The sequence below is a fragment of the Micromonospora sp. C41 genome, assembly GCF_018070485.1.
In the GTDB taxonomy this organism is placed as follows: Bacteria; Actinomycetota; Actinomycetes; order Mycobacteriales; family Micromonosporaceae; genus Micromonospora; species Micromonospora chalcea.
Map to the genome: position 1 here is coordinate 1 of NZ_JAGPXP010000040.1, position 45,825 is coordinate 45,825.

Annotated in this window: 46 protein-coding genes and 1 pseudogene; 14 read left to right on the plus strand and 33 right to left on the minus strand. The window is 73.6% G+C overall.

What is annotated here, in order from left to right; translation table 11 throughout:
- Positions 1-447 precede the first annotated feature (447 nt).
- From KBX43_RS28195 to KBX43_RS28235, 9 genes are all read right to left on the minus strand, one after another.
- Complete coding sequence (locus KBX43_RS28195) at positions 448-846, minus strand: DUF3040 domain-containing protein (RefSeq protein WP_030500228.1); 399 nt, start codon at positions 844-846, stop codon at positions 448-450.
- Positions 847-961: 115 nt separating this feature from the next.
- Entirely contained in the window at positions 962-2,221 is a 1,260-nt protein-coding gene (locus KBX43_RS28200; RefSeq protein ID WP_064445220.1) for a DNA polymerase IV, read from the minus strand.
- A gap of 84 nt (positions 2,222-2,305) precedes the next feature.
- A complete protein-coding gene (locus KBX43_RS28205) occupies positions 2,306-3,469 on the minus strand; it encodes an alkaline phosphatase family protein (RefSeq protein WP_187694413.1) in 1,164 nt (387 codons plus the stop codon).
- The gene (locus KBX43_RS28210) at positions 3,466-4,197 is read right to left on the minus strand and encodes a methyltransferase domain-containing protein (protein WP_210888217.1); all 732 of its coding nucleotides are present in this window, start codon (positions 4,195-4,197) and stop codon (positions 3,466-3,468) included. Before KBX43_RS28210 ends, KBX43_RS28205 begins: the two co-directional genes overlap by 4 nt.
- A 31-nt stretch (positions 4,198-4,228) precedes the next feature.
- Entirely contained in the window at positions 4,229-4,408 is a 180-nt protein-coding gene (locus tag KBX43_RS28215; protein ID WP_030500224.1) for a hypothetical protein, read from the minus strand.
- Between the two features lie 96 nt (positions 4,409-4,504).
- Positions 4,505-7,855, minus strand: coding sequence for an error-prone DNA polymerase (locus KBX43_RS28220; RefSeq protein WP_210888219.1), 3,351 nt, complete (start codon positions 7,853-7,855; stop codon positions 4,505-4,507).
- An 18-nt stretch (positions 7,856-7,873) separates the two neighbouring features.
- Positions 7,874-9,712 (minus strand): DNA polymerase Y family protein, encoded by a 1,839-nt coding sequence (locus tag KBX43_RS28225; protein ID WP_210888222.1) that lies wholly within the window; start codon positions 9,710-9,712, stop codon positions 7,874-7,876.
- Complete coding sequence (locus KBX43_RS28230) at positions 9,709-10,470, minus strand: hypothetical protein (protein ID WP_064445216.1); 762 nt, start codon at positions 10,468-10,470, stop codon at positions 9,709-9,711. Before KBX43_RS28230 ends, KBX43_RS28225 begins: the two co-directional genes overlap by 4 nt.
- Before the next feature lie 155 nt (positions 10,471-10,625).
- Positions 10,626-11,132 carry an SAV_6107 family HEPN domain-containing protein gene (locus tag KBX43_RS28235; RefSeq protein ID WP_064445215.1) on the minus strand — a complete coding sequence of 169 codons (507 nt, stop codon included), beginning with the start codon at positions 11,130-11,132 and terminating at the stop codon, positions 10,626-10,628.
- Between the two features lie 513 nt (positions 11,133-11,645).
- Here KBX43_RS28235 and KBX43_RS28240 point away from each other — a divergent pair.
- From KBX43_RS28240 to KBX43_RS28265, 6 genes are all read left to right on the plus strand, one after another.
- Positions 11,646-12,134 carry a YbaK/EbsC family protein gene (locus tag KBX43_RS28240; protein WP_043329446.1) on the plus strand — a complete coding sequence of 163 codons (489 nt, stop codon included), beginning with the start codon at positions 11,646-11,648 and terminating at the stop codon, positions 12,132-12,134.
- Positions 12,131-12,859: a monooxygenase gene (locus KBX43_RS28245; protein ID WP_113972533.1), complete on the plus strand. Its 729-nt coding sequence runs from the start codon at positions 12,131-12,133 to the stop codon at positions 12,857-12,859. The genes KBX43_RS28240 and KBX43_RS28245 overlap by 4 nt, the downstream gene beginning before the upstream one ends.
- Positions 12,856-13,410, plus strand: a complete 555-nt coding sequence (locus KBX43_RS28250; RefSeq protein WP_043329442.1) for a GNAT family N-acetyltransferase — start codon at positions 12,856-12,858, stop codon at positions 13,408-13,410. Before KBX43_RS28245 ends, KBX43_RS28250 begins: the two co-directional genes overlap by 4 nt.
- A 180-nt stretch (positions 13,411-13,590) precedes the next feature.
- Positions 13,591-14,397, plus strand: a complete 807-nt coding sequence (locus tag KBX43_RS28255) for a carotenoid biosynthesis protein (RefSeq protein ID WP_069089015.1) — start codon at positions 13,591-13,593, stop codon at positions 14,395-14,397.
- Positions 14,394-15,521: a glycosyltransferase family 2 protein gene (locus KBX43_RS28260; RefSeq protein ID WP_069089133.1), complete on the plus strand. Its 1,128-nt coding sequence runs from the start codon at positions 14,394-14,396 to the stop codon at positions 15,519-15,521. Before KBX43_RS28255 ends, KBX43_RS28260 begins: the two co-directional genes overlap by 4 nt.
- A gap of 12 nt (positions 15,522-15,533) precedes the next feature.
- Positions 15,534-17,021, plus strand: coding sequence for an NAD(P)/FAD-dependent oxidoreductase (locus tag KBX43_RS28265; RefSeq protein ID WP_069089014.1), 1,488 nt, complete (start codon positions 15,534-15,536; stop codon positions 17,019-17,021).
- A 143-nt stretch (positions 17,022-17,164) separates the two neighbouring features.
- Here KBX43_RS28265 and KBX43_RS28270 read toward each other — a convergent pair whose 3' ends face one another.
- Complete coding sequence (locus KBX43_RS28270) at positions 17,165-17,854, minus strand: CDP-alcohol phosphatidyltransferase family protein (RefSeq protein ID WP_064445211.1); 690 nt, start codon at positions 17,852-17,854, stop codon at positions 17,165-17,167.
- Positions 17,855-17,898: 44 nt separating this feature from the next.
- Positions 17,899-18,816 carry a methylenetetrahydrofolate reductase [NAD(P)H] gene (gene metF / locus KBX43_RS28275; protein WP_064445210.1) on the minus strand — a complete coding sequence of 306 codons (918 nt, stop codon included), beginning with the start codon at positions 18,814-18,816 and terminating at the stop codon, positions 17,899-17,901.
- Between the two features lie 219 nt (positions 18,817-19,035).
- On the opposite strand from metF, the gene KBX43_RS28280 reads away from it, so the two are divergent.
- On the plus strand, positions 19,036-19,548 hold the full coding sequence (locus KBX43_RS28280) for a hypothetical protein (RefSeq protein WP_247677801.1): 513 nt from the start codon (positions 19,036-19,038) through the stop codon (positions 19,546-19,548).
- Between the two features lie 9 nt (positions 19,549-19,557).
- The gene (locus KBX43_RS28285; protein ID WP_210888225.1) at positions 19,558-20,640 is read left to right on the plus strand and encodes a polyprenyl synthetase family protein; all 1,083 of its coding nucleotides are present in this window, start codon (positions 19,558-19,560) and stop codon (positions 20,638-20,640) included.
- A 125-nt stretch (positions 20,641-20,765) separates the two neighbouring features.
- Here KBX43_RS28285 and KBX43_RS28290 read toward each other — a convergent pair whose 3' ends face one another.
- A complete protein-coding gene (locus KBX43_RS28290) occupies positions 20,766-21,146 on the minus strand; it encodes an Rv2175c family DNA-binding protein (protein WP_043329433.1) in 381 nt (126 codons plus the stop codon).
- Positions 21,147-21,288: 142 nt separating this feature from the next.
- Between KBX43_RS28290 and pknB the strand changes: the two genes are divergently transcribed.
- Both pknB and KBX43_RS28300 read left to right on the plus strand, forming a co-directional pair.
- Positions 21,289-23,274: a Stk1 family PASTA domain-containing Ser/Thr kinase gene (pknB, locus tag KBX43_RS28295; RefSeq protein WP_210888228.1), complete on the plus strand. Its 1,986-nt coding sequence runs from the start codon at positions 21,289-21,291 to the stop codon at positions 23,272-23,274.
- Positions 23,271-24,140, plus strand: coding sequence for a deoxyribonuclease IV (locus tag KBX43_RS28300; RefSeq protein ID WP_181373819.1), 870 nt, complete (start codon positions 23,271-23,273; stop codon positions 24,138-24,140). The genes pknB and KBX43_RS28300 overlap by 4 nt, the downstream gene beginning before the upstream one ends.
- A gap of 43 nt (positions 24,141-24,183) precedes the next feature.
- On the opposite strand, the gene KBX43_RS28305 is transcribed toward KBX43_RS28300, so the two are convergent.
- The 4 genes from KBX43_RS28305 to KBX43_RS28320 all read right to left on the minus strand — a co-directional run bounded on the left by KBX43_RS28305 (position 24,184) and on the right by KBX43_RS28320 (position 29,050).
- The gene (locus KBX43_RS28305; protein ID WP_140946548.1) at positions 24,184-25,203 is read right to left on the minus strand and encodes a low specificity L-threonine aldolase; all 1,020 of its coding nucleotides are present in this window, start codon (positions 25,201-25,203) and stop codon (positions 24,184-24,186) included.
- A gap of 59 nt (positions 25,204-25,262) precedes the next feature.
- Positions 25,263-26,669, minus strand: coding sequence for a class II 3-deoxy-7-phosphoheptulonate synthase (locus KBX43_RS28310; protein ID WP_064445207.1), 1,407 nt, complete (start codon positions 26,667-26,669; stop codon positions 25,263-25,265).
- Between the two features lie 57 nt (positions 26,670-26,726).
- Positions 26,727-27,242, minus strand: a complete 516-nt coding sequence (locus KBX43_RS28315; protein ID WP_166457808.1) for a hypothetical protein — start codon at positions 27,240-27,242, stop codon at positions 26,727-26,729.
- A gap of 173 nt (positions 27,243-27,415) precedes the next feature.
- The gene (locus tag KBX43_RS28320; protein WP_069089011.1) at positions 27,416-29,050 is read right to left on the minus strand and encodes a glycosyl hydrolase family 18 protein; all 1,635 of its coding nucleotides are present in this window, start codon (positions 29,048-29,050) and stop codon (positions 27,416-27,418) included.
- A gap of 143 nt (positions 29,051-29,193) precedes the next feature.
- On the opposite strand from KBX43_RS28320, the gene KBX43_RS28325 reads away from it, so the two are divergent.
- A complete protein-coding gene (locus KBX43_RS28325) occupies positions 29,194-29,682 on the plus strand; it encodes a glutathione peroxidase (protein ID WP_064445204.1) in 489 nt (162 codons plus the stop codon).
- A gap of 72 nt (positions 29,683-29,754) precedes the next feature.
- Here KBX43_RS28325 and KBX43_RS28330 read toward each other — a convergent pair whose 3' ends face one another.
- From KBX43_RS28330 to KBX43_RS28360, 7 genes are all read right to left on the minus strand, one after another.
- On the minus strand, positions 29,755-30,558 hold the full coding sequence (locus tag KBX43_RS28330) for an SGNH/GDSL hydrolase family protein (RefSeq protein ID WP_043329427.1): 804 nt from the start codon (positions 30,556-30,558) through the stop codon (positions 29,755-29,757).
- Positions 30,559-30,664: 106 nt separating this feature from the next.
- Complete coding sequence (locus KBX43_RS28335) at positions 30,665-30,859, minus strand: hypothetical protein (RefSeq protein ID WP_064445200.1); 195 nt, start codon at positions 30,857-30,859, stop codon at positions 30,665-30,667.
- 166 nt (positions 30,860-31,025) lie between these two features.
- Positions 31,026-31,376 (minus strand): DUF2203 domain-containing protein, encoded by a 351-nt coding sequence (locus KBX43_RS28340; RefSeq protein ID WP_041784221.1) that lies wholly within the window; start codon positions 31,374-31,376, stop codon positions 31,026-31,028.
- 35 nt (positions 31,377-31,411) lie between these two features.
- Complete coding sequence (locus KBX43_RS28345; protein WP_210888232.1) at positions 31,412-31,738, minus strand: DivIVA domain-containing protein; 327 nt, start codon at positions 31,736-31,738, stop codon at positions 31,412-31,414.
- A complete protein-coding gene (locus KBX43_RS28350; RefSeq protein ID WP_307851612.1) occupies positions 31,738-32,811 on the minus strand; it encodes an FAD-binding oxidoreductase in 1,074 nt (357 codons plus the stop codon). Before KBX43_RS28350 ends, KBX43_RS28345 begins: the two co-directional genes overlap by 1 nt.
- Positions 32,808-33,170, minus strand: coding sequence for a hypothetical protein (locus KBX43_RS28355; RefSeq protein WP_307851613.1), 363 nt, complete (start codon positions 33,168-33,170; stop codon positions 32,808-32,810). The genes KBX43_RS28350 and KBX43_RS28355 overlap by 4 nt, the downstream gene beginning before the upstream one ends.
- Entirely contained in the window at positions 33,161-33,415 is a 255-nt protein-coding gene (locus KBX43_RS28360; RefSeq protein WP_209962698.1) for a hypothetical protein, read from the minus strand. Before KBX43_RS28360 ends, KBX43_RS28355 begins: the two co-directional genes overlap by 10 nt.
- A gap of 228 nt (positions 33,416-33,643) precedes the next feature.
- On the opposite strand from KBX43_RS28360, the gene KBX43_RS28365 reads away from it, so the two are divergent.
- Positions 33,644-34,477 (plus strand): DUF5919 domain-containing protein, encoded by an 834-nt coding sequence (locus KBX43_RS28365; protein ID WP_051611420.1) that lies wholly within the window; start codon positions 33,644-33,646, stop codon positions 34,475-34,477.
- The gene (locus KBX43_RS28370; RefSeq protein ID WP_069089009.1) at positions 34,474-35,265 is read left to right on the plus strand and encodes an inositol monophosphatase family protein; all 792 of its coding nucleotides are present in this window, start codon (positions 34,474-34,476) and stop codon (positions 35,263-35,265) included. The genes KBX43_RS28365 and KBX43_RS28370 overlap by 4 nt, the downstream gene beginning before the upstream one ends.
- Positions 35,266-35,697: 432 nt before the next feature.
- Here the strand turns inward: KBX43_RS28370 and KBX43_RS28375 are convergent, their stop codons facing one another.
- From KBX43_RS28375 to KBX43_RS28415, 9 genes and pseudogenes are all read right to left on the minus strand, one after another.
- Positions 35,698-37,338: an ammonium transporter gene (locus KBX43_RS28375; protein WP_069089008.1), complete on the minus strand. Its 1,641-nt coding sequence runs from the start codon at positions 37,336-37,338 to the stop codon at positions 35,698-35,700.
- Positions 37,316-38,386 (minus strand): urea transporter, encoded by a 1,071-nt coding sequence (gene yut / locus KBX43_RS28380; RefSeq protein ID WP_064445195.1) that lies wholly within the window; start codon positions 38,384-38,386, stop codon positions 37,316-37,318. The genes KBX43_RS28375 and yut overlap by 23 nt, the downstream gene beginning before the upstream one ends.
- A gap of 18 nt (positions 38,387-38,404) precedes the next feature.
- Complete coding sequence (locus KBX43_RS28385; protein ID WP_166457812.1) at positions 38,405-39,328, minus strand: urease accessory protein UreD; 924 nt, start codon at positions 39,326-39,328, stop codon at positions 38,405-38,407.
- Positions 39,325-39,954, minus strand: a complete 630-nt coding sequence (ureG, locus tag KBX43_RS28390; RefSeq protein WP_013287653.1) for an urease accessory protein UreG — start codon at positions 39,952-39,954, stop codon at positions 39,325-39,327. The genes KBX43_RS28385 and ureG overlap by 4 nt, the downstream gene beginning before the upstream one ends.
- Before the next feature lie 30 nt (positions 39,955-39,984).
- Positions 39,985-40,662 (minus strand): urease accessory protein UreF, encoded by a 678-nt coding sequence (locus tag KBX43_RS28395; RefSeq protein WP_307851614.1) that lies wholly within the window; start codon positions 40,660-40,662, stop codon positions 39,985-39,987.
- 17 nt (positions 40,663-40,679) lie between these two features.
- A complete protein-coding gene (ureE, locus tag KBX43_RS28400) occupies positions 40,680-41,243 on the minus strand; it encodes an urease accessory protein UreE (protein ID WP_013475749.1) in 564 nt (187 codons plus the stop codon).
- A gap of 59 nt (positions 41,244-41,302) precedes the next feature.
- On the minus strand, positions 41,303-43,021 hold the full coding sequence (locus tag KBX43_RS28405) for an urease subunit alpha (RefSeq protein ID WP_043329421.1): 1,719 nt from the start codon (positions 43,019-43,021) through the stop codon (positions 41,303-41,305).
- Positions 43,022-43,205: 184 nt separating this feature from the next.
- Positions 43,206-43,541 (minus strand): annotated as a pseudogene (locus KBX43_RS28410) (urease subunit beta); the annotation flags it as partial.
- A gap of 43 nt (positions 43,542-43,584) precedes the next feature.
- Positions 43,585-43,887: an urease subunit gamma gene (locus KBX43_RS28415; RefSeq protein WP_013287657.1), complete on the minus strand. Its 303-nt coding sequence runs from the start codon at positions 43,885-43,887 to the stop codon at positions 43,585-43,587.
- A gap of 350 nt (positions 43,888-44,237) precedes the next feature.
- Here KBX43_RS28415 and KBX43_RS28420 point away from each other — a divergent pair, with 350 nt between their 5' ends.
- Entirely contained in the window at positions 44,238-44,960 is a 723-nt protein-coding gene (locus tag KBX43_RS28420) for a YoaK family protein (RefSeq protein WP_233514631.1), read from the plus strand.
- A gap of 3 nt (positions 44,961-44,963) precedes the next feature.
- Here the strand turns inward: KBX43_RS28420 and proC are convergent, their stop codons facing one another.
- Entirely contained in the window at positions 44,964-45,782 is an 819-nt protein-coding gene (proC, locus tag KBX43_RS28425) for a pyrroline-5-carboxylate reductase (protein ID WP_210888241.1), read from the minus strand.
- Positions 45,783-45,825: the final 43 nt, after the last annotated feature.

Genomic DNA, 45,825 nt, shown 5'->3' on the forward strand with positions numbered 1-45,825 from the left:
GATCAAGGAGTTTGTGTCTCCGCGAGGCCTCCGACCGGACACAAACTCCTTGATCACCGACTGCTCAGCGGGCTGGCGGGGTGGGGAGCGGGGGCGCTTGAGATCTTGGTAGGAAAAGGCCCCTATAGCGGCCCTTTCCTACCAAGATCTTCGCGTTTCCCGCGCTTTGGAAGATCGATCTCTAGTCGTGGACTATCAGCCGACAGGAGCCGCCGCAGGTCGGCGCGGAGGCGATGATCGGCTGCGAAGCACTGGCCAGCGGACCGGGGAGAGACTCACGCCGCAGCCGGGGAATCCGGGGGCACCGCCACACCGGCCGACATCGGGGCGTGGACGGGTGCGGCGCGATCGACGGCTACGCGCACCCGCCGCCGTGGAGCGGGCACGACGAAGCGCACGCCGACGGGCGTCGCCGCGACATCCGCCCCGGTCCGGGGCGGAGCACGGTCAGCGGTGTCCCTCCGGGCGCTGCCGCCAGCGGTCCTCCATCCGGTCGAGGAAGGAGCCCCGGCGGCCACTGCTGCGGCCACGGGGACGACGCCGGCTCGTTGTGCCGCCGACCACGTGCAGGTCGGGCGACTGGGATCGGCGGTGCGACTGCACCGCGTAGCCCAACGAGGCCAGCATGACGACGAAACCCGCCACGGCCACCGCGGGAATCTTGATCACGGCACCATAGATCAACAGGGCCAGACCAGCGACGACCACGCCGGCAGCGACGAGCACGCGACGCCGCGCGTGGAAACGCGGGTCGCTGGCGCGCACGGCCGAGGCGAACTTGGGGTCCTCGGCAAGCGACCGCTCGATCTGCTCGAACAGCCGCTGCTCGTGCTCCGAGAGCGGCACGGCACTCCTCCCCGGTCACGTTGGTCGACCCGGGCGGGCCGACAGACCGTGGCAGCCAACCGGCTGCTTACCCGCAAGTCTACGAGGGCCCCCGCGCGTCGGAAAGCGGGACGACCTACGGCCGGGTCGGTTTTTCGACTTGTCGTGTATCACGACGGCCGAGAAGACTGGCCGGACCTATGACGGACCGCCCGAATCGGGCGGCCGCCGCATCGGCCGCCGCCTCCGCCTCACGCCAGCCGCGCTCGGGCGCGCCGAGGGTGAGCTGCTGCGGGGTCTCCCCGGCGGGGGCGAGACCTTCCATCCGGACCCCGACCAGCCGAACCGGCTCGCCGGGAGCGAGCGCGCCCCACAACGCCCAGGCCGTGTCGAACATCTCCCGGGCGGTGTCGGTGGGCACGGCGAGCGTGCGGGAGCGGCTGATCGTCCGGAAGTCGGCGAAACGGACCTTGAGCGACACGGTACGGCCCACCTGCCCGGCCGCCCGCAGCCGAGCGCCGGCCTTGTCGGCGAGCGCGAGCAGGGACCGCCGGATCTCGTCCGGGTCGGTCACGTCGGTGTCGAACGTGACCTCCGCGCCGATCGACTTCTCCACCTGTTCGGGCGTCACCCCGCGCGGGTCACGCCCCCAGGCCAACTCGTGCAGGTGGGCGGCGGACGCCTCGCCCACCGCCCGGCGCAGCAGGCCGGCCGGCGCCTCGGCGAGGTCGCGTACGGTGCGCAGGCCGAGGCGGCGCAGCGCGTCGGCGGAACGCTCCCCCACGCCCCACAGGGCGGACACCGGCAGCGGGTGCAGGAAGTCCAGCACCTGAGCGGCCGGGACCACGAGCAGGCCGTCGGGCTTGGCCCGGGTGGAGCCGAGCTTCGCCACGAACTTGCTCGGCCCGACGCCCACCGAACAGGTCAGCCGCTGTTCCTCGGCGACCCGGCGGCGGATCAGCGCGGCGATGTCGGCGGGCCGGCCGAACAGCCGGCGGGCGCCCGCCACGTCGAGGAACGCCTCGTCCAGCGAGAGCGGCTCGACCAGCGGGGTGACGTCCCGGAAGATCCGCATGACCGCCCGCGACGCCTCGGTGTAGGCGGTGAAGTCGGGCGGCAGGTAGACAGCGCCGGGGCAGAGCGCCCGGGCGCGGGCGGTGGGCATGGCGCTGCGGACGCCGTACTGCCGGGCCTCGTAGCTGGCGGAGCTGACCACGCCGCGCGGGCCGACGCCGCCCACCACCACCGGCCGCCCGCGCAGCTCGGGACGGCGGCGCACCTCGACCGAGGCGTAGAACGCGTCCATGTCGACGTGCAGGATGGCGCAGCCGGTGTCGTCGGCGTCCGGCCCGAAGCGCGGGTCACCGCCTCGGGGCAACGACTGGCTGCGGCCCATGCCAGCAGGCTAGCCCGCCGGTCCGACAACCCCACCGCCCAGCCCGGCGGCCACCGACGCGGCCGCAGCCGCGGATGAGTCGGGTCAGCCCCGCACCACCAGCAGCGGAACGGTCATCTCGGCGGCGGTGTCCGCGCCGTGGTACGCCACCAGCCGCGACGCCATCGGCGGCTCGGAACGGGTGGCGACCACCGCGTACGTGTCCCGGCAGACCACCACCACGTCGCCGATCCGCCTCAGGTGCGCCTCGGGCACCGGCCCGAACCAGCCGGTCGCCACCGCCTCGGCGCGGGTCAGCACGTGCGCGGCCGGGCCCAGCAGCTCGGTCCAGGCGGCCACCACGTCGGCTTCGGCGCCCGGCTCGGTGTGCAGGTAGCGGACGCGGGGCTCACCGGCGACCACCAGTACCCCGGCGCGCAGCCGGGGATCGGCGTCCAGGTCGATCCGGTGCCCGGCGGGCACGTCGAGCTGGCCGTGGTCGGCGGTGACCAGCAGCGCGGCGTCCGGCGGCAGCCCGTCGACGAGCCGGGCCAGCAGCGCGTCCACATCGGCGGCGGCGGACCGCCACGGCGCGGAGTCGACGCCGCTGAGGTGCCCGTGCCGGTCCAGGTCGGGGTGGTACCCGGAGACCAGCGTGGGTCCGTCCCCGGCGGCCAGCGCCGCCAGCATCCGCGCGGCGAGCGCGTCGGCGCCGGCCGCGCCCCGGTAGTCGCCGCCCCGGTTGGCGGCGAGCGTCAGGCCACTGCCGGCGAACTCGGGGCGGCTGACCACGGTCACCGCCACCCCGGCGGCGCGCGCCCGCTGGTACCAGGTGGGCACCGGCTGCCAGCTCACCGGGTCGGGGTCGCCGGCCCAGTCGACGTGGTTGAGCACCCGGTCGGTGCCGGGCACCCGGACGGTGAAGCCGAGCACGCCGTGCGCGCCCGACGCGGTGCCGGTGCCGAGGCTGACCAGGCTGGTCGGGGTGGTGGACGGGAAGCCGGTGGTGAGCGGCCGGCCGGTGGTGGCGGCCAGTCCGGCGAGCGTCGGGGCGTACCGGGCGGCGGTGGGGATCTGGTACCAGCCGAGGCCGTCGACGAGCAGCACCGCGATCCGGCGTACCCCGGCCAGCCCCGGTGCCAGGCCGAGCCGGTCGGCCGCACCGGGTACGCCGAGCACCGACAGCGCGCTGGGCAGCACGTCGGCCAGGCTGCCGCCGTCGTAGCGCGGCGCAACCCGGTCCAGCGGGCCCGGAGCCGGGCCGGTCATGCCGGGCGGCGGGCGAACAGGTGCAGTTGAGCGGCGAGATCACGGTACGGGGGCCGGGCCGCGAGCGCCCGTTCCAGCTCCACCAGGGCGGCCGGCTGACCGTCGGCCACGGCGGCCGGAAGCAGGTCGGCGAGCACCCGTACCCCGTGGATCTCCTCCACGGCGAGGCCGGCGGCGGTGAGCAGCGCGCTCGCGTCGGCGGCGTCGTAGCGGCGGCGCAGCGTGTCCCGGCGGCCGGTGGTGCCGTGCGGGTCGGCGGCCAGCGCCGCGGCGGCGTCAAGTTGCCCGTTCATCGCCCGGCCGAACACGGCGGCGGCCCGGCCGGCGACGAGCACGCTCGCCGCGCCGCCTGGGCGCAACGCGGTGACCAGCGCGGAGATCACCGGTTCCGGCTCGTCGACGACTTCGAGGACGGAGTGGCAGAGCACCAGGTCCACGGTGGCCGGTTCGACCAGCCCGGCGAGCGCGTCGGCGTCGCCCTGCGTCGCGCGTACCCGGTCGGCGACCCCGGCCTCGGCGGCGCGGCGGGTCAGCGCGGCGAGCGCGTCGGGGCTGGCGTCGACCACTGTGACCCGGTGACCGGCCTCGGCGAGCGGGACGGCGAAGCCGCCGGTCCCGCCGCCGACGTCGAGCACGGAGAGTAGTTCGCCGGCCCGCCGGTCCAGCTCGGCCCGGAGCACCGACCAGATGACGGCGGTGCGGGGGGTGAGGGTTCGGATCTGCTCCACGCGCCGAGCCTAGTCACCCCCCGGCCCAGGTTCAGGACTCGCCGCCGCCGGCGGGGTCGTCCTCGGCGCGGGAGCGCTGGTCGTTGGCCACCGGGCCGTCGGTCACCTGGTATTCCCGCGGCTCGGCCTCGTGGGTGGGCGCCCAGTCGGCGCCGAGGCGGGTCCGTCGGGCGTTGGCTACGCCACCGGCGTACGTGCGGTGAAAGGTCATCTGTTCATCCCCCATACCCCGGGTGGGCCACTCTGCCCACCCGCGTCGGGAGTCTCCCGCCTCCGGCTCACGGAAACCGTAATGTGGATCACTCCATCAACGGAAATCCCTGGATGCCGGTGTGACGGGGGGCTCGATCGCGTCCAGCCGGTCCGCGGTGAGGTTCGTGACGCCCTCGTGCCGCTGCAGCCGGCCCCGCACCACCAGTGCTCCACTCGTGCGGGCGATTCGACGGTAGCGCTGCCACAGCCCCGGGGAGCAAGTGACATTCAGCATTCCGGTCTCGTCCTCCAGGTTGAGGAACGTGACGCCGCCGGCGGTCGCCGGACGCTGCCGGTGGGTGACGATCCCGCCGACCTGGATCCGCTGCCCGGGCGGCACCTGGCCGAGCCGGGCGATCGGCACCGCGCCCAGTTCGTCGAGGCGGTCCCGGATGAACCGGGCCGGGTGGCTCTCCGGGGACAGGCCGGTGGCCCAGACGTCGGCGACCAGGCGGTCCACCGCGGCCATGCCGGGCAGCGTGGGCGGGTCCGCGCCGGTCACCGTGCCGGGCAGCCGGCCGGGCCGGTCCTGGGCCGCCGCGCCGGCGGCCCAGAGGGCCTGCCGCCGGGTCAGCCCGAAACAGGCGAAGGCGTCGGCGGTGGCCAGCGCCTCCAGCTGCGCGGCGGTGAGACCGACGCGGCGGGCCAGGTCCGGCATGTCCCGGTACGGCCCGTGCGCCGTCCGTTCCGCCTCGATCCGCTCGGCCACGTCCTCGCCGAGGGTACGGACGCTGCCCAGCCCGAGCCGTACCGCCGGGCCGCCCAGCCCCCAGGCGTGCGGCGGCTCGCCCGGCACGCTGCCCCACCGCGTCTGCGGGGTGGACTCCAGCACCGCCTTGGCGCCGCTGGCGTTGATGTCCGGCCGGCGTACGTCCACGCCGTGCCGGCGGGCGTCGTCGGCGAGCGTCTGCGGCGAGTAGAAGCCCATCGGCTGGGCGTTGAGCAGCGCGGCCAGGAACGGGCCCGGGTGGTAGCGCTTGAGCCACGAGCTGGCGTACACCAGGTAGGCGAAGCTCATCGCGTGGCTCTCCGGGAAGCCGTAGCTGGCGAACGCGGTGAGCTTGCGGTAGACGTCGTCGGCCAGCTCGCCGGTGATGCCCCGCTCGGCCATCCCGGCGTAGAGCCGGTCGGCGATCTGCGCCATCCGCTCCACCGACCGTTTCGCCCCCATGGCCCGGCGCAGCTGGTCGGCGCCGGCCGCGTCGAACCCGGCCAGGTCGATGGCGAGCTGCATGAGCTGCTCCTGGAACAGCGGCACGCCGAGCGTCTTCTCCAGCGCGTTGCGCATCAGCGGGTGCGCGTACGTGACCGGCTCCTGGCCGTTCTTGCGCCTGATGTACGGGTGCACCGAGCCGCCCTGGATCGGGCCGGGCCGGATCAGCGCCACCTCCACCACCAGGTCGTAGAACTCGCGCGGCTTGAGCCGGGGCAGCGTGGCCATCTGGGCGCGGCTCTCCACCTGGAACACGCCCACCGAGTCGGCCCGGCAGAGCATGTCGTAGACCTCGGGGTCGTCCAGCGTCATGTCGCCGAGGTCGAGGCGGGAGCCGATCAGGTCGTAGCCGTAGTGCAGCGCCGAGAGCATGCCGAGGCCGAGCAGGTCGAACTTGACCAGGCCGACGGCCGCGCAGTCGTCCTTGTCCCACTGGAGCACGCTGCGGCCGGGCATCCGGCCCCACTCCACCGGGCACACCTCGATCACCGGCCGGTCGCAGATCACCATGCCGCCGGAGTGGATGCCCAGGTGCCGGGGGAACGTCTGCAGCTCGTTGGCGTACGCGACCACCTGCTCCGGGATGTCCGCCACGTCGACCGCGGCGACCGAGCCCCACCTGTCGATCTGCTTGCTCCAGGCGTCCTGCTGGCCGGGTGAGAAGCCGAACGCCTTCGCCACGTCCCGCACCGCCGACCGGGGCCGGTACGAGATGACGTTGGCGACCTGGGCGGTGTGCTCCCGGCCGTAGCGGGCGTAGACGTGCTGGATCACCTCCTCCCGGCGGTCGGACTCGATGTCCACGTCGATGTCCGGCGGGCCGTCGCGTTCCGGGGCGAGGAACCGTTCGAACAGCAGCCGGTGCCGGACCGCGTCCACGTTGGTGATGCGCAGCGCGTAGCAGACCGCCGAGTTGGCCGCCGAGCCCCGGCCCTGGCAGTAGATGTCCTGCGCGCGGCAGAACGCGACGATGTCGTAGACCACCAGGAAGTAGCCGGGGAACCCGAGGTCGTCGATCATCCGCAGCTCGTGTTCCAGCTGCGCGTACGCCTCCGGGTGCGCCTCGGGCGGGCCGTAGCGCTCGCGGGCGCCGTCCATGGTCAGCCGGCGCAGCCAGCTCATCTCGGTGTGCCCGGGCGGCACCGGGTACGCCGGCAGCTTCGGCGCCACGAGCTGCAGGTCGAAGGCGAGTTCCGCGCCGTACTCGGCGGCCCGCGCCACCGCCCCCGGGTACGCGGCGAACCGCGCCGCCATCTCCGCGCCGCTGCGCAGGTGGGCGGTGGCCGCGGCGGGCAGCCAGCCGTCGATCTCGTCGAGGCTGCGCCGGGCCCGGACCGCCGCGACCGTGGTGGCCAGCCGCCGCCGGCCCGGGGTGGCGTAGTGCACGTTGTTCGTGGCGACTGTGGGCAGCCCGGCCGCGGCGGCCAGGTCGGCGAGCGCGTCGTTGCGGTCGGCGTCGACCGGGTGGCCGTGGTCGGTCAGCTCCACCGCCACCGTCTCCGCGCCGAACAGCGCGGTGAGCCGGTCCAGCTCCCGGGCCGCCGCGTCGACGCCCTCGGTGAGCAGCGCGGCGGGCACGTGCCCCTTGCGGCAGCCGGTGAGCACCAGCACGTGGTCCTTCAGCTCCGCCGCGATCTCCTCCAACTCGCCGTAGACCGGGCGGCCCTTCTCCCCGCCGCGCAGCTGGGCCCGGGAGATGGTGGCGGCCAGGCGCGCGTACCCCTCGTGGCCGTGCGCCAGCACCAGCAGGTGCCGGCCGAGCGGGTCGGGTTCGCCGTTCTGCGGGCCGGGCAGCCCGAGGGACAGTTCCGCGCCGAAGATCGTCGGCAGCCGCAGCGCGCGGGCCGCCTCGGCGAAGCGCACCACGCCGTAGAAGCCGTCGTGGTCGGTGACGGCGAGCGCGGTGAGCCCGAGCCGGGCCGCCTCCTCGGCCAGCTCCTCCGGGTGGCTGGCCCCGTCGAGGAAGCTGAAGTTGGAGTGCGCGTGCAGCTCCGCGTACGGCACCACGCCGTCCGGCCGGTCCATCTGCGGCGGCTGGTATTCCTGGCGCTTGCGGCTCCACGCCGGTGAGTCGCCGCCGTCGGCGTCGACCGCGAGCGGGTCGACCACGTGCAGGTGCCGCTCCCCCTTGGCCCGGCCGGAGAGCACCTGCTCCAGCTTCGACCACGGCATCTTCGGGTTGTGGAAGCTCACCCCGCGTTCCCCCGGCGCTCAGTCATAGATCGCCTCCACCAGCCACTGCCCGCCCTCGACCGCGAGCAGCAGCGCGGCGCCGTCGGCCAGGCACACCTGGAACCGGGCCCGGCGGCGCGCCTCGGCCGGCGCCCACCAGCGTTCGTCCACCGGCCACGGCCCGGCCCACCCGGTGATCTCGGCCGGGCGGCCGTCGCCGACGGTGAGCCGGGCCGGCGCCGCGCTGACCGCCAGCCGCGCGCTCACCACCACCGGCTCCCCGGCCGCGTCGCGCACGTCGGCGGCCAGTGGGGCGGGCAGCACCACGGCCGGCGACGGCGGCGGGATCCGCCCCGGCCACGGCGGCTCGGCCATCGCCCGGCCCCGCCCGGCCCGCCGCCCCGCACGGCCCCCAGGGGGTACGACGACAGGGGCGGACGCGGCACCCGGAGCGGCCCCGGCGGCCGGGCGCGACGGCGTCACGCCGCTCGCCGGAGCGGCAGCCGGACCGGCCGGAGCCGGGCGCGACGACGTGACACCGCGCACCGAACCGGCCGGGACCGGGCGCGACGACGCGACACCGCTCACCGAACCGGCCGGGACCGGTGGCGCGGCGGCGGGAGAGGCGGGCGGCAGGGGTGGCGGGCCGGGACGGGCGGGCACCCGCTCGTCGCCCCACGGCACCAGGCGCACCTGGTCGGCCGGGGAACGCCCGCCGCCGAGCACGGCGGTGACCACCGCCTCGGGGCCGAGGATGCCCTGCACCCGGCTCAGCGCGCGGTGCGCCCGCTCCCGTTCCGCGCCGGTCTCCCCCCACAGCCCGGGCTGCAGGCCCGCCTGGGCGAGCACCCCGTCGGGCACCAGCCGCAACCGGACGATCCCGGCGGTCGGGCGGGCCGGGCGCGTCCCGCCCCGGCCGTTGCTGCCGGTGAGCCAGCCGTCGAGCTGCCAGCGGACCCGGTCGGCGATGGCCGCGGCGGTGAGCAGGCCGTCGTGCCGCCAGACCCGGTGCAGCTCCTGGCCGTGCGCGGTGACCGCCTCGATGCCGAGGCGGGTGCAGGCCAGCCCGTACCCGGCCAGCCGCTCGTGCAGCAGTTCGGCGAGCGTGCGGGCGGCGAACGCGGCGGCGTCGACCCGGTCGACCGGCTCGTCGTAGTCGGCGGTGACGATCAGGTCGGCGGGCGGCTGCCGGACCGCGAGCGGGCGGTCGTCCCGGCCGCCGGCGAGCCGGTGCGCCAGCGCGCCGTCGAAACCGAACCGGGCCAGCACGTCCCCGGCGGGCAGCGCCGCGAAGTCGCCGAGGGTGCGGACGCCGAGCCGGCGCAGCAGGTCGGCCAGGGCGGGCCGGCCGAGCGCCTCGACCGGCCGGGTGGCCAGGAACTCGCGGGTGCCGCCGGGCGCCACGATCCGCCCCTCCCGGGCGGCCAGCCCGGCCGCGAACACCCCGTCGGCGATGCCGACCTGGCTCTCCACCGCGCAGCTCTGCGCGACGTGCTCGACGATCCGCTCGGCCGCCGCCTCCTCGCCGCCGAGGTAGCGGCTCGGCCCCCGGGCCGCCGTGGCGCAGGCGCCGGGCCGGATCACCTCGACGCCGGCGACCACCTCCTCCACGGCGGCCACCACCGGTTCGAACGCCCGCGCGTCCCGCCCCGGGTCGTGGTCGACCACCGTCAGGTGCGGGCAGCGCCCCTGCGCCTCCCGGCGGCGCAGCCCGCGCCGGATCCCCTCGGCACGGGCCCGCTCGGAGCAGGCGACCACCCGGTTGGCGTGCAGCACCACGACCGGGTCGGTGGCGGGCACCCCGTCGACGATCTCGGCGGCGAGGACCGGCCAGTCCGGGCACCAGAGCAGCAGCGTCCGCTGCGGTACGCCGCTCACGCCGGCCCGGCCACGGCGGGCGTACGGGCGGGCGGAGCCACCACGCGCAGCCGGCGCGACGGCGCGGCGGACGGTGCGCCGAACCCGGCCGAGCGGGGGATCACCCGGGTCAGCTCGTCGCCGGGCAGCCACACCTTGATCTCCTTGGGGCGGGCGGCGGCGCCCCGCCCCCGGGCCGAGACGGTCACCTCACGGCGGCGCAGCCGCCCGCGACCGGCGCCGAGCCCCTGCCAGACGCCCCGGACCACCTGGAGCGTGACGTCCGCGCCGTCCCACCGGCCGTACGGGACGAGCACGCTTCCGCGCTGCCGGGCGCGGGCGGCCAGCCGGGTGGCGATCGAGGCGGAGACGGTCGCCGGCACGGCGGTGACCACCACGTCGACCCCGTCGATGAGCGCGGCGACCACTGTGGGCCACTCCGGCCCGGGGTCGGGCACCAGGGCCAGCCGGTCCAGGGCGATGCCCGCCTCGGCGGCGGCGCCGGCCCCGAAGGTGGGTACGCCGACCACGGCGCACCACGAGCCGGCCCGGGACGCCTCGGCGAGCAGCGCGAGGATCAGCGAGGTGGCGCCGCTGCGCCGGGGCTGGCCGGCGCCGACCGCGACGGTGCTGCCCCGGCGCAGACCACGGTTGGGCAGCAGCCCGGTCAGCTCGGCCCGGACGGGCAGCACCCGGTGGCCGCCGGCCGGGTCGGGCGCGCTCGCCGGACGGACCAGCTCGGCCAGGGCGGCGGAACCGACCACCATGCGGCCCGCCATCGGACCAACCCCCCGTCGTGTTTCCGCCACGGGCCCGCCCGTGGATGGTGCTGTGGATCGTGTGCTGTGGATCGTGTCGGTGCTGCGGCACGTGGTGCCGTTGGTGCGGCGCCCGGCCACCCGGGGTCCCGCCGGTGGTGGCCGGGCGCCACGAATCAGGCGGCTGCCGCTCCGGGCCGCGACGGCGGGGAGTCGGAGACGCCGCGCCGCAGGGGCCGGGGCAGGCCGTCGAGCGCCGGCTGGTGGGCCAGGCCGAGCGCGGTCTCCACCACTGTCACGAACTCCTCGGCGGCGCGTAGCAGGTCGTCGGCCTCCCGGGCGGTGACCACGCGGGGGATGCCTGCTTCGGCGGCGGCCCGCTTGCTCGCGCCGGCCGCGAAGTAGGCGGCCCACTCGTCCAGCTCGGGGGCGACGGTGGCGAGCAGCACCCAGACGCTGGTGATCCGGTTCCGCCGGGTGGGCGCGGGACGGGCCCGGGCGGCGAGCACTGCGGCGGCGGCGCGCAGCGCCGCGAGGTGGGCGGCGGCGTACCGGAGACCGTCGGGACGGGTGCGGGCGGCCTCGGCCAGCCCGTCGCGGGCCACCGCGAGCAACTGGGCGGGGGTGCGGTGCGGCAGCACGTGCGCGGGCACCGTGGGCGCCTGGGCCGGACTGGTCGGCATGGGTCTCTCCTCCGCGTGTGGCCGGGGCGGGCGGTCGCGCGACGGGGAAACCGTCGCCCGGTCGCCCGGAGCGGTCGGTGCGGAGGAAGACGCACCTTCAGGTGGCTGGCCGGCCGGGTGTGGACGCTTCCCCACACCCACCCCCGGCCGGCGTGCCGGCGGGTCCGTCGCCCGCCGCCCGGGGGTCGTGGGCGGCGGGCGACGACCTGCCTGACGGGCCCGGACTCGCGACTGTCCGAACCCGGTGCGGCCCGCGGTGCCGCACCTCCCGGAAGCCGGTGCCGCGAAACACCGCTTCCGGAGCGTTCGACGGGTGCCCGACCGGTCGGACCGGAGCCGGGCCAGCCGGGGAGCTGAGCCGCTATCCGCTCCAACCGAATCGAACACTCGTTCTAACTACCCTGACAGTACACCTCCCTACCGACGAAAACGCAACGTGTGACGCGCCGGGGACACACGGGAGGGCCACGGCCCCCGGCGGGGCCGGACCGGGGGTGAGGGAAGAATGGGGGCATGCAGCCACACCCGAACGTGCAGGCGGTGCAGCGCGCGCTCGACGAGGCGGGCGCGCGGGACGGATCGGGCGAGGCCAGCCTCGTCCGACTGCTGCCCGACGCGGTGCACACCGCCGCCGCCGCGGCCGAGGCGCTCGGCGTCGCCGTCGGCGCCATCGCCAACTCGCTGATCTTCGACGCGGACGGCGCGCCGCTGCTGGTGCTCACCTCCGGCGCGCACCGGGTGGACACCGCCGGGCTGGCCGCCACGCTGGGCGTGACCCGGCTGCGCCGGGCCACCCCGGAGTTCGTCAAGCAGCACACCGGGCAGGTGATCGGCGGCGTCGCCCCGGTCGGCCACCCCGCGCCGCTGCGCACCGTCGTCGACACCGCCCTGACCGGGTACGACGAGGTGTGGGCCGCCGGCGGCGTACCCCGGGCGGTGTTCCCCACCACGTACGCGGAACTGCTGCGGATCACCGCCGGCGCGCCGGCCGAGGTGGCGTGAACCCCGAACTCGTCACGCTGCACGTGTGGCGTGTGCCCCGGCGGGCCGTACCCGGTGTGCTGGCCCGGATGGCCACCCACCCGGCGCGGCTGCGCCGCCTGCCCGGCGTCCGCTTCGCCAAGCTGCTCGGCACCGGGACCGGCACCGGATTCGGCCCCGGCGACGCCGACCTGACCCGGTGGGCCGCGCTCGTGGTCTGGGACTCCCCCGCCGACGCGGCCGGCTTCGACGCCTCCCCGGTCGCCCGCTCCTGGGCCCGGATCGCCCGCGCCGCGGTACGGGTCGACCTGCGCCCGCTGACCAGCCGCGGCCGGTGGTCCGGCCGGGAGCCGTTCGGCGCGCCGTCGGGCGGGCGGGTCACCGGTCCGGTGCTGGCGCTGACCCGGGCCCGGCTGCGGGCCCGCCGGGCGGCCACGTTCTGGCGGGCGATCCCGCCGGTCGCCACCGAGCTGCACGCCGCGCCCGGCCTGCTCGCCCGCTTCGGCGTCGGCGAGGCGCCGCTGGGCTGGCAGGGCACGGTGAGCGTGTGGCGCGACCCGGCGGACCTGGTCGCGTTCGCGTACCGTTCCCCCGAGCACCGCGCCGCGATCACCCGCACCCCCACCGAGGGCTGGTACGCGGAGGAACTGTTCGCGCGGTTCGCGGTGGGCGACGTGGTCGGCGACCGCACGGTGCTCGGCTGGGCCGCCGAGGGCGGCCCGGAAACAGCGAGAGGGTACGCATGAGGCTGGTGCGGTGGACACCGGACGACCTGGTCCGGCGGCTGGACGACGTGGTGGCCGTCTACGGCGAGGCGATGGGCTACCGGCCCGACCTGCTGGAGGCCCGCCGCGGCTACATCGCCACCCACGTACGCCGGCCCGGCTTCCGCGCCGTCGCCAGCCTCACCACCGAGGGCCACCTGGCCGGCTTCGGGTACGGCTACCGGGGCGCCACCGGGCAGTGGTGGCACGACCAGGTGCACCGGGCGCTGAACGCGCGGGACCGGCAGCGCTGGCTGGCGCACCCGTTCGAGGTGGTCGAACTGCACGTCCGCCCGCCCGCGCAGGGGCACGGCCTGGGCGCCCGCCAGTTGCGCGCGCTGCTCGCCGTGGCCGAGGGCGACACCACGCTGCTGTCCACGCCGGAGGCCGACGAGGAGAAGTCCCGGGCCTGGCGGCTGTACCGCCGGTTCGGCTTCGTCGACGTCCTGCGGCACTTCCACTTCCCCGGCGACGAGCGGCCGTTCGGCGTGCTCGGCCGGGACCTGCCGCTGCCCCCGCCGGACGCCCCGTGAGCGCGAGGAGTGAGCCGGGTTTGCGAGCCCCGCAGTCGCGAACGAAAGGGCGGCACCGTGAGCGCGAGGAGTGAGCCGGGTTTGCGAGCCCCGCAGTCGCGAACGAAAGGTCGGCCCCGTGAGCGCGAGGAGTGAGCCGGGTTTGCGAGCCCCGCAGTCGCGAACGAAAGGCGGCACAGCATGAGGGCGGCCCGGCTGCCCTGGGCGCTGCTGGCCGCGCTGATCCTCGCCCAGATCTGCTACCCGCTCACCGGCGGCGCGACCCGGGCCGGGCTCACGGTGGCCACAGTGGTGCTCGGCTGGCTGCTCTCGGTCGGCCACGCGCTGCTCACCCGCGGCGTCCGTACCGCCGCCGCGCTGGTCGCGGTCGTCACCGGCGGCGGGTTCGCGGTGGAGGCGATCGGCGTGGCCACCGGGTTCCCGTTCGGCACCTACGACTACTCCGGCGAGCTGGGCCCGAAGCTGGCCGGGGTGCCGCTGATCATCCCACTCGCCTGGACCTGGATGGCCTGGCCGGCGTGGCTCACCGCGGTCCGGCTGGTCCGCTCCCGCCTCGCCCGGATCGCGCTGTCGGCGGTCGGACTGGCCGCGTGGGACCTGTTCCTCGACCCGCAGATGGTGGCCGAGGGCTACTGGACCTGGCGTGACGCCACCCCGGCGCTGCCCGGGCTGCCCGGCATCCCGGTCAGCAACTACCTGGGCTGGCTGGGCTTCGCGGTGCTGCTCGCGGTCGCGCTGCGCCCGCTCGCCGGTCCGTCGGTGGACCGGACCGACGGCCGGGACGCGCCGATGTTCGCGCTCTACCTCTGGACGTACGCCTCCAGCGTGCTGGCGCACGCGGTGTTCCTGCGGCTGCCGGCGTCGGCGCTGTGGGGCGCGGCCGGGATGGCGGTGGCGGCGGTGCCGCTGGCGGTGACGCTGTGGCGGGCCCGCCGGGACCGGGCCGCCGCGCCGGAGCCGGCGCCGCGCGTCGACGCCCCGGCATGATCGCCACCCTCGCGCTGGCCGTGGCGGTCGCCGCGCTCACCGGGCACACGATCGTCAACGCGTACGCCTGGCTGCGCCGCCCGGCCGCCGGCCCGGCCGAGGTGACCGAGCCGGTGGCGGTGCTGCTGCCGCTGCGCGACGAGGCCGAGCGGGTCACCCCGTGCCTGCGCGCGCTGCTGGCCCAGCGCGGCGTGCCGGACCTGCGGATCGTGGTGCTCGACGACGGCTCGACCGACGGCACCGCCGACGTGGTCCGCGCGGTGGCCGGTGACGATCCCCGGCTCACGCTGCTCACCGGCGTCGCCCCGCCGCCGGGCTGGCTGGGCAAGCCGCACGCCTGCTGGCAGCTCGCCACCCGGACCGCCCCGGAGCCGGCGGTGCTGGCCTTCGTCGACGCGGACGTGGTGCTCACCCCGTACGCGGTGGCGGCGGCGGTGACCGAGTTGCGCGCGGCGGACGCGGCGCTGCTGTCGCCGTACCCCCGGATCGTGGTGCGGACGGTGGCCGACCGGCTGGCGCAGCCGCTGCTGCAGTGGTTGTGGCTGACGTTCCTGCCGCTGCGCGCGATGGAACGCTCGCGGCGGCCGTCCCTCGCGGCGGCGGGCGGGCAGTTCCTGGTCGTGGACCGGGCCGGCTACCTGCGGGCCGGCGGGCACGCGGCGGTGGCCGACAAGGTGCTGGAGGACATCGAGCTGGCCCGGGCGGTGAAACGGGCCGGCGGGCGGATCGCGCTCGCCGACGGGTCCCGGCTGGCGTCCTGCCGGATGTACGACACCTGGCCGCAACTGCGCGACGGCTACACCAAGTCGCTGTGGGCGACGTTCGGGCACCCGGCCGCCGCGGCGGCCGTGCTGGCGCTGCTGTTCGCGCTCTACGTCGCGCCGCCGCTGCTGGCGCTCGGGGCGCTGCTCGCCGGCGCGCCGGCGGTGGCCGCCGTGGCGGTCCTGGCCTACCTGGCCGGGGTCGCCGGGCGGGTGGTCAGCGCCCGCGCCACCGGCGGACGGGCGTGGCCCGACGCGCTCGCACACCCCGTGTCGGTCGTGGTCCTCGGTTGGCTGACCGTCCGGTCGTACCATCTGCGGAAGCGACACCGGCTCACCTGGCGGGGTCGCCCGGTCACCTAGGAGGGGCACGCCATGGCGCGCATCGTGGTCATCGGCGCCGGGGTGGGCGGGCTCGCCGCCGCCGCCCGGCTCGCGGTCACCGGGCACGAGGTCACCGTCCTCGAACGGGCCGGCACGGTCGGGGGCAAGCTCGGCCGGTACGCCCACCACACCCCGGAGGGGGTGTGGCACTTCGACACCGGGCCGAGCCTGTTCACGCTGCCGCAGGTCTTCCACGACCTGTTCGAGGCGACCGGCGCGAAGCTCGACGAATACCTGGACCTGGTCCCGCTGGACCCGATCGTGCGGCACGTCTTCCCCGGCGGCGGACAGGCGCTCGACTCCTGCGCCGACCCGGACGAGTTCGCCGCCCGGATCGGCGCCGCGTTCGGCGACCGGTCCGCCGCCGACTGGCGCGGGCTGTGGCGGCGCGCCGGCCGGGTGTGGACGGCCTCACACCGGGACATCCTGCGCCGTACCGTCGACTCGCCCCGCGACCTGGCCGCGCTGGCCTGGCGGCTGGGCGACCTGGCCGCCATCGGCCCCGGCCGCAGCCTGCGCGGGCTGGGCCGCCGCCACCTGTCCGACCCGCGGATGCGGATGCTGCTGGACCGGTACGCCACGTACACCGGCGCCGACCCGCGCCGCGCCCCGGCCGCGCTCGTCGCCGTTCCCTACGCCGAGTTGGCGTACGGCGGCTGGTACCTGCGCGGCGGGCTGGGCACGCTCGCCGACGCGCTGCTGTCGCGCTGCCTGGACCTGGGCGTGGTGGTACGCACCGACGCCGCGGTCACCCGGATCGACGCCGCGGGCGGGCGGGTGCACGGGGTACGCGTGGCCGGGTCGGCCGCGCCGGTGCCGGCCGACGTGGTGGTCGCGAACGTGGACGCGCTCACCGTCTACCGGGACCTGCTGCCCGACCCGCGCCGGCTGGCCGCGCTCACCGACCGCAGCCTGGCCGGGTTCGTGCTGCTGCTGGGCGTACGCGGCGACTCCGGGCTGGCCCACCACACCGTGTTCTTCCCCCGCGACTACGACGCCGAGTTCGACGCCGTGTTCGGCGACCCGGGTCGCGGGGTGCGGGCCCGCCCGGCCCCGGACCCGACCGTGTTCGTCACCGCCGCCGACGATCCGGCGGTCCGCCCGGACGGCCACGAGGCGTGGTTCGTGCTCGTGAACGCGCCCCGGCACGGCACCGCCGCGAGCGCCGTGGACTGGCGGCGGCCGGGCCTGGCCGAGGCGTACGCGGACCGGATTCTCGACGTGCTGGCCGAGCGCGGCGCCGACGTGCGGGACCGGCTGGTGTTCCGGGAGATCCGTACCCCGGCCGACCTGGACGCGGCCACCGGCGCGCCGGGCGGGGCGATCTACGGCACCGCGGGCGGGCTGCTGCGCCCGGCCAACCGGGGGCCGGCGGCCGGGCTCTGGCTGGTCGGCGGCTCCAGCCACCCGGGCGGCGGGCTGCCCATGGTCACGATGTCCGCCGAGATCGTCGCCGAGGCGGTCGGCCCCGCCTGGTGAGGGGTGTAAGGAAGGGCCCCCTATTAACGCCTCCGGTAGAGGAAGGGCCCCTTATTAACGCGCGCCGCCCGCCGCCCGCCGCCCGCCGCCCGCCGCGTGCCTCGCGTGGGCGCGGCGGGGCTGCGCGGGCGCGGGCGCGGCGGTCAGCCCGCGTCTACCAGGGCGCGGCGGACGGCGGAGAGCAACTGCCCCAGGCCGAACCCGGCGAGCAGTACCCACACCGTGGTGGCCATGGTGATGGTGCCGGCCGTCAGGTCGGCGTCGATCAGCCCGGTGAGCCCGGCGACGAGCAGCCCGACCAGCGCCACGCTGACCCGGGTGGGCCGCTCCCCCACCGTCACCGCGCCGATCTCCCGCATCCCCGCCGACACCGCGCGCGCCCGCACGTACTCGTGCAGCCAGGACAGGCCCCCGGCCGCCGCGACCAGCGCGCCCGGCGCGCCGAGCAGCCAGAACGCGATCAGCCAGGCCACCTCGCCGAGCCGGTCGGCGACCGAGTCGTAGACGTAACCCAGCCGGGTGGTGCGGCCGGTCGCGACCGCCACCGCGCCGTCGACGCTGTCGGCCACCGCCGCCAGCAGCACGAACAGCGCGCCCAGGAACGGTCCGTCGCCGGGCCGCTCCGCGAACAGGGGTACGCAGAAGCAGAGCAGCACCCCGAACACGGTCACCGGGGTCGGGCCGACGCGCAGCCGGCCCAGCACGTAGCCCACGTGGTAGGCGAAGCGCAGCCAGGCACGCACCACCGGCGCGGCGGTACGCGGATCGAATCCGCCGTGCAGCCGCGCCCACGCGGTCGCGTACTGGTCCCAGTTCAGCTGTGTGCCCACCACGGATCAACCGTAGAAGCACGGCGCGGGTGTCGTGTGGCGGGTGGTCACACCCGTGCGGCCGCGCGCAGCCGCTGCCACACCTCGCGGGTCGCGGTGGACCGGTTGAGCGTGATGAAGTGGATCCCCGGCACGCCCTCGTCGAGCAGCTTCTCGCACATCTCGCTCGCCTGCTCCACGCCGAGGCGGCGGACCGCCTCGGGGTCGTCGGCCACCCGCTCGAACCGCTCGGCGAGCGCCGGCGGGAACGGCGCGCCGGACAGCTGCACGGAGCGTTCGATGGTGCCGATCTGGGTCACCGGCATCACCCCGGCCAGGATCGGCGTGTCGCAGCCGGTGGCGGCCACCCGGTCACGCAGCCGCAGGTAGTCGTCGGCGTCGAAGAACATCTGGGTGATCGCGAACTCCGCGCCGGCCCGGCACTTGCGCACGAAGTACGCGGTGTCGCTGTCCACGTCCGGCGAACGCGGGTGCTTGTACGGGAAGGCGGCCACGCCGACGCTGAAGTCACCGCTGTCGCGGACCAGCCGGACCAGGTCCTCGGCGTACCGGACGCCCTCGGGGTGGGCGATCCACTCGCCGCCCGGGTCGCCCGGCGGGTCACCCCGCACGGCCAGCACGTTGCGCACCCCGACCGAGGCCAGCCGGCCGATCACGTGCCGCAGCTCGGCGACCGAGTGGTTCACCGCGGTCAGGTGCGCCATCGGCAGCAGCGTGGTCTCGGTGGCGATCCGCTCGGTCACCGCCACCGTGGTGTCGCGGGTCGAGCCGCCCGCGCCGTAGGTGATCGAGACGAACGAGGGGCGCAGCGACTCCAGCTCGCGGATGGCCTGCCAGAGCAGCTTCTCCCCGGCCTGTGTCTTCGGCGGGAAGAACTCGAAGGAGAAGGTGGGGCGGCCGTCACGGATCAGCTCCCCGATGGCCGGCTGGGGATTGGGGAGGACCGAGGGAAGACCGAGCGCCACGGACCGACTGTAGCCGGGAGCGCACGGCTTACCGAGGGTCTTCCCAGCCCGCGAACACTTCGCGGCGCGACGTCGTACCCCGGGGGTAGAAAGACCACAGCGCGGTGGGGCGGCCGACGGCCGTCCCGGGGGCCCGCGCGGGGGTCGCACGACTGTGACGCGCCGGTGCCAGCCGGACGTCCGCGTCGCCATTTCACGTCGTCGCCCCCGGAGGTCACCATGATCCCGTCCTGGCCGCCCGGTCCGCGGCTGCTCGGGCCGCTCCTGGCCGAGCTGCGGGCCGCCCGCGGCTGGAGCCAGCAGCGCCTCGCCGCCGAGCTGGCCGCGATGACCGGGCGCACGCTCGTCGCGCTGGGCCGGGCCGCCGCGGCCGTGCCGCTGCTGACGCCCGTGGTGGCAGCGCCGGGCCGCCCGCGCCGCTCCGCCGTGTACGGCGGCTGGCTGGCCCGGGCGCACCTGGGGCTCGGCGCGGAGCCCGAGGCGTGCGCGGTGGCCGGCGAGGCGCTGCTCGACGCGGTCCGCTCCGGTTCGCCCCGGGCCGTCGGCCAGCTCACCGAGTTCCGCCGCGGGCTGGCCCGCCGTCCGCCCGGACCGGCGACCCGGGGGTACGCACGGCTGCTCGCGGCGACCCGTCCGTACCTGCCGTCACGGCACCCGTGGCGGCCGTCGCCGCCGGTGAGCTGCGAGGCACGCCGGGACGGCGGCACGACGGGAGCGGGCCCGAACCGCTAGCGTCGTGGCGTGACCCACGCTGCTCCCGTTTCCCCCGTCGACCGTGCCGGCCTGCGTCAGCGGATCGACAAGGCGCTCACCGAGTTCCTGGCCGGCCAGCGCGGCTGGCTGACCGCCGTCGACGACGGCCTGCTGCCCGTCGCCGAGGCGATCGAGGCGTTCGTGCTGGGCGGCGGCAAGCGGCTGCGCCCGGCGTTCGGCTACTGGGGCTACCGGGGCGCTGGCGGAGTCGACTCCGACCAGGTCGTCGCCGCCCTGGCCGCGCTGGAGTTCGTGCAGGCCAGCGCGCTGATTCACGACGACCTGATGGACCGGTCGGACACCCGGCGGGGCGAGCCGGCGGTGCACCGCAGGTTCGCCGCCCGGCACCGGGCGGCCGGCTGGGGCGGCGACGCGGACGCGTTCGGCGACTCGGCCGCGATCCTGCTGGGTGACCTGTGCCTGGTCTGGTCCGACGAGCTGCTGCACTCCTCCGGCCTGCCGCCGGCGACGGTGGCCCGGGCCCGGCCGGTCTTCGACGAGATGCGCACCGAGGTGACCGTCGGGCAGTACCTGGACGTGCTGACCCAGGCGACCGCTGACACCTCGCTCGACCGGGCGGCCAAGGTGGCCCGGTACAAGTCGGCGAAGTACACGGTCGAACGGCCGCTGCTGCTGGGCGCCGCGCTGGCCGGCGCCCCGGCCGAGGTGCACGCCGCCTACTCCGCGTACGGGCTGCCGCTGGGTGAGGCGTTCCAGCTCCGCGACGACGTGCTGGGCGTGTTCGGCGACCCGGAGCTCACCGGCAAGCCGGCCGGTGACGACCTGCGCGAGGGCAAGCGGACGTACCTGGTGGCAGCCGCCCTGGAGACGCTCGACCCGGCCGGCCGGGAGGCGCTGCTGGCCGGGCTGGGCGTACCGGACCTGGACGCGGCCGGGGTGGACCGGCTGCGCGAGCTGATCACCTCCAGCGGCGCGCTGGAGCGTGCCGAACGGCACATCACCGTGCTCACGGAGAGCGCGCTGGCCGCGCTCACCGCCGTCGACCTGGACACCGAGGCCCGCCAGGCGCTGGTGGACCTGGCCATAGCCGCCACCCGCCGCCCCGCCTGACAACCACTCCCCCCGCGCTGTCCCCCGCCTCCGAAGCGGTCGATCATGAAGTTGGCGGCACTTTTGGAGATCGCCTTCGCCGTCCACTTCATGATCGACGGGGTGGTTGGGTGGGTGGGTGTGGGTTAGAAGGCCACGGCCTGGGCTCGGCGTTTGACCTCGCGGGCCAGGTCGCCGCCGAGGGCCACTGCGGGGGTGCCGGGAAGCGACGGGTCCTCCCGGTAGAGCCAGCGCAGCGCCTCCTCGTCGTCGTACCCGGCGTCGGCGAGCAGGTTGAGCACGCCGGGCAGGTGCTTGAGCACGGTGCGGTTGGCCACCAGGTCGGCCGGGACGCGGCGGACGCCGTCGCGGCGCACCGCGAGCAGCTCGCGGTCGCGGATCATCTGGTGCACCTTGCTGATCGACAGGTCCAGGCGCTCGGCCACGTCGGGCAGCGTCAGCCAGCCGGCCGGGTCGGCCGGTCCGGCCAGGTCGGCGCCGGTCTCGGCGGGTACGGAATCGGTCACCCGACCACCCTGCCACGTGCCCGCCGGATCCGGTGCACGGCACCCCCCGACCTGCGCCGGAGCGCGCCGGGCCACCGGTGTCCCAACCCGGCGGTAGCATCCTGTTCTACGTTCACCCTTCCGACACATAGACTGCCTGCCGATGGACACACAGGTCGCCGACACGTTGCTGGGCTCGCTGATCGAGGGGCGCTACCGCATTCGCGGTCGCGTCGCCCGTGGCGGCATGGCGACCGTGTACACCGCCACCGACGAGCGCCTGGAGCGCACCGTGGCGGTCAAGATCATTCACCCGACCCAGGCGCCGCAGGCCCGGGCCCGGATGGCCGGGTTCGTCGAGCGGTTCACCGACGAGGCGAAGACGATCGCCCGACTCACCCACCCGAACGTGGTGGCGGTCTACGACCAGGGCATCCACGCCGGCCTGCCGTACCTGGTGATGGAGTACGTGCGCGGCCGCACGCTGCGTGACGTGCTCGCCGAGCGCCGCCGGCTGAACCCGGACGACGCGCTCGCGATCACCGAGCAGGTGCTCGCCGCGCTCGCCGCCGCGCACCGGGCCGGCCTGGTGCACCGCGACGTCAAGCCGGAGAACGTCCTGGTCGCCGAGGTGCCCGCCGGCGGCAGCCGCGACCTGGTCGACAGCGTGGTCAAGGTGGCCGACTTCGGGCTGGCCCGGGCCGTCGAGGCGAGCGCGGAGGACGAGAACGGCAACCAGCTCATGGCGACGGTGGCGTACGTGGCGCCGGAGCTGGTCACCCAGGGCCACGCCGACCCGCGCACCGACGTCTACTCGGCCGGCATCGTGCTGTTCGAGATGCTCACCGGCCGGGTGCCCTACGACGGCGACCGCCCGGTGGAGGTCGCCTGGCAGCACGTCGACCGGGATGTGCCGGCCCCGTCCACGCTGGTTCCGGCGCTGCCGCCGGCTGTCGACGCGCTCGTCGCCCGGGCCACCCGGCGCGACCCGGCCGCCCGTCCGGCCGACGCCGCGGCGCTGCTGACCGAGGTGCAGGCGGCGCGCGAGGAACTGGGCAACCCGCACACGCACACCACTGTCCTGCGTCAGCTCAGCGACGACACGGCGGTGCTGAGCCAGCCGACGCAGGTGGTGGCCGCGCTGCAGCCGATCGAGCGCCCGTCGTGGGCCCGGCTGCCCGAGGGCGCCGCCACGCAGCGCCCGCACCGCCGCCGCGCCGCCGAACCGGAGGGGGTGGGCGCCCGGTTCGCCGCCCTGCGTACCCGGATCATGGGTTCGCCGCGCGGCCGGCTGGCCGTCGCCGCGGCGGTCGTGGTGCTCGGCCTGGTCGCCGCCGTCGGCGGCTGGTGGTTCGGCGTGGGCCGCTACACGGTCGCGCCGCAGATGGTGAGCCTCACCAAGGCCGAGGCGGAGGCGCAGGCCCAGCGCGGTGGTTTCACGCTGCGCTACGCCGACCCCCGGTACGACGAGAACGTCCCGAAGGACACCGTGCTCGGGCAGGCGCCGGGCTCGGCCGCCCGGATCGTCAAGGGCGGCACGATCACGCTGACCCTGTCGCTCGGTCCGGAGCGCCTGCCGGTGCCGGACGTGGTGGGCAAGGACTTCGCGCTCGCCCAGGTGGAGCTGGAGGGTCTCAACCTGGTCGCGGCCAAGGGCAGCTCCCGCTACGACGACGCGCTGCCGGCGGGTGTCGTGCTGGCCACCGACCCGAAGGTGGGCACTGAGGTCAAGCCCGGGGCCAAGGTGACGCTGATCCTCAGCAAGGGCCGCGCCCCGGTGAGCGTGCCCGACCTGGTCGGCAAGAGCCTCACCGAGGCGCGCGCCATCCTCGCGCGGCTCGGGCTCAAGCCGGTGGAGAACGTCAAGGAGTCCGACAAGCCGAAGGACGAGATCCTCGGCCAGAGCCCGGCCGACGGCACCGGTGTGGAAAAGGGCGCCCAGGTCAAGCTGGAGATCAGCAAGGGCCCGCCGCAGGTGGCCGTGCCCCGGGTGGTCGACATGCCCTGCCAGCAGGCCAAGCAGACGCTGGAGAGCCAGGGCTTCCCGGTCAACATCCAGCTCAACCCGAACGGCATCGTCCGGATCCAGAACCCGGCCGAGAACACGCCGGTGCCGCCGGGCACCACGATCACTGTGACGTGCCTGTGAGCGCGGCGAACGGGTGCCGGCCGGTGGGGTCGCACACCCCCACCTCCGGTGGCCTGGCGCGGGCGGCCCTGCCGTACGCGGATGCGGCCGGGTCCGAGGTGGTGCAGGTCTACGTCTCGAACTCGCGTGGCTGGGCGCTGCCGGCCGGTGACCCGGCGCAGGACGCGCTGTTCCGCGACGGCTGCGCCGAGCGTGGCCTGCCCGTGTTCATCCACGCGTCGCTGCTGGTCAACCTCGGCTCCCCCACCCCCGCGACGGTCACCAGGTCGGCGGAGACGCTCGCCCACGCGCTGCGGCGGGGCCGGGCGATCGGCGCCGAGGGCGTGGTGTTCCACGCCGGCAGCTCGGTGGACGCCGGGCACGCCGAGGCGGCCCTGCGGCAGGTCCGGGAGTCGCTGCTCCCGCTGCTCGACGAGACCGCGGCCACCGGCGGGCCGATGCTGCTGGTCGAGCCGAGCGCCGGGGGCGGCCGGTCACTGGCGTCCCGGGTCGAGCACCTCGGCCCCTACCTCGACGCGGTCGACCGGCACCCGATGCTGGGCGTGTGCTTCGACACCTGTCACGCCTGGGCGGCCGGGCACGACCTGGCCGCCGAGGGCGGCATGACCGCCACGCTCGACACGCTGGTCGCCACGGTGGGCGCCGACCGGCTGCGGCTGGTGCACGCGAACGACTCGAAGGACCTGTGCGGCTCCACCCGGGACCGGCACGAGAACATCGGCAAGGGCACCATCGGCGAGCCGGCGTTCGCCGAGCTGATGCGCCATCCGGCGACCGCCGGCGTACCGGTGCTGGTGGAGACCCCGACGGAGAAGCACGTCGGCCACGCCGCCGACATCGCCGCCCTCAAACGCCTGCGCCCCTGACACAGCCGTTTCCTCCCGCCCTCGCCACGGCGTTGCCGGAGGGTCAGGCGCGCAGGGCGGTGTCGAGGATGGTGGCGGCGCTGTCGATCTGCTCGTCGGTGACGTCCAGGTGGGTCACCAACCGGGCGGTACGCGGGCCGAGCACCGAGATCAGCAGACCGGCTTCCCGCGCGGCTGCCGCCAGCGCGTGCGCGTCGAGAGGGTGCTTGGTCAGGTCCAGCGGCACGATGTTCGTGCGCACCACCGACGCGAGCACCCCGTGCGGGGCGACCGCCTCGGCCAGCCGGGCCGCCTTCGCGTGGTCCTCGGCGAGCCGCTCGACGTGGTGCGCCAGCGCGTACCGGCCGGCGGCGGCAAGAATGCCGACCTGCCGCATGCCACCGCCCATCCGCTTGCGCAGGACCCGCGCGCGGGCGATCTTCTCCGCGCTGCCCACCACCAGCGAGCCGACCGGCGCGCCGAGGCCCTTGGAGAGGCACACCGAAAGCGTGTCGAACAGCTCGCCGTACCCGGCCAGCGGCACCCTGTCCGCGACGTGCGCGTGCCAGATCCGGGCACCGTCGCAGTGCAGCGCCACCCCGTGCTCGTCGGCGACCTCGCGCATGCGGCGCAGCGTCGGCAGCGGGATCACCCCGCCGCCGCCCCGGTTGTGGGTCTGCTCCACCGCGATCGCGCGGGTCGGCACCGCGAAGTAGCCGTCCGGCCGGATCATCCCGGCGACCACGTCGGGGTCCAGGTCCGCGCCCACCGCGGGCCACGTCCGCGAGGAGATCCCACCGTACGCGGCGGCGGCCCCCACCTCGTACGTGACCACGTGCGCGTCGGCGTCGCAGAGCAACTCGTCGCCGGGCGGCACGTGCAACTGGAGCGCGATCTGGTTGGCCATCGATCCGCTCGGGGCGAACAGCGCCGCCTCGTGGCCGAACAGCGCGGCCACCTCCGCCTCCAGGGCGGTGACTGTCGGGTCCTCGCCGTAGACGTCGTCGCCCACCTCGGCGGCGGCCATCGCCTCCCGCATCCCCGGCGTCGGCCGGGTCACGGTGTCCGTCCGCAGATCGATCAGTTCAGCCACTGTCATCCCTTCGGCTGCCGACTGCGGGGCTCGCAAGCTCACTCCTCGCGTCAGCCACGGAGCATCTCCGCCACCAGGAACGCCAACTCCAGCGACTGCTGGGTGTTGAGCCGGGGGTCGCAGGCGGTCTCGTACCGGTCGGGCAGGTCGAGGTCCTCGATGCCCTGGGCGCCGCCGAGGCACTCGGTGACGTCCTCGCCGGTCAGCTCGACGTGCAGGCCGCCCGGGTGGGTGTCGAGGCCGCGGTGCACCTCGAAGTAGCCGAGCACCTCGTCCACGATCCGGTCGAAGTGCCGGGTCTTGTAGCCGTTCGAGGACTCGTGCGTGTTGCCGTGCATCGGGTCGCACTGCCAGACGACCTTCGCGCCGGCGGCGGTGACCTTCGCCACGATCGGCGGCAGCGCGTCGCGTACCCGGTGGTTGCCCATCCGGCTGATCAGCGTGAGCCGGCCGGGGATGTTGTCCGGGTTGAGCTTCTCGCAGAGCTCGATCGCCTCGTCCGGCGTGGTGGTGGGGCCGAGCTTGACGCCGATCGGGTTGGCGATGCGGGAGATGAAGTCGATGTGCGCGCCGTCGATCTGCCGGGTCCGCTCGCCGATCCAGAGGAAGTGCCCGGACAGGCCGTACGCCTTGTGGTCGGAAATCCGGGTCAGCGCCCGGTCGTACTCCAGCGCCAGCGCCTCGTGCGAGCAGTAGAGCGTGACGGTGCGCAGCGCCTCGTCGTCGGTCATCCCGCAGGCCCGGATGAGGGCCAGTGCCCGGTCGATCTCGCGGGCGATCGCGTCGTAGCGCTCCCCGGCCGGGGACTGCCGGACGAAGTCCTTGTTCCAGTCGTGCACCGCGTGCAGGTCGGCCAGGCCGCCGGCCAGGTACGCCCGGAGCATGTTCATCGCGGCGGCCGAGTTGGCGTACGCCCGGATCATGCGCTGCGGGTCGGCGACCCGCGCCTCCGGCGTGGCCTCCAGCGAGTTGATCATGTCGCCGCGGTAGGCGGGCAGCCCCCGGGCGTCGGTCGGCAGGGACCGGGGCTTGGTGTACTGGCCGGCCACCCGGGCCACCTTGACCACCGGCAGCGACGCGCCGTACGTGAGCACGATGGCCATCTGGAGCAGCGTGCGGGCGTTGGCGAGCAGGTGGCTCTCGGTGTTGTCGGCGAACGTCTCGGCGCAGTCACCGCCCTGGAGCAGGAACGCCTTGCCCTCGCAGACCAGGGCCAGCCGCTGTCGTAGCTGGTCGACCTCGTAGGGCGCGACCACCGAGGGAACCGTGTCCAGCACCCGGCAGACCTCGGCGACCTGGGCCGGGTCGTCCCACGGCGGGGTCTGCGCGCGCGGCAGCTCCCGCCATCGGTCGAGGCCGAGGGCCGCGTCCTCGGCGGAGTCGGCGGTCGGGCGGCTGGTCTGCAGGCCAGGGCTGCCCACGGCGGGGTGACTCAGCTGATGCCACTCATGGCGCATGGAGGAAAGCGTACGGCGACCGTCGCGATCACTCGTCGCCGAGGGGCATGGTTCCGGTCACTGGGAGGAGACCGGCGAGGGCCGCGCCGCCGGCGGCGGCTCGGACGGGTCGGCCGTGCGGTCGCCGGGAACCTCGCCGGAGATGCACCAGTCCGCCCCGTTACGGGTCACCGTGAACAGCAGTGACCGGGTGGCCTTGCGCGATCCGGCGGCCACCGTGACGGAGGCGCTGACCTCCTGCCCGTTCGGGCCGGAGCGGACGTCGGTGATCGTCGCTTCGGGCACCGTGAAGTGGTCGGCGAAGTCACCGTTCGGGCCGGTGGCGGCGGCGTCGAAGGCGGCGTGCATGGGCGCGCAGAGCTGGCTGCGGCCGGCGTCGGCGTCGCGGGCGGTGAGCGCGTCGAGGTACGCCTGCACGCGCTCCCGGCTCTTGGCCGCCGCCTCCTCGGCGGGCGCCCGGCCGCTGGGCGCGGTGGCGGCGCCGTCCGGGCCGGAGCCGCAGGCGGCCAGCGCCGGCGTGAGCGCGAAGGCGAGGGCGAGCGCGGCGAACCGGCCGCGGTGGCTGCGATCCATCGGTCCTCCCGTCGCGTGGACTCGTCGAGCGGCGAGTGTGCCACACCCGGCCCGCGCGGCCGGGTGACTCCCCATCCTGACCCGGATCGGCGCGCTCTGCCAGAACGGCACGCGGGCGGGGAGGGGCCGGTACGGCCCCTCCCCGCCGGGTGGGTGGTGCGTCGGCCCTCGGCTCAGCCGAGACCGCCCTTGATGGCGCCGATCAGCTCACCGTTGCTGGTGTCACCGGAGAGCTCCCAGAAGAACGCGCCACCGAGGCCCTGGCTGTTGGCGTAGCTCATCTTCCCGCCGATCGTCGCCGGGGTGTCGTAGCTCCACCAGTTGCTGCCGCACTTGGCGTACGCGGTGCCGCCGACCGTGCCGGTGGCCGGGCAGCTGTTCTTGAGCACCTTGTAGTCCTCGATGCCGGCCTCGTAGGTGCCGGGGGCCGCGCCGGTGGCGCTGCCGCCGGGCGCAGCCTGGGTCACGCCGGTCCAGCCGCGTCCGTAGAAGCCGACGCCGAGCAGCAGCTTGCTGGACGGTACGCCCTTGGACTTCAGCTTCTGGATCGCCGCGTCGGACCAGAAGCCCTGCTGCGGGATACCCGAGTACGAGTAGAGCGGCGAGTGCGGCGCGGTCGGCCCCTGGGCGTTGAAGGCGCCGAAGTAGTCGTACGTCATCGGCATCAGCCAGTTGAGGTTCGTCGCGGCGCCCGCGTAGTCGGTCGCGTCGATCTTGCCGCCGTTGCTGCCGTCGGCGGTGATCGCCGCGGTGACCAGGAAGCTGGAGCCGAACTTGCTCCGCAGCGCCGAGACCACGTTCTTGAAGGCGTTCGGGCCGCTGCTGTCGCACTGGAGGCCGCAGGCGTTCGGGTACTCCCAGTCGACGTCGATGCCGTCGAAGACGTCCGCCCAGCGCGGGTCCTTGACCAGGGAGTAGCAGGAGTCGGCGAACGCGGCCGGGTTCTGCGCGGCCTGGGTGAAGCCGCCGGACCAGGTCCAGCCACCGAAGGACCAGAGGACCTTCAGGTTCGGGTACATCTTCTTCAGCTTGCGCAGCTGGTTGAAGCTGCCGCGCAGCGGCTGGTCCCAGGTGTCGGCCACGCCGTCGACGCTGTCCGCGGCGGTGTACGCCTTCTCGTAGTCGGCGTAGCTGTCCCCGATGCTGCACCGGCCGCCGGTGGTGTTGCCGAAGGCGTACAGGATGTGGGTGAGCTTCGCGGCCGAGCCGCTGGTGTGGATGTTCTTGACGTGGTAGTTGCGGGCGTAGACGCCCCACTCGGCGAAGTAGCCGACGACCTTCTTGCCGCCGGGCGGCGGCGTGGTGGGCGGCTGCGTGGTCGGCGGGGCGGTCGTCGGCGGCGCCGTGGTGGGCGGCGCGGTGGTCGGCGGCGCCGTGGTCGGCGCGGTGGTCGTCGGCGTGCCGCCGCCGGTGCAGGTGCCGCCGTTGATCGTGCAGCTCACCGGCGCCTTGTAGCCGCCGGTGCCGTTGTAGCCCCAGCTGAAGCTGGCGCCGGGGGCGAGCGTCGCGGCCCAGCTCTTGTTGACCGCCACGTAGCGGTCACCGCTGCGGGTGATGTCGGCGTCCCAGGAGCTGCTGATCGAGGTGCCGGAGGGCAGCGTGAACTCGATGCGCCAGCCGTTGACGGTAGAGCTGGTGCCGTTGGTGACGGTCACCCGCCCTTCGTGGCCGGTCCCCCAGTCCTGCACCTTGGCGAAGGTGGCGGTGACGCTGCCGGCGGCCGACGCGGTGGTCATGGGCACCGCGGCGACCGCGAGCGCGACCACGGCGCCGGTGGCCCACAGGGCCCGGCGGAGCGATCTCTTCATACGGCGTCCCTCCAATAGTTAGGAAAGTTTCCAAATTGATTGCTGAGACGCTACTCACGCCGTCACCACTTCGTCAAGATGTAGATGCGTCGATTTCACGGGTGGCGCGGGACGGTCCGCGTGACGGCTCGTAGCCTCGTCACATGACCGTTTTCGACGTCCAGATCGACGCCCTCACCGGCGGACCGGCCGACCTCGGCCGCTACCGCGGCCGCGCCCTGCTCGTGGTCAACGTGGCCTCCCGCTGCGGCCTCACCCCGCAGTACGCGGGCCTTCAGGAACTCGCCGACACGTACGCCGGGCGCGGGCTCACGGTGCTCGGGGTGCCGTGCAACCAGTTCGCCGGCCAGGAGCCGGGCAGCGCCGCCGAGATCGAGGAGTTCTGCCAGGTCAACTACGGCGTGACGTTCCCGCTGACGGAGAAGGTCGACGTCAACGGCCCGGACCGGCACCCGCTCTACGCCGAACTGGTGTCCACGCCGGACGCCGAGGGGCACACCGGCGACGTGCGCTGGAACTTCGAGAAGTTCCTCGTCGCCCCGGACGGAACGGTGGCCGCCCGGTTCGCCCCGCAGGTCACGCCGGACTCGCCCGAGCTGCGCGCGGCGATCGAGAAGGTCCTGCCGGCCTGACGGGCACACCGCCGCCGGGCACGGCGAAGCGGCACGCCCCCGCGGGGAGGCGTGCCGCTGCCGCGGACCGGGTCAGCCGGCGGCGGACCGGAAGACCGGGTAGTAGCCGCCGGACTGCCCGGCCGCCGTCGGGTGGTACGACTTGCTCAGGCTCAGCACGTTGAGCGCGTGCAGCCACTTGGTCCCGCCGCTGCACAGCTGGTGGCCGACGAAGATGGAGCGGACGTCGGCGAATTTGAAGCCGGCCGAGACGGCGGCCGTACGGGTGATGTCGTCGAGCAGGTTGATGCCCTCGTTGATCTTCGCCCGGGACGTGGCGCTGAGCCCGACGCAGGTCGTGCCGAGCTGGTAGAAGACCGGGTAGCCGACCACCACGACGCGGGCCGAGGGCGAGCGGCTCTTGATGCCGTTGTAGACGTTGGCGAGCCGGCCCGGCATCGAGGTGCGGGCCACGTTCATGGCGGACTGCACGGCCGCCACGCACTGGGTCTCCCCCTGGAGCACACAGGTGCTCATGATGTTGGCGAAGCCCACGTCGTTGCCGCCCACGGTGACGCTGACCAGCGTGGTGGTCGAGGAGAGCGCGGAGAGCTGGCTGTTGATGACGTCGGCCGTGGTGGCGCCGGAGCAGGCCACCGATCGGTACGACGCCGGCTTGATGTTGGCGTTGTAGAGCGCCGGGTAGGCGTTCGTGCTGCGTAGACAGTTACCGCTCTCGGACGTGTAGCTGTCGGCGCCGACGCCGGAGGCGTACGAGTCGCCGAGCGCGACGTAGCGGTCGGACGGGGCCGCCTGGGCGGGGGCGGCCAGAGACAGAGTGACCCCGACCGAGGCGGCCAGGGTCAGGGCGAGGGTGGCAAGACGGGATCTCCGCACGTCGCACTCCTGGAGGCGTGAAGTGGTGGTGAGAGATAGATATCAATAAGATCACAGCGCATGGAAGATCACCGATTTGCGGTTCAGCGCGCATAGCGACTTACGCCTACAAATCGTTGCCGGTCTCGCGGAGCGGGATGAAGGATTGTTCCGCCGGGAACGTCAGGCGCATCGCCGGGTCGGCGGTCTCCCGGAAACCCAGGGCACGGTAGAGCGGCCGGCCGGCCGCCGAGGCCCGCAGGTCGACCCGGCGCACGCCCCGGTCCCGGAACCAGGCCAGCAGTGCGCTGCGGCCAGCCACGGGTCCGGCTCGGCCAGCCAGGCGCGCAGATTGTCCCGGGCCACGTCCTGCCAGCGGCCCGGCGGCGTCGGCGCGCCGCTCATTCCGGCGAGCATCAGCCCGCGCAGCCGCACCAGCTCGTCGGCGTCGGACGGCACCGCCCGGCGCGCGTCACCCACAGGCCGGCTCAGACCGGACGGCGGCCGGCGAATCCGCACTCGACCCGGTGGTACCACCTGATGTCGGTGTCCCCCTCCAGCCAGCACCACAGCACCGCCCGGCCGTCGCGCTCACCGGGGAAGTCGAGCAGCACCGGGGCGATCCCCTTGACCGCGATTTCGTGCTGGTGGAACTCGTCCACCACCACGTGCAGCCGCGCCTCCAGGGCCTTCACCTCGGCGAGCCCGCCGAGCGCGCTGACGCCGTGGTCGGCCAGATCGACACGCAGCTCGGCCAGGTCGGCCCGCAGCCGGATCAGCTCGTCGACGCGCGGCCGCAGCGTGGCCACCAGGTGTCGCGCCTGGGCGAGAGTGAACACCGGGCCAGTATGCGGCACGACCGGTGTCGTCCGGGTCACCGCTCACCCGCACGTCGACCCTCGGGGCCGGGACGGGACGGTGCGCCTGGAATGGCCGCGGGAGACCAGACGACACCGGCAGCCTCCCGCACCTCGGCCTGCCAGGCGCGCAGGGCCCGCTTGATGCGGTCGTTCTCGTCCCGGGCGTCGTCGAGCAGCCGGGTCCGCTCCCCCAGTTCGTAGACGAGCCGGTGCAACAGCGCGTCGACGTCGTCGGTCCGGTAACCGCGCCGCCCCAGTGACGTGCGGGGCAGCTCGACGGCGCTGAGCCGGTCCGCGGTGAGCGGGCCGGCCAGCGCGTTGCGGCTGTGATAGACGCCCATCAGACGCCGAACCCGTCCGGCAGGTGGATCCGCTCGGCCGGCACCCCACCGGCGAGCAAGCGCAGCCGCGACCCGGCCACCATCAACGGTGGCCCGCACAGGTAGACCTCCTGGCCGGGTCGCCAGTGGTCGAGCGCGACGGTGAGCGCATCACCCTGCTCTCCCGCCTCCGCCACCGGATCGTGCGAGAACGCGGGCACGACGGTCAGCCAGTCGTTGCTGCTCTGAAGCTTGTCGAGGCTGATCGGGTCGTAGAGGTCGGCGAGGGTACGGGCGCCGACCACCACTGTGACCCGGCGACCGGCCGGCGCGGCGGCGACCTGCTCGACCAGGGCGCGCAGCGGCGCCAGCCCGGTCCCCCCGGCGACGAGCAGCAGGTCCGCCTTCGACGCCGGGTCGAGGGTCAGGCCGGTCGACCGGGGCGGGCCGAGCCAGATCCGGTCACCGGGGCGTACCCGGTGCACGAGCGTGCGGGAGACGGCGGCGACGGCACGGACGTGGAGTTCGATGGTGCCGTCGGCGCGCGGGGCGTTGGCCGGCGAGTACCAGCGCCACCGGCCGGGCCGGCGCTCGGCGCAGACCGGCAGCGCCTGGCCGGGCCGGAACGCCAGGCGGCGCCAGGGGCGCACGGTCACCACGGCGATGCCGTCGGCGGCCCGGTCGTGGTCGACGACCTGCGCCGGCCACCAGGGCGGGCCGTCGTCGGCCTGCTCGACCGCACGGCTCACCGCCGCCGTGGCCCGCCGGGCGGCCCCTGCCCAGGCCGCCACCAGTTCCGGTGTCAACCTCACCTGCCGGGACACCGTCGCGACGAGCGCGGCCTCGACGGTGAGCTGGTGCGGCAGCAGCCGGTAGCGGCGACAGGCCCGGCCGAGCACGGTCAACAACGCCGCCCGCCCGGCCGGGTCGTCGCCACCGCTGACCAGCCGTCCGAATGCGGCGAGGAACACCGCCGCCTCCCGCTCCGGCAGCGTCCCGGGGCAGCGCTCCTCGACCGCGCACCAGAAGTGGTCGGCTGCCTCGCGGGCGTACCGCATGGTGACGGACCACGACGCGGCGAGGGCGGCGGTCACGAGCCGGCCTCGTCCGAGAAGGCCCGCCGGGCCGCTGTCACCGAGCCTGCCGGCACGTCGAGCGCCCAGAGCACCCCGGCCAGGTAGTCGACCACGCGGTGGTGCTGCGCCTCGGTCAGGCCCAGGCCGCGCCATGCCTCGGCCGTCGGCCGGGCGATGTCGCCCGCCGGTCCGCCGAGCGCCACCGTGAGAGTGAGCGCCAGGTGTCCGGCGAGCCGGGCCCGATCAACCCCGACGAGGTACGGCGCCAGCTCCGCGTCCGCCGCCACCAGCCGCAGCCACCGGGCCACCGCCTCACGCACCGCCGCCGACCCGGGCCAGCTCTCCGTCGGGTACGCCCCGAGCCCGGTCACGCCCACGGCCAGGCGCCCGGGTCGCCGGCGGCGACCAACTCGTCCACGCGCTCCTCGGTGAGCCCGGCCGCCTGCAATGTGCTGCGGCCCCAGCGGGCCAGCCGGCACGGATGCGGGACCCGCTCACTGCGACACAGTGGACCCGCCGGCCACCGCTCCGGCACATGCACCGCCACCGCGCGTACGGCCAACACCACGTCCTCGTCGCTGACCGGGGTGAGCACCGGGAAGTCGTCCAGCACCGCCGCCATGAAGAGCCCTTCCGTCGAGAGTCGGAGCGGCACCGGGGCGGGCGGGGACGGCGGACGCGCTCGGGTGACGCCCCGCCGGAGCCCAGCACCCGCCCCGGGCCATGCGTCCACCCTCGCCAGCTTGCGGCTCATCGGGTACGACTACGCTCTGCACTTGCGCTGTACCAGCTCTGAAGTCGAGCCGCTAAGCTGCTGGCAGCCGGTCTCGACGCACTCGGAGGCGAGCCGATGACGACCGTGCAGAAGTGGACCGGCCGGGAGACCCGGATGCTGCGGCACGCGCTGCGAATGAGCATCCGCGACTTCGCCGAACACCTCGGCGTCAGCGAGCGCACCGTCTCGAAGTGGGAGGCCGGCCGGGAAGCGGTGCAACCTCGACCGGAGATCCAGGCCGCTCTCGACACCGCGCTCGCGCGGGCGGGGAACGAGGTTCATCGGCGATTCCGGTCAGGCTTGGGATTGGCAGATGCCGCCGAGCTGCGGCAAGGTGCTGCCGATATCCAGGCGGAAGGGAACGGTGGCACCTCAATAGCGGACGTCACGGCGGTTTTCCGCAATCGGGCGGAGCTCTCTGCGCACCTGCCTGCGGATCGCATCCTGGACGGCGCCCGAAAGGTTCGAGCGATGGGACTCTCCCTGAACCTGCTGTGCCAGCACTACCCCGATCACCGCTGGCGTCAGCTCATCGAAGGCGGCGCACAGGTCCGATGCCTGTTCCTGGATCCTGACGGCTCGGCGATCCAAGCCAGGGAACGTGAGGAGAGCTTCCCGGCCGGCCAGCTCGCGGCACTGACGAAGCTCAACATCGAGACGATGTTGCGGGTGCGTGACCGCCTGTCGGGCGACCTGTACGGCAACGTGCAGCTCGCCCTCTACGACGAGACGCTTCGGTTCAACGTGCTCCTCATCGACGACCTCTGCCTTGCCCAGGCATACCTGCCCGCGAGCCGAGGGGTCGACTCTCCGACCTTCGTGATGCGACGCCGAGAACCCACGACGGGGTTGTATCCGGTGTATGAGCAGATTTTCGACTCTCAGTGGGAGCGGAGCCGGCAACTGTGACCTCGTACCGTGAGCTGCTGCCGGTCGCCCTCGATGCTGTTGGTCGGGCAGCCACCTTCATGCGCCGCCAGGCACCGGTCACCTCTACCAGTAAAGGCGACCGCGATCTCGTCTCGGATGTCGACTACGCGATTGAGCGAGACCTTCGATCGTTCCTGCGCGATGCGACACCCGGCATCGCCTTCCTCGGGGAGGAGGAGGGAGTCAGCGGCACCGGGGATTTGCAGTGGACGCTTGATCCGGTCGACGGAACGATCAATTTCGTGCGCGGTATCCCCTTGTGCGGCATCTCCCTCGGCTTACTCCACGGAACACGTCCAGCCCTCGGCGTCGTGGACCTACCCTTCCTCGGTGCTCGATACTGGGCCGCCGAAGGTTGTGGGGCATTCGCGAACGGCGATCCGGTCAAGGTGAGCGACACCACCAGCCTGGACGAAGCCGTCGTAGGGATCGGCGATTTCGCCGTCGGAGCGGATGCCGCGAACAAGAATCGGATCCGGCTGGCACTTATGGCGCGGCTTGCCGCGACGGTGCAGCGCGTGCGAATGAGTGGATCAGCCGCAGTGGATCTCGTCTGGTTGGCGGAGGGGAAGATCGACGCCGCCATCACCCTCTCCAACCACACCTGGGACATGACAGCCGGGGTGGCCATCGCCCGTGAGGCGGGAGCCGTCGTCGCCGACATCAGTGGGGCCGAGTACAGCGCCGAGTCGACGACTACCCTCGCGATCACCCCTGGGCTGGTCGGTCAGATGTTGCCGCACCTGCGGGAGAACGAGACGGCGTGAGCCGATGACGACTGTGGCAGAGGTCGCCCTGGGCGCTCGCTCTGACGTCGTCGTGAGGGGGCCACATGGACATCGATGAGGCGAAATGCGAGGTGCGTGAGACCATTTGGTCACGGTTGGAACAGGCTGCTCAGGCGCTACCCCCTGGCGCGTACGGGCGCATCCCCGACTTCGTTGGAGCCAAGCGGGCCGCAGAACGGCTTACGGCGCATGACGCTTGGCGCAGCGCTCGCGTCATCAAGTCCAACCCGGACAAGGCTCAACTTCCGGTGAGGCTGGGAAAGCCTCAGCTCCCAGAAGATCGGCTCCATTCCGGTCCTCAGGGCATCAGCCGCTGTTGATTGAGTGGCACCAGAACGATCCCACACAGGTCACGAGGGCCTGTCGTGACTTTCTCCGGTGAGCTGTCCGCCGGCATCGGTCGACGGACCGTCAGGACTGGACGCGTTCCGCCTCCTGCACGAACGTGTCGCTCCGCCTGGCCCCCATCCGGTCCAGTTCATCCAGCACCGCCGCCACCCCGTCCGCACCCACCAGCACCGTGACCCGCAGCCGGGCGGCGAGGGGCTGGTCCTGCCAGTAACCACGCGGCAGCAGGCTCGCCTGCGGTGTCGTCGTCGCCACGGCGGCGTCGCTGACGATCACCGAGATCGCGCCGGCGGCAAGCAGGGCGTCGCGCAGGTCGGCGCTGTTCGCCGCCGGATCCGGTTCCAGCAGCGCGGTGACCACCCGTACCCGCTGGCCTGGTGGCACTGCTGGTTCGCCGGCCGGCGCCGCCGCGGCACGGCGGCGGGGCGCGCCCGGCGCGGTCAGGCTGGTGACCCCGCCCAGGTGGTAGGCGTCGGCGCCCTGTTGCGCCTGGTCCAGGCGTTCCTGATCGGCCGGCGGCACACGCAGGCCGATGAGTGCCTGCACCCCGGCGGCGATCAGCCAGGTCAGGACGAACGAGAACGCGACCACGCTCACCACGCCGACGAGCTGGCGCCACAGCAGGCCGCCCCCGCCGCCGAGGAACAGCCCGTCCGCGCCGAGCGGGTTGACCCCGCGGTTGCCGAACAGGCCGAGCAGGAGCGTGCCGAGCATGCCGCCGACGAAGTGCACGGCGAGCACGTCGAGCGCGTCGTCGAGGCGCAGCAGGTACTTCAGCTTCAGCGCGAAGTGGCAGACCAGGCCGGCCAGCGCGCCGATCGCGACGGCCGAGGCCGCGTTGACGTACCCGGCGGTCGGGGTGACAGTGGCCAGGCCCGCGACCGCGCCGGAGACCGCGCCCACGACGGTGCTGTGTCCGTCGGTGACGCGCTCCAGCGCCAGCCAGACGAGCATCGCCGCGGCGGCGGCCAGGTGCGTGTTGAGGACGGCCTGCGCGGCCAGGCCGTTGGCCTGGAGGCCGTCGCCGCCGTTGAAGCCGAACCAGCCGAACCAGAGGATGCCGGCGCCGACGATGGTCAGCGGGATCGAGTTGGGTGGCGCGGCGGTGTGCGGCCAGTTCCGGCGGCGGCCGACGACGAGCAGGACGGCGAGGACGGCGGCGCCGGCGCTGGCGTGCACGACGAGACCGCCGGCCCAGTCCTGGGTGCCGAACTTCGCCAGCCATCCGCCGGGATGCCAGAGCCAGTGCGCGATCGGCGCGTAGACCACCACCGACCAGACCGCGAGGAACAGCACCCAGCCGCCGAAACGCAGCCGGCCCGCGGTGGCGCCGGTGACGAGCGCCGGCGTGATCACCGCGAACATCATCTGGAACAGTACGAACGCCAGCGTCGGGATGGTGATCCGGCCGTCGACCACGTGCAGGTTGGGCGCGGGCGGCACCTTGAGGTCGGCGAGCCCGAACAGTTCCAGGTTGCCGAACAGTCCGCTGCCGGCGTCGTCGCCGAAGGCGATGGTGTAGCCGACGAGCACCCAGGTCAGGCTGACCACGCCCAGCGCGATCATGTTCTGCTGCAACATCGCCAGGACGTTGCGGGTGCGGACCATGCCGCCGTAGAACGCGGCGAGCCCCGGTGTCATGAACAGGACCAAGCCGGCGCAGACGAGCACCCAGGCGGTGTCACCCGCGTTCGGAGCGGACACGGTTTCCCTCCTTCTCTCGCAGGTGGACGGAGTCGCGGACGGTGTGCATCACGGTGTCCCTGACCCGTTCGTGGTTGGGCACCGGCGCGAAGTGCCGGTCCGGCAGCAGCAACAGCCAGGTGGCGATGTTGAACGGCCCGGTGAGCACCGGGATGCCGAGCGGGGTGAGCATGGTGGTCAGCGCCATCTGCACGAACAGCGTCAGCGCGATACCGAACAGCGTGTAGACGGTGACCAGCGCGCCGGGGCGGTGCGCCACAGCGCCCACCACGATCGCGGTCAGCACCGCGTTGAAGGCGAACAGCCCCTTGTCCAGGGACGCGCCGTCGGCGCCGAACCAGAGCGCCAGCAGTGTCGCGCCGACGGCGCCGATCACCGCGAACAGCGCCGACCACCGGGAGTTGATCAGCAGGGCGACGAGGATGAGCAGGCCGGTGACCCAGCTCTCGATCAGGTAGACCTGGGACACGCCCTTGAAGAAGACCGGGATGAGGCCCCAGTCGAACGTGCCGCGGGTCAGGGATCCCTCACCGGGGAACTTCGGGGTCAGCTTGGTGAGCACCGTGAACCTGTCGAACTGGTACGCCGCCATCAGCAGGAACCAGGTCGTGAGCACGAACGGGAACGTGTAGGCGGTCAGGTTCCAGCGTTTGAACACGGCGTTGAGGGCGAGCGTGACCACCACCGTGCCGATCGCGCCGAGCACGAGGTAGAGCCACATCAGCGGGCGCTGGTCGAGGAACGTGGGCACCGCGAGGCCGGTCAGCAGCGGGCTGAAGCCGAACAGGCCCTTGCGCCAGCTGGACATGTCGACCCGCAGCGCCAGCGCGGTCGCGGTGCCCACGACCAGGCCGAGCACGCCGCCGCCGAACACCCGGGGCGTTCCGTTCTCGAACGCGCCCCAGGCCAGCGCGATCAGGATGAGCAGGCCGCTGAGCGGATTGTTCTGGAGCACCACCTGCGCGGCGCCGCGCAGGCTCGCGTCGACGAATCCGACCGCCGGGTTCCGGTCGGCCAGCCGGTGCCAGCCACGTCCGATGTCGGCCATGCCGCTGTTCTCCTCGCCTCAACGCCAGCTGAAGACCGGCGGGAAGGTGCAGCCGGTCACCTCTTCGCGGGCGGCAGTGCAGAACGCGCGTACCGCGGCGCGGACCGGTTCGGTCTCCTGCCCGAGCACCTTGAACACCAGGCCGGCGTCGTTGGGCAGCCGGCTGACGGCGGTGGCCAGCGGCGTCCGCTCGTCCCACACCGGCGTCGCGGTCCGCTCGAAGACCCGGGCCGCCCGGTCCGGGTCGGTGAGCAGCACGACGTTGCCGAAGACGTGGAAGCGGTCCATCATGCCGATCCGCGTCACCGGGAACCGGCCGGGAGTGATGACGAACTTCTCCACGAACAGCGGGCGTCCGTCGGGCCGGTGCGCCCGCAGCGTGGTGGAGAACAGGTCGTACGCGAAGATCTCGCCGTCGCGGTAGTACTTGCGGCCGGGTTGGAGCACCTCGGCGTACAGCATTGTCGCGGTCTCCGGGAGCCGGACCACGGTGTCGGAGACGAACCGGCTGCGCCGGAACGGGATCACCGGCTCGGGCAGGAACTCCAGGTAGGCATCCTGCGCCAGGGTGAAGCTCTGGGTCTGGGTGCCGTAGTTGGCGTCCATCTCCTGGATCTTGGTGGCGGCCTGGGTGACCAGGTGCGCCTGCGCGCCCGGCCCCAGGTCGACGTCGATGCTCAGCCGGTCGCCCTGGAGCACGCCGCCCGAGGTGGTGAGGATCATGACGCAGGGCAGGCCCGGCATCTCCTCGTCCCAGTACAGCGCGCGCTGCACCAGCAGCGGCGACTGCCGGAAGACGTCGCGCAGGATGGTCCGGTCCTGGTCCTCGCGCCACTCGAACCCCAGCCGGAGGATGCCCACCTTGCCGTTCGCGGCGGCCGGCAGCTGCGCCGGCTGGTCCTGGTACGGCGCGAGTTCCCGGACGGAGTCCAGGGTGGTCATGCCAGCACTTCGGCGTCGAACAGCGCGTTGCGGCGGACCAGGTCCACCAGGTCGTCGATGCCCTCGCCGGTCTTGCAGTTGGTGAACACGAACGGCTTGCCGCCGCGCATCAGCTCGGCGTCGCGGGCCATCACGTCCAGGTCGGCGTCGACGTACGGGGCCAGGTCGGTCTTGTTGATCACGAGGATGTCGGACTTGGAGATGCCCGGACCGTTCTTGCGCGGGATCTTGTCGCCGGCCGCCACGTCGATCACGTAGATGAAGTAGTCGACGAGCGCGGGGCTGAACGTGAGCGTGAGGTTGTCCCCGCCGCTCTCGATGAGCACGACGTCGCTGTCCGGGAACCGCGCCTCCATGTCCTCCACCGCCGCGAGGTTCATGCTGGGGTCCTCGCGGACGGCGGTGTGCGGGCAGGCGCCGGTCTCCACGCCGACGATGCGCTCCTCCACCAGTACGCCGGTCAGGGCGCGGCGGACGTGCTTGGCGTCCTCGGTGGTGACCACGTCGTTGGTGATGACCAGGATGCGCAGGCCCTGCTCGACCAGGCGGGGCACGACGGCCTCGATGATGGCCGTCTTGCCGCTGCCCACCGGGCCGCCGACGCCGATCCGACTCGCTGATTTCATTTTCGAAGAAGCCCTTCAGTGGGTGAGCGCTCAGCTCATGAACATGCGTACGTGTGCGTGCTGGTGCGCGCCGGCCAGCACGTCGAGGTGCGGCGCGAAGCTCTGCATGTCGTCCAGCCCGGCGGTGCGCACCTCCTCGTAGTCCTCGCCGACCCGCTCGTTCACCGCGAAGAGGATCGACTGGGTGTCGAGGTGGTCCACCCGCATCAGCCGGACCGCCGCGCCGAGCACCATGGAGGCCGCGCCGTACTGGTGGGCGGCGAACGCGTCCGCCTCGCCCACGCCGAGTTCGGCGAAGAGCACGCCGAGCGCGACCGGGTAGGTGACCGGGACGCCCGCGCTGCTCTCCGCGACGCGCTTGCGCAGCAGGGACTCCCCCACCACCCGTTCGGCGGCCTCGGCCAGCTTGCGCCCCATGCGGACGGTCATCGTCCGCGTCTCCTCGTTGATCTTGCGCAGGTGTACGGCCTCGTCGGCCGCCCGGATCCGGTCCAGGTCACCGGCACGCGCGGCGCGGTGCGCCACGAGCAGCGCCACCCCGTCACCGGTGGCGGCGGCACGGGTGACCGTCCGCACGAATTCCTGCAACGTGGTCCGGTCGTGCACCGCGCCGTGCTCGACCGCCGTCTCCAGCCCGTTGGAGAAGGAGAACGCGCCGACCGGGAAGACCGAGTCGCCGAACTGGAGCAGCTTCAGGGCCTCGGTCACCGTGGACACCCCGGCCCTCAGTTCAGGTCGGCGGGCAGGTGCGTGTGCGGGGTCGAGTCGGCCCCGCCGAACAGCCGCCGCGACTCGTGCGGGGCCAGGTACGCGATGATCTCGGTGCCGGGGATGAACTCGTGGGTGAGGCCGGTGAACGCGTGTGTCCGCATCACCGAGTCCATGACCTTGCGGTCCACCGTCAGCGGGACGTACATCTTGGTGCCCTTCACCACCGCCGGCCAGTGCTGGTTGCCGATCGCGTGGCCGAGTTCGACGGCGGAACGGATCACCATGTCCAGCGACTCGCCGTGCAGCGTGTCGAGGTGCACGACCATCACCTCGCCGAGCGCGATCCGGGCCACCACAGCGGTCGCCGTGGCGTCGTCCCAGGCGAGCACGTCGCCGTCGCGCAGCCGTACGCCGCGGGCCAGGGACAGCGCCAGCTCGGTGCCGAGGCTCGTGGTCCGGCGCAGCCGGCTCTTCTGGGCGTCCCACTGGTCGAGGACCAGGTCGTCGACCTTGGCCTCCCGGAGCCGCTCGGTCCAGGCCGGCTCGTTCACGTTGCCGAGTACCGTTTCGACGAGCATGTGTTCTCCTTTCACGCGACCCCGCCGCCGGCCCGGCCGGGGGCGGGTGCCACGCCGGGTCAGCTGAAGAAGTAGAGCTGGCTGAGGGGGAGGTTCTTGGCCGCCGGCACGGTCGCGTGCACGCCGTCCATCTTCACGGCGAAGGTCTCCGGGTCGACCTCGAGCTTCGGCGTACGGTCGTTGCGCACCATGTCGCGCTTGGTCAGGTTGCGGCAGCCGTAGACCGGCATGACCTGCCGTTGCAGGCCGAGCTGTTCGGCCACACCGGACTCGTGCGCGGCCCGGGACACGAACGTCACGCAGTTCTTGGCGAGCTGGGAGCCGGTGGCGCCGAACATGGGCCGGTAGTAGACCGGCTGCGGGGTGGGCAGCGAGGCGTTCGGGTCGCCCATGATCGACCAGGCGATCATGCCGCCCTTGAGCACCATCTTCGGCTTCGTGCCGAAGAACGCGGGCTCCCAGAGCACCAGGTCGGCGAGCTTGCCCGGGCTGACCGAGCCGATGACGTGCGAGACGCCCTGGGTGATCGCCGGGTTGATGGTCATCTTGGCGACGTAGCGCAGGACGCGGAAGTTGTCGTTGGCGTCGGAGTCCTCGGCCAGCTTGCCGCGGGCGTTCTTCATCTGCCCGGCGAGCTGGACGGTGCGCAGCCAGGTCTCCCCCACCCGGCCCATGGCCTGCGAGTCGCTCTGCATCATCGAGATGACGCCCTCGTCGAGGAGCACGTCCTCGGCGGCGATGGTCTCGGTGCGGATCCGGCTCTCCACGAAGGCGACGTCCGAGGGCACCTTCGGGTTGAAGTTGTGGCAGACCATGATCATGTCGTACAGCTCGGACTGGCTGTTGATGCCGTACGGCACTGTGGGCGTGGTCGACGCGGGCAGGACGTTCATCTGGCCGGCGACCTTGATGATGTCCGGCGCGTGCCCGCCGCCCGCGCCCTCGGTGTGGAACGTGTGGATGGTCCGGCCCTCGAAGGCGGCGATGCTGTCCTCGATGTAGCCGCTCTCGTTGAGCGTGTCGGTGTGGATGCTGATCTGGACGTCGTACTCGTCGGCGACGGCCAGGCAGGACCGGATCACCGCGGGCGGCGCGCCCCAGTCCTCGTGGATCTTGAAGCTGGGCACCCCGGCCATGATCTGCTCGACCAGGGGCGCCCGGCCGCTGCTGTTGCCCTTGCCCAGCAGGCCGATGTTGATCGGCAGGTTCTCGAAGGCCCGCATCATGTTGTGGATGTTCCACGGGCCGGGCGTGATGGTGACGCCGTTGGTGCTGTCGCTGGGCCCGGTGCCGCCGCCCCAGAGGGTGGTGACGCCGTTGCTGAGCGCGGCGTACACCTGTTGCGGAGTGACCAGGTGGACGTGCGCGTCGATGCCGCCGGCGGTCAGGATCAGGTGCTCACCGGAGATCGCGTCGGTGCCCGGTCCGGTCACCAGGCCCGGGGTCACCCCGTCCATGATGTTGGGGTTGCCGGCCTTGCCGATCCCGGCGATCCTGCCGTCCTTGATCCCCACGTCCGCCTTGACCACGCCGAGCAGCGCGTCGACGATTGTCACGTTGGTGATCACCAGATCCACCACGCCCTCGGCGCTGGTGGCCTGGCTGGCACTGCCCATGCCGTCGCGCAGGGTCTTGCCACCGCCGTACATGACCTCGTCACCGAGGACCCGCAGGTCCTTCTCGATCTCGATGTAGAGGTCGGTGTCACCCAGCCGGATCTGGTCGCCCGTGGTCGGGCCGTACATTCCGGCGTATTCCTGCCGTGAGATCTGACTCATGCGTTATCGCTCCAGCTCTGGCGCGTCTGAGAGTGGCGGGCTACTTGCCCTTGCCCTTGCCTTGGTCCTGACCCTTGCCCTGGTCCTGGTCCTGCGACGTGGTCTTGAAGCCGCGCGTCTGGGCCTGGTGGAGCGCCTCGGCCCGGTCCGGCCGGTATCCGGGGATCGGCCCGTCGCCGGTCCAGCCCTGGACCAGTCCGTTGAAGCCGTACACCCGCTGGGAGCCGCCGTACGGGATCAGTTGCACTGTCTTGCGGTCGCCGGGCTCGAACCGGATCGAGGTCGTGGCCGGGATGTTCAGCCGCTTGCCGAACGCCGCCGGGCGGTCGAACTCCAGGAAACGGTTGGCTTCGAAGAAGTGGAAGTGGGAGCCGACCTGGATGGGCCGGTCACCGGTGTTGTGCACGACCACCTCGGTCACCGGCCGCCCGGCGTTGAGTTCCAGAGGTTGGTCGCTGAGCTTGTAGCCGCCGATGGGCCGAAGGTGCTTGGAGTTCGGTCCCGGGTGTTGCTTCGCCATGTCGCCCCCGCTCTGCCGGAGACCGTGGCCTCCGGTCGCTGCTCTACTGGATGGGTGAGTGGACGGTGATCAGCCGTGACCCGTCGGTGAAGACCGCCTCGACCTGGAGCATCGGGATCATGTCCGCCACGCCGGGGATCACGTCGTCGGCCGTGAGCACGTGGCTGGCGTCGTTCATGACCTCCTCGACGGTCTTGCCCTCGCGCGCGCCCTCGAGCGCCGCGGCGCAGATCACCGCCACGGCCTCGGGGTGGTTGAGCTTGACCCCGCGCGCCTTGCGGGCGTTGGCGACCATCGCCAACGAGTGGATCGTCAGCTTGTCGAATTCCTTCGGCGTGAGATGCACTTCGCGATCCCTTCGTCCGCACGCTTTGTACGGTTTCAGCTATTCCGTAACGGTAAGAGCGGTTTGGTGCAGCCGCAGCCATTCAGGGAGATTTCAGGAACCGGCGTGCGCCCGCCGCCGCCGGTCGTAGTCGGCGGCGAACAGCGCGAACACGCCCGAGCGACCGAGCGCGTCGAGCAGGCTCAGGAAGAACTGCGTGATCAGGTACCCGGCGCCCCAGCGGCCGGCCGCGCGTCCGGTCGCCGCGTTGCGAAGCGCCCTAAACCCTACATATGCGACATATAGTAGGTTCGCCGCGGCGGCCCGACAGCGAAACTGCCGGGCTGCTCCTGCACACGAACGGGGGACGGGTGAACCGGTCGGCGCCGTACGACCCCGCGGACTCCTACCGCGAGTTCCGGCGCCCGCTCGCGGCGCTGGTGCTCGCCGTCGTCACCGCCGGCGCGCTGGACTCCTTCGCGTTCCTGCGATACGGCGCGTTCGTCGCCAACCAGTCCGGAAACGCCATCTTCCTCGGCATGGGGCCCGCCGGCGGGCACTCCACGTGGCCCGTCTCCGCGGCGTCGATCGTCGCGTTCGCCACCGCCGCCGGGCTGGTCAGCCTGCTCCGCGGCCGCACCGGGCCGACGGCGGCGCCGCTCGTGGACATCGCGGTCACCGAGGCCGCCATGATCGTCTGGGCGGCGCTCAACCTGGCGCTCGCGTACGGCCGGGACGGCACGGCGTCCCGGGTTCTGCTCGCCGCCGCCGGCGCGGCCGCCATGGGCAGCCTGACCACGCTGGCGAGCCGTACCACGGGGATCGCCACGCCGATCACCTACCAGTCGGGCACCACGACCAAGACCGGTGAGCGGGCCGCCCGCTGGCTGCTCGGCCCCGCCGCCGGCCGGGCCCGGGCCCGGCGGGGCACCCTGCTCGGGCTGCTCGCCCTGGTCAGTTACAGCGTCGGTGGCGCGGTCGGCACGCTCGCCCAGCACCGGCCCCGCTGGGTGCCACTGTGGGGGACGCTCGCCCTGGCCGTGCTGATCCTGCTGCTCCGGCGGCATCCGCGGCCGGCGTCGCGTCGCGGCTGAGCGTCAGTCCGCCTGGGCGGCGAGTTCCCGGGCCCGGTCCCGGGCCGCCTCCAGCGCCGCCAGCATGGCCGCGCGTACGCCGTGGTTCTCCAGCTCGCGGACCGCGGAGATGGTGGTGCCGGCCGGCGAGGTGACCGCCTCGCGCAGCTTCACCGGGTGCTCGCCGGAGTCGCGCAGCATCACCGCCGAACCGATCGCGGTCTGCACGATCAGCTCGTGCGCCACCTGGCGCGGCAGGCCGAGCAGGATCCCCGCGTCGATCATCGCCTCGACCAGCAGGTAGAAGTAGGCCGGGCCGGAGCCGGAGAGCGCGGTGACCGCGTCCTGCTGCGACTCGGGCACCCGGACGGTCGAGCCGAGCGGGGAGAACATCTCCTCCGCCAGGGCCAGGTGCTCGCCGGTGGCGTACGCGCCCGCCGAGATGGCGCTCATCGCCTGGTCGACGAGCGCCGGGGTGTTGGTCATCACCCGGACCACAGGGGTGCCCTCTGGCAGCCGGCGGTTGAAGAAGCTCGTCGGCAGGCCGGCGCACAGCGAGATGACCAGCTTGTCCGCCGGCACCTTCGGGCCGATCTCGTCCAGCAGCGCGGCGGCGTCCTGCGGCTTGACCGACACCGCGAGCACCTCGGCCTCGGTCACCGCGGTGAGGTTGTCCACCACCCGTACGCCGTAGCGGTCGGCCAGTTCCTTCGCCCGGGCCGGGCGGCGCGCGGTGGCGAGCAGCCGCTCCACCGGCCAGCCGGAGCGCAGCAGCCCGGACAGCATCAGCTCACCGATCTTGCCGGCGCCGATCACCGCGACCGTGTGCACCTCGCGTGCCATCAGCCGTACCCCTTCCCGGGTCACGTGGGCGTGGCGGGGGGGG

What these genes read in the sequence shown, in the direction of transcription:
- KBX43_RS28325 (WP_064445204.1), top strand. Translation starts at nt 29,194, where the DNA reads ATGACCGTTTTCGACGTCCAGATCGACGCCCTCACCGGCGGACCGGCC.
- KBX43_RS28345 (WP_210888232.1), bottom strand. Translation starts at nt 31,738, where the DNA reads ATGGGCGTCTATCACAGCCGCAACGCGCTGGCCGGCCCGCTCACCGCG.
- ureE (WP_013475749.1), bottom strand. Translation starts at nt 41,243, where the DNA reads ATGCTCGTCGAAACGGTACTCGGCAACGTGAACGAGCCGGCCTGGACC.
- KBX43_RS28265 (WP_069089014.1), top strand. Translation starts at nt 15,534, where the DNA reads ATGGCGCGCATCGTGGTCATCGGCGCCGGGGTGGGCGGGCTCGCCGCC.
- KBX43_RS28200 (WP_064445220.1), bottom strand. Translation starts at nt 2,221, where the DNA reads ATGGGCCGCAGCCAGTCGTTGCCCCGAGGCGGTGACCCGCGCTTCGGG.
- ureG (WP_013287653.1), bottom strand. Translation starts at nt 39,954, where the DNA reads ATGAAATCAGCGAGTCGGATCGGCGTCGGCGGCCCGGTGGGCAGCGGC.
- KBX43_RS28405 (WP_043329421.1), bottom strand. Translation starts at nt 43,021, where the DNA reads ATGAGTCAGATCTCACGGCAGGAATACGCCGGAATGTACGGCCCGACC.
- KBX43_RS28280 (WP_247677801.1), top strand. Translation starts at nt 19,036, where the DNA reads ATGATCCCGTCCTGGCCGCCCGGTCCGCGGCTGCTCGGGCCGCTCCTG.
- KBX43_RS28385 (WP_166457812.1), bottom strand. Translation starts at nt 39,328, where the DNA reads ATGACCACCCTGGACTCCGTCCGGGAACTCGCGCCGTACCAGGACCAG.
- KBX43_RS28365 (WP_051611420.1), top strand. Translation starts at nt 33,644, where the DNA reads ATGACGACCGTGCAGAAGTGGACCGGCCGGGAGACCCGGATGCTGCGG.
- pknB (WP_210888228.1), top strand. Translation starts at nt 21,289, where the DNA reads ATGGACACACAGGTCGCCGACACGTTGCTGGGCTCGCTGATCGAGGGG.
- KBX43_RS28260 (WP_069089133.1), top strand. Translation starts at nt 14,394, where the DNA reads ATGATCGCCACCCTCGCGCTGGCCGTGGCGGTCGCCGCGCTCACCGGG.
- KBX43_RS28310 (WP_064445207.1), bottom strand. Translation starts at nt 26,669, where the DNA reads ATGCGCCATGAGTGGCATCAGCTGAGTCACCCCGCCGTGGGCAGCCCT.
- KBX43_RS28205 (WP_187694413.1), bottom strand. Translation starts at nt 3,469, where the DNA reads ATGACCGGCCCGGCTCCGGGCCCGCTGGACCGGGTTGCGCCGCGCTAC.
- KBX43_RS28235 (WP_064445215.1), bottom strand. Translation starts at nt 11,132, where the DNA reads ATGCCGACCAGTCCGGCCCAGGCGCCCACGGTGCCCGCGCACGTGCTG.
- KBX43_RS28315 (WP_166457808.1), bottom strand. Translation starts at nt 27,242, where the DNA reads ATGGATCGCAGCCACCGCGGCCGGTTCGCCGCGCTCGCCCTCGCCTTC.
- yut (WP_064445195.1), bottom strand. Translation starts at nt 38,386, where the DNA reads ATGGCCGACATCGGACGTGGCTGGCACCGGCTGGCCGACCGGAACCCG.
- KBX43_RS28320 (WP_069089011.1), bottom strand. Translation starts at nt 29,050, where the DNA reads ATGAAGAGATCGCTCCGCCGGGCCCTGTGGGCCACCGGCGCCGTGGTC.
- KBX43_RS28360 (WP_209962698.1), bottom strand. Translation starts at nt 33,415, where the DNA reads ATGGCGGCGGTGCTGGACGACTTCCCGGTGCTCACCCCGGTCAGCGAC.
- KBX43_RS28255 (WP_069089015.1), top strand. Translation starts at nt 13,591, where the DNA reads ATGAGGGCGGCCCGGCTGCCCTGGGCGCTGCTGGCCGCGCTGATCCTC.
- KBX43_RS28240 (WP_043329446.1), top strand. Translation starts at nt 11,646, where the DNA reads ATGCAGCCACACCCGAACGTGCAGGCGGTGCAGCGCGCGCTCGACGAG.
- KBX43_RS28230 (WP_064445216.1), bottom strand. Translation starts at nt 10,470, where the DNA reads ATGGCGGGCCGCATGGTGGTCGGTTCCGCCGCCCTGGCCGAGCTGGTC.
- KBX43_RS28215 (WP_030500224.1), bottom strand. Translation starts at nt 4,408, where the DNA reads ATGACCTTTCACCGCACGTACGCCGGTGGCGTAGCCAACGCCCGACGG.
- KBX43_RS28250 (WP_043329442.1), top strand. Translation starts at nt 12,856, where the DNA reads ATGAGGCTGGTGCGGTGGACACCGGACGACCTGGTCCGGCGGCTGGAC.
- proC (WP_210888241.1), bottom strand. Translation starts at nt 45,782, where the DNA reads ATGGCACGCGAGGTGCACACGGTCGCGGTGATCGGCGCCGGCAAGATC.